Below are 47,159 nucleotides of genomic sequence, written 5' to 3'. Positions count from 1 at the left end.
AAGGAACTGGCAGTAAACCTACTCTAAACAGGCATTCTCCCACAAAAAGGAGGATGCCGTTTTCCATTTCAAGGAGGAATCACACATGACTGATCTTCTGTTCTTTGGCATTTTGATTGCCCTTGCACTTGGGCTTCTCTCTTTTCTCACTTCCGCAATCATAGGCTGGCTGCGCATGATTTTCTGGTGGCTACCTGGTCAAGAAGGATACCCATGTGGCCGTCATCCAGCGCCTGTTGGGACACGCCAGCCTCAAGACAACTTCGGTGTACCTGCACGTCCAGCAGACCGACCTGCAGGAAGCCGTAAACCGCATCGATTTCTAAGGAGGGATACAACATGGCACCATTCGATCCCAGCGTGTACGAAGACGAGAAAATCAAGACAACGCTTGCGCTCTTGGCACAAGGGAAGAGCAAGCAGGAGATCACCGAATACTTTGGCCACAAAGGATGGTTCACGGTAGACCAGTACTTTCGCAGGAGAGGATTCCGCTGGAACGGCAACACGTTCGTACCGGAAGAAACAGACACACCATCCGTTGCAGAGGATGCCCTTTTTCTGAACAGCAAAGCAGGTCAGATCATCCGACAGCTCAGCCAAAGCCACGCAAACATTCGTCAGGTCGCCCTTAAGAACGGATTTGCCACCGTGGACGAGATGGGCGAGTACATGAAAGGGCAAGGGTACGTCTGGAACAGCGAGCAAGAAAACTACGTCTACAGCGAGAGTGTCGGCAAAAAGCAGAGGGACACGCTAACGGCTGCGTCACAGGTCGCTTCTCAGCCTGTGGAGGGCCTAGAAGACTACCAACAGCTGCTGGACTACCTGTTGTCCCGAAAAGAAAAGCTGTTCGCTCTTCTGGATACGGAAAACGAAGGTACCCTGCCCAGGTACAAGTTCCGAGGGGCCAAAGCAAACAAAACACTGGCTTTTCCGACGTCTGTGCTGACACTCCTGAGCGACTTCAGTAAGGAATACAATGTCACCCAGAGGGACATCCTCGAAGTGGCACTGGCTGAGTTTTTCCGAAAGTACGGGTACGAAGAACAACTGAACAGCGTGTTGCAAGCGTAGCGGGGAGCGGGACAAACTCCCCGCTTTTCGTTGCAGTCTGGACAAGGGTTTCCCGCAAAACCCGTTTTCCCGCTCCGAAAGGGGGTGTCTCTAAAAAACGAAAACACCACCACCTACAGTACGGAGATAGTGAGTTAACCGTTTTGGGGGTGGAGGGTTCCTCGATCAGTCGTTCTCTACGAGTGGCTTTCGTGCTCTTCCTGCTATCCCTTTTCCTTCTCCTTCCATTCCTTTTTTGTCCTTCTCCTTTCTACCTGTGCCTTTTCTCTATTTGGTTGTGAGGGAAGTTTGAGTATCTCTTTTTTTGATCGGGAGTTACGGGAATTGCGGGGTTTTGATCTGTTGCAAGAAAAGGGGGGGTTTCTACATTCGGGTTTTCTGCGGTTTTTGCGGGGAGTTTTTCGGTTTTTTCTCGTTCTACTTTTTCTCGTTTTTTCCTAAGCTCTGCAACAAACTACTCGGCTTTCACTCGGCTTTTCCTATGCTACCTGACGAACCGATTGCCGGAATCCTTGAGTTGCATGGGTTTTTAGGCTATCCAGAAAATTGGGAATTTCTAGTGGGTTTTGTGCTATTAACGCTAAACAAATTGAAGTTAAATTTAGCGTTGCAGTTGACGAAGATTCTGTGATTGACACCACAAATGATAACGGATTGATTGGGAATAGCATTAAAATTGACGTCACTGGCTCTAACACCAATACAATCACTGTAGATCCAACTGGTGATAACAGCGGTGGTGCAAATGCAACTGGGGAACTTAGCAAGGACGGAAAGACTCTGACTATTACTGCTCCTTCTTCTGAAGTATTCGATGGTTCCTACGCTATCACATTTATTAAAGATCAAGTTAAGGATGAAGAAGGCAACAAACTGGAAGAAACAGTTCAACTGTTTAATGCGAAAGATACTGTAAGACCTACATTCGCAAGTGTTAAGTACAGTGACAACAAAACAGCGGTATTGACCTTCTCCGAGCCATTGCAGGATAAGGGAACTGTTTCTTTCAAAGTGGCTGCTGATGGCTCTGCACTTCCAGCTAATGGTCAAGACGGCTCCAATCCTCCTGTAACTGCGAACTTGACAGCAGAGGGTATTAAGATTGATCTGAGCAACCTGAACGATAACCTGAAGAACAAAGATATCACAGTTACAGTAGTTGGTGCAGTTGATTATGCTGGTCTGGTGCTCTCTCCAAACCCATTCACACAAAATATTAAGTATTCCACTGAGGATACAACTGCTCCAACAGTTGCTTCTGTAACTGCTCTGAGCAACAAAGCAGTTGAAGTTAAGTTCTCTGAGGAACTGAGTGCTGACCCAACAATTACAATTGGTGGCACTGCAACTACCCTTAAAAAAGATGCTACAGATAAAACCAAATACGTTGCAACTCTTGCAACCGGAACATCTGGATTGCAAACAGTAGTAGTTTCGGCCTTCACCGACAAGAGTGGAAATGCAGGTACTACTTTCAGTAAAGTAGTAAACTTCGATGTTGACACTACTAAACCTGTGGTTGCATCTACTAAGGTAGAGAAAATCAATGGTGTAGAGTATTTGGTAATTACCTTTAATGAAAATGTCGATGTTACAGCTGCAGATGGACAAAAACTTACTTTTAATTAGGGTATGCTGAACGATTCATAGACGTCAAAAAGTGTTCGGAAGTCTGGTCATCTCACAACAAACAGTTGTTTCATCAACGAGAAAAAAAGAACTCGAAGCCTGCGCTCAAAGTTCATCACCAACAGTTGCAGCGCAATGAAGGCTTCGCTCATCGTTGCAAGTCGGGCTCGAATACGGCCAATCCCATACTTGCGCTTGCCCTCGCCGAAATTGCCTTCGATGGCATTGCGTACACTCCCATCTTGCCTTTCGACTAGCCGCTATTCCGCTGCCTCTTCGCCTTGTGGTGGACGACCAAGCGTAGGACCGCTCAAGCAAATGTCATGTGCCTTGCAGAAGGCTCGATTCTCCCGCGTACGGTAAATCTGGTCGACCGGAAGAAGCAATTGGTTTTCACGATGAGAGACGGATGAGTACATCCCGATCAGCACCATATGCAAAGAATTTGAGGGGAAATTGTTGATTTCCTTGCACATGATTTCGATAAAAACGAAACAAAATCCTTGTGGTTACTGGATTTTTAATCTATTCAGCAGACCCTAATTATGTAAAAGATTTTGTTTCTAAGTCTGTAGATGTAACTCTTGTGGCAACGGGCGGTTCTAGCGACAACATTACTCTTTACAAACAGGTAAGTGACAAGTCTGCTTCTGTCAAAGTTGCTTTGACTGACCTGACTGATGCAGCTACCTATACTGTGGACCTTCCTGCTGGATTGGTTAACGACTTGAATGGTAACGCAAGCGAAGAAAAAACTGGCGTTTCTGTAACGCGTGGCTCTGATGCTGTTAGTGATAAGCCTGAACTTACTACGGCTGATACAAATGGTATCAAACAAATTGATTCCAACACTGTAGAAGTTTACTTCAAATCTAAGGTGGATGGCGCTTCTGCAACAAACAAAGCTAACTATTCCATCGAAGGTTCCACTATTGAGAAAGCTGAATTGACTGCAAATGCGGTTGGTGGTGCAACTGTTAAGTTGACACTGGCTAAAGATTCCAGCACATTTACTGGCGTCAAAACTGTTACTGTTTCTGGAGTTAAATCTGAAACTGGTGTAACAATGGACCCTGTAACAACAACTGAGAATTTGCTTGAAAACGTACGTCCTACGGTTATTTCTGCTACTTTGACTGATAGTGACACTATTACACTTACTTTCAGCGAAGTTGTAAAAGCTGATTCGGTTAAAGAAGGTACTGCAGTTGCAGACTTTGAGATTTACGTTGGAAATGTAAAATATGCTACTGCATTCACAGAAGACACTGATACTACTGCTGACAGCAATAAGGTTGTATTGACTCTTACGGGTGGAGCAACGTTCCAACCTTCTGATCTTGCTAACCTCACTGTTAAAGCAGCAAGTGGCTTTGACGTTAAAGATGATGCTGGAAACGTGGCAAACTTCAAATCTGTAACTGTTGAATAATTGAACGAAACGTCACTTTATAAGCTCAGCTAGAGCAAAAGAAGTGGAAAATGTACCCCATACTTATGAATGTGTATGGGGTCTTTTCTAACCGTTCCATTGAATTGACAGATGAAATGTCTGTTCACGACAACAGCCAATCAGTCGTGTGCCTAATCCTCCTGCATCCAGTGAGGCTCTACCTAAGCCGAAGGGGTGAAGTCAGGTGAAGTCGTACTCGAAAGAGGCGGGGCTCCATAAAAGGTGACTATGGTTAGGAGACGAACCCATGTTGAGGTGTTAGAAAGAGAACAATGCTGTCAAAATGCTAGCAGTTCAGCACTGTTCCGTGCATCTGAAATGATGTAGCGGCAACCGGCACAATTCAGGCTGTTAAACCGGTTGAACTTTCTAATGAGCAGTGGGAACCTACGGTCATCAAAAAGAGGGATAGATGGGACGGAACGTTTGAAGTTTCATAGGGGGAGACGGGGTAGCGTCAGTGATCCATATGAAATGGCGGCGGGTTCGTAGTAGTGATGATGGTCTGCCGTTTGCACCTGTAGTGGTAACACAGGCGGGGAGGAGAAAACTGACCGGAGCGAAGGAACCCAGTCGGTTATAAGTAATTTTAGAAATCTGTATGTTGTGGACAGAGCTGAATTTGTTTATTTTAACTCTGTCCACTATACATAACTCATTTTACTTGTAATCGATGGAACGCCGTGTGCGATGAAAGTCGCCCGCACGGTGTAGGCCTGACCGAAAACCATAATTATGTGGTTAGGCAGGAATAGTAATGATGGTTATTATGGTTCACCAACCCCTTAAAAAAATAACGAAACGTTACTTTATAAGCTCATTTGAGTGAAGTAAGTGGAGAAATTGCTGCCGACAAGACTGTAGAATTTCTCTAACTGCCTTCTCTAATTGATTGGTGAAAGCCCAATCCATGAGAAACAGCCTGTATTCTCATGAGCCTAATCCTCCTGCAAAGGTGTTCAACCTAACCCGTTGAGCCCTCTGAAGTCAGGTGAAGTCGTACTTGTGAAAACATAAGCAAGGCGGGGCTCCTTAAAAGTTGGCTATGGTCAGGCGACGAATCCATGGTGACCCAATACGAGATAACTGTTGCTAGGTAGTTAAGCGCTAGGGGTTTGGCGACAGTCGGTGTACGCGAGATCGTACAGACGAAACAGGAACAATTCAGGCTGTTAAACCTGTTTTTCTCGTATTGTATAGTGGGGACCTAAGGTCAGCAAATGAAGGGATAGACAAGGTGGAACGTTTGAAGTCTTGCCAGAAGAGGTGGGGTAGCACCAGTGAGGCTGGTAAGATGGCGGCGGGTTCGTAGTAGTGAAGATGGTCTGCCGTTTGCACCCGTAGTGGTAACACAGGCGGGGAGGGGAAATCTGGCCGGAGCGAAGGAACCCAGTCAGCGGATAAGAGGGATGAGAGAACTTACAATGGGCGTTGGAGTTTCTCAATGTAATATTTTTATACCTTTTTTATCTGTTGATGGAACGCCGTGTGCGATGAAAGTCGCCCGCACGGTGTAGGCTCGAATCGAAAGCCATGAAATAATATTGTATGGCATAAGACGAGAATAGCGTTTTAAGAGTTCTTTCTGTAGAAAGAGTTGACAGAGATTCAAATGGACAAGTAGATGCTATTAAACTCACATTTAATAAAGATATTGATGACAGCTCAATAGATATATTGGCTTTGTGGATTATAGGCTCATTTGATCACAGTACTTACGCGATAGGAACTGGAATATCAGGTGATGACGTTGATGATGATGTAGTGTATATTACATTCTCTGAAAACGGAACTTTAATGTCAGATGGTCCTTTCAATGTTAATACTGGTTTTGAGTATATTGCGCCTAAAGATGGAGGATTAGGGGTCAGTGCAGCTTGGAATGCAAATACTTCTAACTAATAGCTTCTAGGCATGGAAAATTTTTGGAAAAAATAGATCATTTTTCTAAATGTATTCAGAACAGGAAGAGGCGAAATAGGTTCAGAAATGAGCTTGTTTTGCCTCTTTTTATTGTAGATAAAAAGCCAGTCATATAATAATGCGTAAAAACTTGAAGCGCAGCCTGTTACCTCCCGAAGTTTGTCCAAGAGGTCTGTTTCGAGAGAGGCAGGCCCATTTCATTCTTTTGGTTTATGGAGGCTAACTTTAAATAACGGCCATTATTTCAAGGAGTTTATTTAGCATATAGCAAAAAAAGATTGGATTGTTGTATAATTTAGTTGCCCATTGTAATGTTTTTCACTTTTTTTCGTTGACGGAACGCCGTGTGCGATGAAAGTCGCCCGCACGGTGTAGGCTCGAATCGAAAGCCGTGAGATGTACGGTATAAGACGAGAATAGCGTAATCGTAACAGCGGATACTACCTCGAACGACGTGGATCATTCATTAGATCTCACATTCACAGATAATCCGGACTGGAGATCGAAAGTGACAGCGGTTAGCGTTGATGGTACTCCTTTGACATCTGGTCAATACAGCTTGACCGCTGGAACATTGACGATTAACCAAGGAGTCATTCGCACACCCGGAAATCACACAATTGTCATTGAGGCAACAGGGTATGCTCCAACTCAAGTACTACAAACTGTAAATGTAGGGGCAATTTCATTAGATACTTCAACAGCAACTTTGATTCCTAACCCAGTTCAATTAGAGTATTTGCCAGTCGAAAATGTGATTACGCTGACTGCAAGAGATCAGTATGGAAACCCAATTCCAAACTACGTATTCAAGCACATTACCCAAATTGAAGATTTAGATAATTCGGTTGATACGGTCGAAGTGGATAATGTTACATTTACTGGTACGGCAAATGAACTGAAAGTATTCCCAGTTACAGCACTCGCACCAACTGACTCGAATGGTGTTGTCACGTTTACAGTAAAGATACCTCACACTAACTACGCAATGCGAATCGATATTTATCTGAATGATGGGACAACGCTTTTCTTCTAACCTGTCATATGGAAACAACAGATTGGCAGAGCCTACCTCTTAAAGGGTAGGCATTTTCTTTTTGTCCAGAACTCGCTGCAAAACTTTCGTAAACGTATCCATCTACGTCTTTGTTGACAGACACACAAATGAAAACGAAAAAGCAGCGAGGGTCAAATCGCAAAACGCCAGACAAATGAGAGGCTGTCTGGCATTTTGCTCTGCTTCCCGCGCCTTTTTGCCATTCCTTGACATTGCCTGTGCTTACAGGTATTCTAACAAATATTCCCCGTCTGTCAGCGGGATGGGGACAGTGCCGCTGCCTTGCGGGATCAGGCGTCTGCCGATGCGGGATGCCAAGTTTTCGATGTTGCAAAAGGATGCCACTATGCTATAGTGAATGTCGAACAGAACTCTATTATAGATGTAGAGATAAGTTGGGAGAGACGATATGCTATCCTTCTTGAAAAATTTATTGGGGAAAACTCCCACACCGGAAGAAGTCAGACAGCAGGTACAGGAAGAATCGATTTTGCCTGCATCTACCGCCGATCAGAATCGAGAGGCGTCTCATGGCGTCGTGACCTCTCTTTCCTTGCACCCGTCCTGGGAAGCGAAACTGAGCGCACAGGAGAAATACGCCCTTTCCTTTATGGCACAGGAGCTGGAGCCGCTCGCAGAAGGGAACATATCTCTTGCGGGTATATCGCTTGTCCCGCATGATGCCGGGATCGAAGTGACGGCGTTTGTCCGCAACAGCTCGGAGCGGCCGGTAACCTTGGGAGAGATGACGCTTGTCGTATTGTTTGGCGACCAGCAGTTGTTTACCCGTCAACGCTTTCCCATGGCTGAAATAGGTGAGATTCCGCCGCGTTCTGCAAGACCGTGGTCGTTTGTATTTGAGCGGGAGCACTTCCTGCAGGTGGACGTCCTGCTGGTGAACTGGAAGGTCGCCTTTGAAATGGCGGAGAAGAAAATGGTTCTGCCCCAGCAGCTGGAGCTGGAGGAATCGTGGATCAAGGCGCTGTCAGACGAGCAGAAGCAGGCGCTGATCGAGCTGGCCAGGAAACTGCCATCGATTGCGGAAGGCGAAGTAAACGTCCAGAGCTTGCAGATTCGCCGGGATGAGTCGGGAGCCTTGAATGCGTTGCTGCTGATCCGCAACGGGTCTGCGCGGGCGCTTTCGATTGAGCAGCTGCCGCTGGCGCTCTACGACGCGACCGGTGAGATCGTGGCCCAGGGGCTGTTTAAGCTGGAGGGCCTCACGGTGAATCCGGGTACGAGCAAGCCGTGGTTGTTTATTTTCCCGCCAGAGAGCGTGCAAAAGGCGGAGCCGGACTTTTCCCGCTGGAAGGTCAGCGTGCCGCAGGCATAAGGAAGAGCTGGCAGGCGGGCAGCCATTTGCCCGCGTTGGTGGAAATCGTTATGATAGAAATAATGCAGCTTCGGTCGCGTCCGGACGTGTGAGGAGGTAACACACATGTTTTCATTCTTCAAGAACTGGTTTGGAAAAGAGCAAGGGGAGCTGAAACAGGAGCTTCAGGAAGAGGCGGCTATCGACATCAATGAGTTGAGCGATGCCGAAGCCGATGTAGAAAAGAGTGCAAGTCCGCAGGCAGCGGGCAGCGGAAAAGTCCATACCGAGCTGTCCCTGCATCCGCTGTGGGAGCAGGAGCTGGATGCAGAGAAGAAGTACACGCTGCGCTTCCTGCAGGCTGAATTGCCGGATATGGTCAGGGGCATGATCAGCGTGACCGGCTTTAGCATGATTCCGCAGCCGAACGGTCTGACGGTGACGATGTTTTTCCGCAATTCGCTGGATCATCCGGTCCGCTTCAAAAATCTGCGCCTGGCGATCTATTTGGACGACAAGCCGTTTGCTCGCATGAGAGTTGACCTGTCCGAGATGGGGGCGATTCCGCCGCGTTCGAGCCGCCCGTGGGAGCTGCTGTTCCCGGAAGAGACTTTCCTGCATGACAACTTCACGTTCAAGCGCTGGAAGGTCGTCATGAAAGCAGGCAAAAGCTCGCACGTATGGCCGAACCATCTGGAACTGGACCCGGAGATGGAAAAGCGCATGACGGAGCGTCAAAAGGACCGTCTGGAAGCGTTGACCCACTCGCTGCCGCCCATTCCTGCGAATACGGTTCAGGTGACCGGGTTTGACATCGCCATGGCGAAGGATGGCCGCCTCGTAGCTGGCCTGCTGTTCCGCAATGGGCTTCGCGAAATGTATCAGCCGGACAAGGTGCGGATCACCATTTCCGATACGGATGGAGATGTCGTGGCAAAAGGGACCGTGGATGCGAGCGTGGTTCGCGTAAAGCCGGGGCACAGCCGTCCGTGGCTGATCGTCTTCCCGCCAAGCGCCGTGAAAAAACCAAATGCGAACCTGCGCAGATGGGTGCTGGATGTAGAATAGCGCATGACAGAGATACTTCTGCAGTAGGGTTGAGGAGGTTGACCTATGAGTTGGTTGTTGGAAAACTGGTTTGGATCGAAAGAAAGTCTGGAGCAAGTGCGTGAAGATATCCAGGAACATTTGCACAAAGAATTTTATTTGGGTGTTTCGGGGATCGACAATCCGGAGCAGTCCTCGACGCGCATTCCTTCCAAAGAGCTGGAGTTGCTGCTGAACGGTCCGTGGGACAGCCGATTGGACGAGACAGAAGCAGAGCTTTTGCAATACATTCATGACGAACTGCCGGCGGTGGTGCGGGACGAGATCGGCATCGTGCCGTTCTTTACGCAAGTAACGGATGAAGGATACCTGGTGTTGACCTATATTCGCAACGCCACAAACCGCAACGTCCTTTTGCAAAAGTTGCCGCTGACGTTGATGACGGCCGATGGCGAAGTGGTGGCAAGAAAGACGTTCGACCTGATTCCGTCCGGTCCGATCGGCGATATGTGCAGCCGCCCGTTCGAGTTTTTGTTCCGCTGGGATGAATTCAGCAAACTGCCGGAGAGCGAAGTGCCGCTGACGCTCACCTACCAGAAACCGGCAGCGCCGAAAGAAGCAGGGCAGGAGCTGAACCAGGGGCTGTCCAGGGAAGAAACCGAGAAATACTTGAAGCTGGCGGAAAAGATTGCGCCTGTGGCACCGGGCGAGGTCGATCTGCAAGTGCTCGACATCGTGCAGGGCGCAGAGAACGGGCTTCGCGTAGTCGTGGCGTTCCGCAACGGATTGGAAAAGCGGCTGGAATTTACAGAAGTGCCGATCATCGTCAATGACGAAGAAGGCAACAATGTGGCGCGCGTCCAGTATACGCTGCAAAACATGAAGGTCGAGGCGAAGAGCAACCGGGTGTGGGCATTCGACATTCCGTCCACCTCCATCAAGCAGGAAGAGCTGGATGTGACGAAGCTGACCGCTGTCGTTCCGAAAGCGCGACAAAGCAAAAGACAACCTGCCGCTACTCTTGTGGCAGATAACAACAAAGGATTGCTGCAATAATGGAGAGGCCCTTTTTGCCCACGGTGAAAAGGGCCTTGCTGCCGCTTGAACATTCCAAATATTGGATGTTAAATCTTGCGCGTCCCCCTTCTGTTCCGCTATGCTATGATATAAATACTTTGAATTCCTTTTGGCCTGCACGTACGGCAGGGGAGAGAGGGAAGGACTGTTTTTCATGAGAAAATGGATACAGACAGCATTTGCGCTCGTTGCAGCCATCTCGATGACGCTGGCGGATGCAGGACCATCGTTTGCCGCAAGCGGGTCAAATGACCACTATTACGGCAATCAGCAGCACTTGCCCCAGATCAAGGCAGACAAAGCATGGAAAACAGTGAACAGCAATACTGCCATCACCATAGCCGTGCTGGACACGGGAGCGGACTACAACCATCCCGACCTGAAAGAAAACTTGCTGCCAGGCATCAATCTCGTTCCGACAGCCCGCTCGGCGCAGGATGACAACGGGCATGGGACGGAGGTCATCGGCGTACTGGCCGCCAGGGGGAACAACGGGATCGGGGTATCCGGTGTCTTGTGGAACGCCAAAGTGTTGCCGATTAAAGTGTTGGACAGCCGGGCCGTCGCCGATCTCGACCTCGTAGCCAAAGGGATCAATACCGCTCTGGACAGGGGAGCCAAAGTCATCCTCATGTCGGTGAGCAGCATGTCCTACTCGCGCGCTTTGACCAACGCGGTGAACCGCGCAGAGGCGAGCGGGGCCGTACTGATTGCGGCAAGCGGAAACGAAGGCAACCGCGTCGCGTATCCGGGCGCGTATCCGACTGTGATTGCCGTCGGCGGAGTGAAAAGCAACAACGAACCCATCTACGAATCCAATTCGGGACCCGAGCTGAATCTGATGGCGCCGGGCCTGAATGTCTTTACGACCAGATTGGGAGGTACATACGGATCGTTCAGCGGCACGTCCGCTGCAGCACCCCAGGTAGCCGGAGCGGCTGCCCTGATTATGGCCCGTTATCCAAAGCTGCGGCCGATTGACGTGCGGCAACTGCTCTACCAGACGGCGACGGATTTGGGAGAGAAAGGCTGGGACAGGCGGACAGGCTACGGCTTGCTCAACGTGGAGAAGGCGGTCACATCCGCCGTGTCCAGTGATTTTCTGGAGCCGAACAACGTGCAATCGAGCGCCAAGGCGTTCCCGATCGAGTCGCAAATCCGCGGGAATCTGGGACCGAACGACACGACGGATTGGTACAAAATGGACGTCCCGTACGACGGCAGGGTCAGCCTGACGGCGGCGGTGAACAGTATCGTCTCTGCTCCGATGGCGGCGACGTTTTACTCGGAAAACCGGACGCCAGCCACCTACTACATCGGGAACGGCGATACGATCACGGTGCCGGCGAAGGCCGGGCAGTTGGACATCCGGCTGGTGCGCAACGGGGGCGTGAACGCCTTTTCCTACGTGCTCACCAGCAAGTTCACGATTAATCCGGACCGCAATGAACCGAACGATACGATGGGCACGGCCAGACCGCTCGTGGGCAACCAGATCAGCGTGAACGGCAGCTTCCACTCTGAGGGAGATCAGGACTGGTTTTCCTACTATGTCCGGGAGTACGGCCGCCTGAGCGTCACCGTGTCGCCGGACAACAAGCGGATGGACCCGGTGCTCGCGATCGGCAGGCAGGAGCAGGGAAGAAGCACCACGTGGGACCCGCTGTACGACGACGGCGACCGCGACGATCCGTCAGAGCGGGCGCAGAAGGAAGTCTCTCCGGGGAAATACTTCCTGCGTATCAGCGAATACGAGCAGAATGCGGTGAATGGGGAATACCGGCTGGACCTTTCCTTTACGCCGGTGAAAAAAGATGTGAATGAACCGAATGATTCGTATCGTCAGGCATCGAATCTGGCAGGCGGAACCGTCATGACAGGGACTTTGCCGACGGCTGCCGATTCAGACTGGTTCCAATTTACCGTAAGTGCGGAATCTTACGTAACGATTCGCGCTCCGTTCATTCCGGTTTCCTCCGGCGTGCGGATCGCGCTCTACAGCGGCGACAATTTCAACTACGCGCTCGCGTCCACGAACGAGGTGGCGGAGTTGTCCGATCAGGGCAAAGACATTTTGGGGCTTCGTCTGAAACCTGGGAAGTATTACATTCGTCTGAATAGTGGCGTACCTTTTAAATACGATGCGTATCGGCTGACGGTGAATCAGCAGTTGCTCGTCGGCGGGTATCGGGATATTTCCGGCCACTGGGCGCGTGCCGAGATCGTTCGTTTGAGCAATCGGGGCATTGTCAAAGGGTTTGCAGACGCGACATTCAAGCCAAATGCGGCGGTGACGCGGGCACAGTTTGCGACCATGCTGATTCAGGCGATGCGTGCGAGCGGACTGCCGGTTCCGTCCGCCTATACGGGCAAATCCACGTTCCGCGACCTTCCGAAAAAGCATTGGGCTTACAACAGCATGGGCATCGCTTATCAGGTAGGCATCATGAAGGGCTACCCGAACAGGCAGATGAAGCCGGATCAGCCGATTACCCGAGCCGAGATGGCCTCGATGATTGCCCGCGCGCATAACGTCCTGCTCTATACGCGCAGCACGTCCAGCTACCGGGATGTTCCGACCAGCCACTGGGCATCGCCCGCGATTGAAGCGCTCACCGCAAGAAACTGGCTGAACGGCTACGGCTCGATGTTCAGGCCGCAAGGGATCGCCACTCGTGCAGAGGTCGTCGTATTGATTGCGAAGGCATATAAAATGTAACCACTGGGGAGGATAACGATGATGAAACCAGTCACCAAAGGTCTGTTGGCCGCAGCGATTGGAGGGGCGGCGATTTTCGCCTCCCAGGCCATGGCAGACGGGGTAGGAGGCGTGCCGGGCTCGGTAGACGATCCGGTCGTGACGAAAAGCTACGTAGACCAGCAGATTCAGGCAGCCAGCGGCGGAGGAAGCACCCTGACTGTCGTGGAGGTAAGTCCGGGGCAGACGTTGTACGGCTTTGAAGGGACCGAGTTTATCGTGCGCACCGGCAAGGTACAGGCTGTGGCAGGCGACAAGGGAGACGGCCTGACTGATCTGACAGCGGGCGTAGACCTGCGGGGCGGAGCCGTCGTCGGCACGAACCATCTGCTGCTGATTGCCCGTTCCGATAACCGCGGCTTGCGTCTCGCACCGGGCTACGACGGCATTTCTCACGTGATGGTTCGCGGCAAATACGCTCTTCGATAAAAGTCTATTGACACTATAGACAAAAACAATTATTCTATAATCCGTAATGGATACTCTTATCCAGAGCAGGCGGAGGGACTGGCCCCATGAAGCCCGGCAACCGACGAGAGCGCGGTGCTAACCAGCAGAACAGGCATCTGTTCTGGCCGATAAGAGGATGAAGGAAGCAAAAAGCGCTCAAACCTTTTCCTCCAGCAAGTTGGAAAAGGTTTTTTTCATGCGTTTACGTCGATAAAATCCTGACTCGGCTACCACACTATTTGTATGAGGTCAAAGGAGGTATTTTCTCATGGCTTTGCAAAAAGGTCGTCGTCTGTTCACATCGGAATCCGTCACAGAAGGACATCCGGATAAAATTTGTGACCAAATTTCCGATTCCATTCTGGATGCCATTCTGTCCAAAGATCCGAATGCACGCGTCGCTTGCGAAACATCCGTGACGACGGGTCTCGTTCTGGTTGCTGGCGAGATTACTACCAGTACGTATGTAGACATCCAAAAGCTCGTTCGCGATACGATCCGCGGCATCGGCTACGATCGTGCGAAATTCGGCTTTGACGCAGATACTTGCGGTGTCATCACTGCGATCGGCGAACAATCCGCTGACATTGCCCTTGGTGTAGACCAGGCTCTGGAAGCGCGTGAAGGCAAAATGACTGACGAGCAAATCGAAGCGATCGGTGCTGGTGACCAAGGCCTGATGTTTGGTTTTGCCTGCAACGAAACGCCTGAACTGATGCCACTGCCAATCAGCATGGCGCACAAACTGGCTCGTCGTCTGACCGAAGTTCGCAAAAACGACACGCTGCCGTACCTGCGCCCGGATGGAAAAACACAAGTGACGGTTGAATACGATGGCGACAAGCCGGTTCGTATCGATACGATCGTCATTTCCACCCAACACGCTCCGGAAACCACTCTGGAACAAATCAAGCAAGACCTGATGGAGCATGTAATCAAGCCTGTCGTTCCAGCTGAACTGCTGGATGCAGACACCAAATACTTCATCAACCCGACTGGCCGTTTCGTCATCGGCGGACCACAAGGGGACGCTGGCTTGACTGGCCGCAAAATCATCGTAGACACTTACGGCGGTTATGCCCGTCACGGCGGCGGCGCGTTCTCCGGGAAAGATCCGACCAAAGTGGACCGTTCCGGTGCATACGCAGCTCGCTACGTCGCGAAAAACATCGTGGCAGCTGGCCTCGCTGACAAATGCGAAGTTCAGGTGGCGTACGCAATCGGGGTAGCGCAACCTGTTTCCATCGCGGTCGATACTTTCGGCACAGGAACGATTTCCGAAGAAGATCTGGTGAAACTGGTTCGCAAGCATTTCGACCTGCGTCCTGCTGGCATCATCAAGCAACTGGACCTGCGTCGTCCGATTTACAAACAAACAGCTGCATACGGTCACTTCGGCCGCAACGACCTGAATGTTCCTTGGGAGCAAACAGACAAGGCAGAAGCGCTGAAGCAAGACGCGGCAGCTTTGACAAAATAAGAAGCAGTAGACGGAGAAGAGCCTGGTTTACGCAATCAGGCTCTTTTTTGTTTTTCGCGGCAGATGCATGGGCGCCGCGCGCCCGGTTCGGACAGCTTTGTCCAGTAATTGGGGAAAGGCTTACGGAGGATTTTGTAAGACGATGTCGAATATTTAGTGAGGAAAAAGGAGGGGCTTTCTGCGGAACAAGAGGCTCTTCCTTTTGAAGTTTGCAATCTTTTTATCCGTTCGGCTATTCATGGGAGAAAAAGGAAAGAAAAGTCAGAAAAAAGATGGGGTGCAAATGCAACCTTTTCCCCATGTAGGTACGTCTATAATCATAAGAGAAGCATTGGTTGTTTAAGCCAAATGTCATGGCCTTCAGAAGCCGGGCAAACCAGAAAGATCCACACGATGACGCAGTATGGCGGATGTGGATGAAACGGGCCTCCATCAGCTGTTCACAAAATCGAAAAATGTGTTTGAAGGAGAGCAGTCATGAACCAGGCGATTGACATTAGCATGCTTGATGGAGTCATTAAACGAACAATTGAAACAGTAGAGACAAGCAAAACACAAATATTTGATATAGCCGAACATGCCAGACAGCAAGGCAATTCGCTGAAGATGGATTTGCATGAACTGCGTCAGGAAATTTCCAAAGTGATTGAAAAGGTCGATGCGCTGGAGCTGGCGTATCGCAAGTCGCGCAATCGCCTGGCAATGGTCAGCCGCAATTTTCATGATTACACGGAGGAAGACATCCGTGTAGCCTATGAAGAAGCGAGCCGCATTCAGGTAGAGCTATCGATTTATCGGGAGCGGGAAAATAACCTGAAGAGCCGGCGCAACGATCTGGAGCGTCAGCTGCGCACGCTGCAGGTGACGATCGAGCGTGCGGAAAAGCTGGTGTCGCAAATGAGTGTGGTACTCGGGTATTTGACCGGCGATTTGAGCAAGATCGGGGAGGCGCTGGAATCGGCGAAGCAGCATCAGTTGATGGGTCTTAGAATCATTCAGGCCCAGGAGGAAGAGCGCAAGCGGGTGGCGCGGGAAATCCACGATGGCCCCGCCCAGTCGATGGCGAATGTCGTGCTTCGTTCCGAGATCGTCGAGAAAATGCTGGCAAACGAGCGGATTCTGGAAGCGCAAATGGAATTGCATGAGCTGAAAGAAATGGTTCGCATGAGCCTTGCCGATGTGAGAAGAATCATTTTCGACCTGCGCCCGATGGCACTGGACGATCTGGGATTGGTCCCGACATTGCAAAAGTACATACAAACGTGCGAGGAGCGCATCGAAGCTTCTATTGATCTGGTCGTGTTCGGGATCGAGCCGCCACTGCGCAGCTCGGTGAAAGCCGCGATTTTTCGTCTCGTTCAGGAGTGCCTGAACAACGTGGAGAAGCACGCTTGCGCCAGCAGCGTTCAGGTGAAGCTGGAGTTCATCCCGGACTCGCTCAGTCTCGTGGTCAAAGATAACGGCGTCGGATTCGATTTGAACAAGCGGTTGGCGACGGGAGGATCGTTCGGACTATTAGGTATGAAAGAGCGCGTCCAGCTTCTGGAAGGTTCCGTCGAGATGCGATCGGCGCCAGGTGAGGGAACCAGGGTAATGTTTCAAATACCGCTGAAGATGTGAAAAATTACAGAATTTGCACAGGAGGATGAGTCATGGATAAGAGACAGCAAGAGCTCCGTATTGTGATTGTGGACGATCATCAACTATTCCGTGAAGGCGTTAAGCGTATTTTAGAGATGGAAGAGGATTTCAAGGTTGTCGGAGAAGGCGCGGACGGAGCAGAGGCTGCCCGGCTGGCTGAAGAGCACAAGCCGGATGTCTTGCTGATGGATATCAATATGCCGAACATCAATGGAGTATCTGCTGCCGAGAACGTGATTGCAGCCAGCCCGAGCACACGGGTCATCATGCTCTCCATCCACGATGACGAAGGGTATGTGTATCGCACGCTCCGTTCCGGTGCCTCGGGTTATTTGCTCAAGGAGATGGGGACGAGCGACCTCGTCGAAGCCGTGCGGGTAGTAGCCAGCGGCGGCGCGTACATCCATCCCAAGGTAACGGGCAAGCTGATCGAGGAGTTCCGCCGCTTGAGCGAACAGGAAGGGTCGGCCGAGCGCAGCTTTGCCATTGACGAATCGCAGACAATCGATCCAAAGGTGATCGAATCGTTGACGCGGCGGGAGCGCGAAGTATTGCAGCTGATGGCAGAGGGCAAGAGCAACAGGGCGATTGGCGAGTTTTTGTTCATCAGCGAAAAAACCGTTAAAAATCACGTCAGCAGCATTTTGCAAAAGCTGAACGTTCAGGACCGTACGCAAGCCGTCGTCATTTCCATCAAAAACGGCTGGGTGAAGCTGTAAGAAGACGAAAGACCGTTGGGCAGGGCAGCCAGCGGTCTTTTTTCGTAGGCATGCAAGCTGACCGATCTCGCGGAAATCAGCGGGAGTGCACCGCTGCCAAGCCATCCGGCATACCTTGTTAGCAGAGGAGGTATGACCGCGATGGAAGATTTGCTGATTTGGCTGCTTGCGTCATACGGCTTCTCCTTGCTGCTTGTGCTGCTGGCCGACAAATGGGCCGACCGCGCGAGGAAGAGCGCCGATCTCCCGCAAATCCACTACCGCCTGTTGGTGCGCAATTCCGAACAGGTGCTGGAGCGAGTCATTCGCCGCCTGCTGCTTCGCTCTTACTGGAGCGGCGAGCCTGTCCGCATATCCTTGATCGACGCTGGCTCTACGGACGATACCGGACAGATCGCCAGCATCTATGAGCGATACCCGTACTTCTTGCACGCGGCGCAGGCGGATGGGCAAGAGGAGCATGTTCACACGGACATCGTCATCGACCTGCGGCAGGAGACGGCGGAAGCTTCGACCTGAGTGTACTTTTTACAACGGGCAGGCCATATTCTGCGCTTGCCCCTCACTCGCCATTCCTTAACGGGCTGGCCCCTGCAAAATATTTGCGGCCCCTCCCTGTCTTTTTGCACACTGAAATCAGACAGAGCACGAGCGGGGAGGGGATCGTGTGCGCGAGTATTTGCTCTATATCAAAGTCGGGACCAGGACCTTGCAGCCTGCCCAGGCGTACGTCACGCCTTGCTTTTCGGTAGACCAGTCGTTTTGGCAGGAGCGGGAGGGGTGCCAGCTGCACGTCATTGGCAAAAGCCCGTCGCTCGTCCTCGCTTTTGCCTTGCGGGAGGCCGTCAATGCCCGCCTGCAGGAGCGTCAGGCGTCTGCCATTCCGCTGAATGAGGACGGGCTGACGGAGCTGAGACAATTGGCCGTATCGCGTGTGCGGGAGACAGCAGCCCTGTACGGGCGGGAGGCGACCGCCGAAAGGCTGCTGCAGCGCGAATGGTTCGTCTGGGAGGAGGCACAGTGGTCGGTTCTGATTCGCAGTCATGGAGAAGAACGGGAAGCGGCGCTGGGGACGCCAATCACAGCGGATTCCGCTGCAGAATCCGGAATCTTTGCCCTTCTCGCAGGCCGCTCCCTGCTTTGGGAGGAGATCGAGACATTGCTTGCGAAGCGGGGAGAGACCGTGCCGGATTTGAGTGCCGTTTTGCAAAGGCTGGTATTGGCCGATGCCGCCGAGTGGCGCCCAGGTATACGGCTGGCGGTGCAAAAGGGCTGGTGGAAGCATCGGCTGGAGCTCGTCTGCGACAGATGCGGCAGCAGCCGAAGGGACATCGAGCTGACGGTTTGCCACACCTGCGGGCAAGGCTGCGCCTACTGTACGGTGTGCCTGGGGATGGGCAGGAGCAAGTGCTGCACGCCGTATTTGCTGGTGCCATCCCGAACTGACGGAGCCTTGGTGTCAGCACGCGCTCCGGGTGCCTCGTTCCGGGCCTCTGCTGTCGATGCCTTGGTGCCAGCCTCTGCTACTGTCCCTTTTCGCCGGACAGGTCAGTCGCCAGCGGCCCGATTGCAATGGACAGGCACCTACTCCCGAGAGCAAGCCGTAGCCGCAGAGCAAGCCAGGCGCTTCGTTGCCGACCAGCGCCCCGGCATGCCGCAGCAATTTCTCATCTGGGCGGTGTGCGGAGCAGGCAAGACGGAACTGCTGTTTCCTTCGATCGCGGAGGCGCTCGCGGCAGGAGGGAGGGTCCTTGTCGCCACTCCGCGCAAAGATGTGGTGCTGGAGCTGGCGCCGCGTCTGCAGCGAGTCTTTCCCTGCGCCCGTGTCATCGCCGTCCACGGCTCCAGTATGGAAAAATGGGAGGATGCGGATATTACCATCGCGACGACGCATCAGGTCATGCGATATTACCGGCGCTTTCCCCTCGTCGTTCTGGACGAGGCGGACGCGTTCCCGTACCATAACAACCCGATGCTCTACAGAGCCGTTTCCAGAGCGGTGCTGCCCGGGGGCAAGCTGCTCTATTTGAGCGCGACTCCACCACGGTATTTGCAAAAGAAGCTGGTGGTCAAAAAGCCGATCAGGTTTGGTCTGTGGCGACCGCTGCCGCTGCTCGCCTCGCCCACGCACGTGATGCTCCCGGGACGTTATCACGGCAATGCGCTGCCTGTTCCGCGGATTGTGACCGTCGTAGGGCTGCACAGGCGCCTGCGGGCGGCTCGTCCTGTTGCGCCGCTGCTGGCGCTGGTTAGGGACTGCCTGCAGGAGGAGCGGCAGCTGTTTGTGTTCGTGCCGCGCATCGAGGATGTAGACCGCGTGCTGGGCTATTTCCTGAAGTTTTTTCCCGACGAGGCGTCGAGAATGGCTGGCGTGCACGCAGCCGATCCAGGGCGCGAGGAAAAGGTACGCGCATTCCGGGAGAGGCGCTGCCGACTGATGGTGACGACGACGATCCTGGAGCGGGGAGTCACGATTTTGCGAAGTGATGTCGTCGTCATCGGGGCAGAGGCACCGGTGTTTGACGAGGCGTCACTGGTGCAGATCGCCGGGCGCGTAGGCCGTTCGGCGGATGATCCTACGGGCACGGTTCTGTTCCTGCAGGCCGATCGCGCTGCCGCCCCCCGAGCGGCTGTCCGGCAGATCAGCAGGATGAATCAGCTCGCGGCGGCACTGCAGCGCACCCGGGAGCAGACTGTATGAACGTAAAAAACGCCGAATGCGCGGGCTGCGGGAGACGCATCGTGCCGCAGGCGAGGGAGCCTGTCGTCCGCACCCTGACGCGCCTGCTGTCCAGCCGAACGCGCTACCCCGTCATGTACAGGCTGGTTTCCGACCTTGCCTTGTGCTCCGGCTGCCTCGAGCGGCTGCCCGTCATCGGAGAGGCGATCTGCGAGCAATGCGGCCGCGAGCTGGACAAGGCGAGTCCGGCTGAAGCGGTGTGTCGGGACTGCCGTAAAATTACGGCAGAACCGCTTCACAGCAACCGCAGCTTGCTCAGATATAATGCATGGGGAAAAGACTTGCTCAGTCTGTACAAATATCGCGGCGAGGAGCGGCTGTCCGCTCTCTTTGCCCGGCTTCTGCTGATCGCGCTGTACCGTTATCACGGGCAGACTTCGTTTGACTGTATCACTACCGTTCCGCTGCACACACAGCGCCTGGAGGAGAGAGGCTTCAATCAGGTGGACCTGCTGGCTCTGCATTTGAGCTGCGCGCTGCAGATCCCTGTGCGCCCCTTGCTCGCCCGCACCAGAAATACGGCCAAGCTGAGCCGGCAGTCAGGCCGCGCGTCACGCGAGGAAAGCATGGAGGGGGCATTTTCATGGAGCGGGGAGCGTATGGGAACAAGTATGGCGGGTGCCAGAATCCTGCTGATCGACGACATTTACACGACAGGGTCGACACTGCGCTCCTGTGCGCGAACGATCGCTGCCCATGCAGGACAGGACTGCAGCATTTATTCCCTGACGATCTACCGATAGCCAGCATGGAAAAAATGGGTTATGATGAAGACATACAACAGGTTGTGAACGCGCGGTCAGAACAACTAAGATCACAAAAGGGGTGGCAGCATGTCCTTGGGCAAACTAGCAAACTGTTCACGGTGCGACGCACTTTTTGTACAAGCCGTCCGCGACATTTGTCCGAAGTGTTATCAAACAGTGGAACAGGAGTACGAACGGTGTGCACGCTTTTTGCGCAAACGGGAAAATCGCGGTTCAAACATTTACCAGGTCAGTGAAGCAACGAACGTAAGCGTCAAGCAAATCACAAAATTCATCAAAGAGGGACGCATCACAGTGGCGGGAAATCCGAACCTTGCTTATCCATGCGAGGGCTGCGGCACTGCCTTGATCCAGACGGGGACGCTGTGCGAGTCGTGCATCAATAACCTGAAGCACGATATAACTCAGCAGTTGGAGGTAGACCAGCGCCTGAAAGAAGAAAAGCAGGCAGAAAGCCGGACAATTGCTTATCAAAGAAGGCAGAATGCTGACGAATAGTTTTGTACAAAAAAACTAATCGCATACTACAAAATTGCCGATGATACTACTAAGAGGTATCATCGGTTTTTGTTTATCCATTATTCATGTCCGGTGGTTTGAGAGGATGGTTTTTACATGCGGATTAACGAGCCCAATCGAGTCGGGAGGATTAACGCCTACAACAAAACGAACAATCCCCAGATAGGCAAAACAGGCAAGATCCCGATGGGGAAAGACGAAGTCAACATCTCCACGGAAGCATTGGAAATGCTGAAACACGTGGAAGACCCGGATTTGCCGCAGCGCAGGGAAAAGGTGGAGCAGCTGAAAAAGCAGGTAGAAGAGGGGAGCTACCGCGTCTCCAGCGAAAAAATCGCGGAGAAGTTTCTCTCCTTCTGGCAAAGGAAATAATCAAGCTCTCTAGGGAAGATGAGGGAGAAACATGACAAAGATGGAGATGCTCTACGAACTGCTCGACAATTTGATCCAGCTGCACAAGGCCCTGTACACACTGGCAACGCATAAAAAAGAAGTGCTGATCAAAGGCAAGGTGGACGAACTCGTGGCGATCACCCGCCAGGAGCAGAAGCTGATGAAAGGCATCACGGCAGCAGAGACAGCCCGCCTGAATACAGTGAGAGAGCTGACAAACGAAAAGGGCTTTTCCCTGCAGGAAGGCACGCTGGCTGAACTGATCAAGTTGACGACCAGTGCGGAAGAGAAAACGCGACTGACTGACTGTCGCAATGAACTGATCCGGATTGTTTCCGAACTGCGTGATGCGAACGAACTGAATCAGCAGTTGCTGAAACAATCCCTTTCTTTTGTAAACATGACGCTCGACCTGATCACGGACGCGCCGGAGGACGACTTCATCTACGGCCACCCATCTGCCGAAGGCTACCGTCAGGCGAATCGGACTTTTTTTAATAAAAAAGCGTAAAGAGGTGTCGATATGCGCTCTACCTTCCATGGGTTAGAAGTCAGCAAACGCGGGCTGTTTGCCCAACAGTCTGCCTTGAATACAACGGGACATAATATTGCGAATGCGAATACGGAGGGGTATACCCGGCAGCGGGTCAATATGCAGGCGACAACGGGACTGCCGTATGTGGGAATGAATGCGAATGTAGAACCAGGGATATTGGGAACGGGTGTTGAGGTAGTCTCGATGCAACGCCTTCGTGAAGATTACCTGGATCAACAATATCGGAATGAAAACAAACACAATGGTTATTGGGAAGCCAGGCTGGACGGATTAAGCAAAATTGAAACAATCATGAATGAGCCCTCGGATACCGGGTTGCAAACAGTGATGGATCAGCTGTGGCAATCATGGCAAGACTTAGCCAAGGAACCTGAAAGCTTGTCTGCACGTGCGGTTGTTCGCCAGCGAGCAATTGCCCTGACGGAAACATTTTCAGCGCTTTCTACATCTCTGACGGAGCTTCAAACCGATTTAGATAACGTAGTGTCCACAAAAGTATTGGATATTAATTCTATGGCAAAGCAATTGGCAAATCTCAATAAGCAGATCTCCGACCTCGTTCCTCACGGCTATCAACCGAATGATTTATATGACCAACGGGATTTGTTGCTGGACAAACTCTCCAAGCTTGTCGAAGTGAAGGTAACCAATGGGGCAAACGGGATGGTGAATGTCACCGTTGAAGGTCAAGCTCTGGTGACAGGACGAGAAGCGGTAGAAATGCAAGCGGTAAAGAATCCGATCACCGGACTTAATGATATTACATTGGGCGGTGCACCTTTTGTCCCGACATCTGGTGGTCTTCTCGGCAGCATGGAAGCGCGCGGTATGAACACGGTAGATGCGTCGGGGAATACAATAGTGCAAGGTGTTATTCCGCAGATGATGGGAAGACTGAATACACTTGCAATCAATATCGTAACAGAAGTCAATGATCTGCATCGGAATGGGTTGAATCTTTTTGATATTGCGAATCAAAAAAGCAATTCTGGAGCACCTGCGCAGGATATCCCCTTTTTCGTGGATTCGGATGAATTAGCGAAAGATCCAAATACGAAAGCATATCCGAAAGACTTTTCCAAGATAGCAGTAAACCCGGCCATACTTGGTAGCTTGAATGCGATTGCAGCTGCAAAGCCAGATGCTTCCGGAACTTCTTCTGAAGGGGATAACACAAATGCCCTTGATATTGCTGCGATTAAATACAAGCTGTTGAATTTGACCATTGGCAGCTCTGGACTGCCGGAGACAACGACACTGGATGACTTCTACCGATATACGATCGCTCAACTTGGCGTCGATAGCCAGGAAGCACAACGCATGGAGCAAAACTCGGAGATCCTTGTTGGACAAGTGGATACACAGCGGCAATCAGTGTCGGGTGTTTCGCTCGATGAGGAAATGGCTGAAATGGTGAAATACCAGCACGCTTTTAGCGCTTCTGCTCGAGTCATGACAAGTATGGATGAAGTTTTGGACAAGATTATTAACGGAATGGGACGAGTGGGGCTGTAGAATTTGCTGGTAGAGAGTAAAGGAAAGAAAGGTGAGGGCAATGTCTGTTCGTGTAACTCAAACGATGTTGAATAACAATATGCTCCGAAATCTCTCTCGTTCGATGGGACAAATGGATAAGCTCCAAATGCAATTATCTTCAGGCCGATTGATTAATCGACCTTCCGATGATCCGGTGATTGCAGCCAGGGGTATTCACTATCGCACGTTACTTGCTGAAAATGATCAGTACCAGCGGAATGCGGACGAAGCGCAGTCCTGGATGGAACTGACTGATAAATCGATGGATGAAGCAGGTTCTATCTTGCAAAGGGTTCGAGAGTTGGTTGTATATTCCGGTGATGGTGCTCTGGAAAGCAGTTCATTTGAAGCGATGGCAAAGGAAATCCGGCAAATCAAGGAGCAGATGGGGACGATTGCGAACCAGATGCTGGGTTCCAGATACATTTTTGCAGGAACAGACACCCAAACTCCTCCTTATAATGTAACAACTGGACAATTTGAAAACACAAATTCAAACGAGATTAAATTGGAAATGTCTGAGGGTGTGTTGGTGCCCATTAATATAAACCCACAAGGCACCTTCAATTTTAAGGGAGCCTCTGGCACTGGGGACAACATCTTTCAGCTTCTTGACAAGATGGCAACACAATTGGAAAACGGACAGGATGCCACATCTTTCCTGGGTGAGCTGGATGATCAAATCGATAACTTTTTGGCGCAGCGGGCTACTCTCGGTGCCCGAATGAATCGGATTGAACTGGTACAGGGACGATTGCAAGAGCAAGGGCTTAGCATCAGCGCTCTCATGTCTAAAAATGAGGATGCAGATGTAGCGGAAGTCATCACCAATTTGAAAACACAGGAAAATGTACACCGTGCCGCTTTGGGTGCAGGAGCGCAAATCATTCAACCGACCCTCCTTGATTTTCTGCGCTAACTCGTCAATTAGGATGGTGGCTATCTGATGCGTCTTCCTCAAATACGTATGGAGCAACGATTTATACAGCTGGGTTTGGAGATTGAAAAACCGGTTCAGGAGATTCAGCAGCCAAAAGCGGAATTGAACATGAGACAAGAACCGGCAATTTTGGAGATCCACAGCCCGCGCGGTGAATTGACAATTGATACCAGTGAAGCGCAGGCTAACCTGGACTTGCGATCTCCTCGCAGAAGAATCCAGGATAATGCTGAATACGGCTACCAAAAATGGCTGGAGGCGATCGCCCAGATAAGTATGGAAGGCGATCGCCTTGCAGCTATCGAAAATAAGGGGAATCCTATAGCCGACCTTGCTTTTGAAGACAGCGGGATCTATCAGGGAAAAGAAATCATCGCTGCTGGATCGCTCATTGGGGACGGTGTTGAGATCCGATATGAAGCGAAAAAGCCTGAGATAAACGTCATAGTACGCGGTGTGCGTATGGACCCAGAGATTAAAAAGCCGATCTTGAATTATACCCCTGGAAAAGTGCGGGGCAAAATCGAAGTGTGGAATAGCTTGACTATTGATTTTGTGGGTTTGTATGTGGACAAGAAGCGATAAAGTAGGTGAAAAGATGCAATTGGCCAGTATCAGCGAAGGGACAAAGCTGTACTTTGAAGATGGGATACCGGGTTTTCCGGATCTGATGTTCTTCCAACTACAGCAGCAAGAAAATGACACCCCGTTTTATTTTCTTTCGTCGTTGGAAAATCCCGCGGTGGAGTTTGGACTAATTAACCCTTTTGCAATTTTCCCCGACTACGAATTTGTATTGGATGATGTGATAAAGGAACAACTTCGTGTACAGGATGATACTGCACTGATGGTTGTTAATATTGTTACGATCCGGACCGAGGGCGAGGTAACGGTGAACTTGAAGGCCCCCATCGTAATAAACATTGAAAATCGCATGGCGAAGCAGGTTATATTAAATGATGAACGCTACCCCATTCGACAGCCGCTTTTTCAGCTTCAGCAAAAAGTGGACAAGTAAGTAGGTGAAGTCATGCTTGTGCTATCGCGCAAAAAGAATGAGTCTATCATCGTCGGCGATCATATCGAGATAAAAATTATTGCAGTAGAGGGTGAAATGGTACGGATCGGGATTGAGGCCCCGCGTTCCGTACAGGTACATCGAAAAGAGGTTTATGAACTGATCCAGCAAGAGAACCAGCTTGCCTCCATGCAAAAGCCAAATTGGGATGTACTGAAGCAACTGGTACCCAAAAATCAAGATCCGTCTGATGTCGAATAAACATCAGATTTTTTCTTTTTTTAGCGAATTTAGTATAAACAAGTAGGAACACGTTTCCGATACTATTAATGGAAGGGAAACTCAAGCGCGCGATTGAGATCCTTTCGGAATCGTAAACTGTCACACGGACGTGACAGCAACAATCAAGGAGGAAGAAAAGATGATTATCAACCACAACCTGACAGCTTTGAACACTTACAACAGACTGACTGCTAACAACAGCATGGCAGCAAAAGCTATGGAGAAGCTCTCCTCTGGTCTGCGTATCAACCGTGCAGGTGATGACGCTGCAGGTCTTGCTATCTCCGAAAAAATGCGTGCACAAATTCGTGGTCTGGATCAAGCTTCCCGTAACGCTCAAGACGGTATCTCCCTGATCCAAACTGCTGAAGGTGCATTGAGCGAAACTCACTCCATTTTGCAACGTATGCGTGAGCTGGCAGTTCAAGCTAACAACGATACTTACACCACTACTGACCGTGCAAAACTGGGTGCTGAGGTTGTTCAACTCCAAAAAGAAATCAACCGTATCGCATCTCAAACTGAATTTAACACGAAAAAACTGCTGAAAAGCGGTATCTCTGTTTCTTTCCAAGTTGGTGCAAACTCCGGTCAAATTATCGGTATGTCCATCAACAAAATGGACGTAAGCTCTCTGATTGGTTCTAAAGGTGTAGGTTCCACCTTCAGTACTGCAACTAACTTTAGTGCCATCATCGCAAACGTAAACAGCGCAATTAACAAAGTGTCCAAAGAGCGTGCTAACTTTGGTGCTTACCAAAACCGTTTGGAACACACAATTAACAACCTGAACACCGCTTCTGAAAACTTGACTTCCGCTGAATCTCGTATCCGTGACGTAGACATGGCTAAAGAGATGATGAACTTTACAAAAAACAATATCTTGTCTCAAGCGGCTCAAGCTATGTTGGCTCAGGCAAACCAACAGCCACAAGGTGTTCTCCAACTTCTTCGTTAATAAAAAGAAGAGTCGTAAAGGAAAAGCCAACCGTTATAAAGGTTGGCTTTTTTCAAAATCAGCAATTATAGTGGAGGTGAAATTTTCATTGACGCAGGACAAGTTAGTATTAGAAAAAAATGTTCATAATGTATGCTATGCTTTTTATCGATATGAGATTTCTTCTGGCCTTGTTCAACTAGAGCAGACTGTTTCCATACTTACGGAGATTATAGCTCAGAACCAATTTGAGGAAACGAAATTATCGGAAATGAATCTGCTCCTAAGTACGATTCTGAAAGCGGTAGAAAATAAAGACTTTATAATAGCTGCCGATTTGTTAAAGTACGAGCTTCTGCCCCGACTCGCTGAAGCGTCATAGCCTTTCTTAAAAGGAGATTAGAATGAGTTACTATGATAGCAACATTCAATACTTAGTGGAATATAATCAATGGCTCCTGAAGCACATGGAAACCGTTCGTACAGATCATATCGAATCGATTCAAGTAGGACAAGATTATGTTTATAAGATGGTAGATCATCAGGGGATGGAATTTTACTCTGGAAGCATTTATGATCCGCAGTTTGAAGCAACACAATTTCTGGATAAAGTAAACTTTGATAATACAGCGTATGTTTTATTGGGAATGGGCTCTACAGCCATTGTAAAACAAATTTTAGAAAACAAAACCGAAGCTTCGTGGGTTTTAATCATAGAAAAAGATACGGCTCTCGTTAAGAAATTCCTGGAGGACGTTGATTTATCGCCATATTTGGAAGGCAAACTGCAAAGGCTGATCATATTGACTGAGTCAGTCGGAGATATGTCGACAGTATTAAATACATTGTTTGTTTCACTAATTGGGTACTATTTTTTTCAGACAGATTTACTCCGGACTTTCGCTACATTCCGTAAAGACTCTGAGTATTACGAAGAGGTCATTCAAGAACTCGTGAATCATCTGCGTAATCATATGACTTCAATGGGCAATTCTCTCGAAGACACATTGTTGGGTATGGAGAATGAATTAAAGAATGTGCCTGTTGCCTTAAAGTCACATCGTCTAACGGAGCTGAAAGAGAAATATAAGAACAAGCCTATCATATGCGTAGCCTCTGGCCCGTCATTAGACAAGCAGCTTCCTTTACTCAAAAGTGTGAAAGGAAAGGCTCTCATTATTTGTGCCGAATCAGCTTTTCGTGTTTTGCTAAAAAACGGAATCGAACCAGATATCGTTTGCATTCTTGAGCGTGGAGCAAATTCTTATGATCTTTCTATTAAAGGATTAAAGATTCCGAAACATACAGCGCTGATTGGCTTAAGTTTAATGGATAGCAGGATTCCTGAATACTGGAATGAGTATGTGGTGCCAGTCTTCAAGGAAAATATCTCCCATAGCAGGTTGATGAGTGAGGCTTTGGGTGATATGGGCACCCTGTATAACGGAAGCTCTGTTGCGCATCTGAGCTATTCCCTCGCGAATTACTTGGGGGGAGCGCCAATTGTTTTTATCGGACAAGATTTGGCTTATTCAGAGGAAGGATCTACCCATAGTAAAGACAGTTTTTATGTTGATCAATCTGGTATTGAGATGAGTATTGAACAACGTAATCAAATCAAAGATAGTCTACAGGATGATAAGAGTTTTGTGAACCGTGAAGTATACTTGGATGGTTACTATGGGGGAAAAGTTAGGTCAAGAGAATTGTGGCGACAGTTCCTGTTTTGGATGGAACACTTAATTACTGTGCAACCCTCTGCATTCGTTATCAATGCAACAGAGGGTGGTGTTGACATTAAGGGCACGCAAAAAATGCCGTTTAAAGAAGTGGTAGAAAAGTATTGTCAAGAACCTGTTGAGACAATCCCGGAGGTCTTTTCCAGTCTTCCGCCTGTACCGGATGCAGGGCAATTGCGTGAGAAGATTTCCAATATGATTGATTTCTTTAACAAGCAGTTAGGAGAGTTTGAACGTATATCCAGTTTTGCCGAGGAAGTTTTAGACGCGGCGAACAAGCTTCAGGAAGAGCTGGAGGATCAAGAAAAGGTAGAGCTTCTGGAAGAAAAAGCGAGTAGGATCTTAAGAAATGTAGAACAAATATTGAAGGATGTTCTGAGCGACTCGTTCATCACTTTCTTCTTGCGCCCGCTTTTATCAAATTATCACGTGAAGATCAATCCAATCTCCCGTGTGTCTTCTGTAGACCGATTGCGACAAATCCTTACTCATCAATGCTATTTCTTAAAAAGATTGATTAAAGGAAAAGAGCAAGTACTAGAAGTGTACGAGAAGGGTATCGAACAAATTGTAATCAAGTTGGGTTATGACCCTGAAGAGTTTTATCTTGAAGCAAAACCGAAAATAGAGTTCCCAAACTGGTTATTTGAGGAGGAAAAAGGATAATGCCACAACAACTGATTGATGAAACGATAGAAAGCATTCACGAGTATTTGCCCAAGCTATCTGCTGCTGCAGAGAAGATTTCTAGCGATATTCAGTATAATCGTAACAATTGGCTGGATGCACTGCTCATGTTTTTAGATGGAATGGATTGGTTGATACAGGCAGTACAAGGCATTAGAAAGATAAATGACCAACTGTTAACAGAGTGGGATGGTGAAACAATGAATTCCTTGCTGGTTCAAATGAATCAAGCGATGGAACAAAGTGACTTTGTTTCTATGTCTGACCTCCTTCAACATGAAATGAAACCACTGCTCTCAACATTTCAAGCGAATTTGGAGAAAGTATCACATTGAAACACTATATCCAACCTGCTGCTGAAGCAGTTGATGCGCCAACAGTAGTCGTAGAGAAGGCTAAAAATGGGGAGTGGACATCTTATGTTAATGTAGAGGGCTCTGCTCCTTTTTACATGCATAGTCGTTACGATCCCATTGTTGAAGCACAACGTTTTTCACAGGCTCATATACAGCACATTCTAAAAGGTGAGTATGATCGGATCATTATATATGGTGCGGCCTGCTGCCATCACGTTAAAGAGATTCTTCAGGATACTGCTTTGCAACAATTGGAAATAGAAGTGTGGGAAACAAATTGTGGGTTGTTTCAACAAAATGAACAACGTGGGGTTTATGCTTCTGTTTGGGATGACCCTCGAATTCGTTTTATTGTCGCAGATAGCCTTCATATCTTTTCGCAACGAGTCGAACTGTGGAATGACGAGAACGTATACGTAATTGTTCACGAACCGTCTCTAAAAGCCATGCCCAAAACATTGGAGCAATTAAAATCTGTACTAAAAGATTACCAGATACATCAAAACAGTGTGCTGGCTTTTCATGATTTGTTACTTGAAAATTTCGAGAGAAACACGCAAAAGAAGTGGCCGTCCCTCTCCCCATTTCAAGACAAGTTTCATGTGCCGATCTTGCTAGTCAGCGCAGGTCCATCATTGGAGAAGTCGCTTCCGCATCTTGCCGTTGCTTCTAAACATTGTTTGATTGGTGCAGTAGGAACAGCACTTAAGCCGTTATTACTTAGAAATATTCGGCCGGATTTTGTTGTAATGACCGATCCCAAACCAGAGATGGTAAAGCAAATATCCGGAGTGGAACAAGAACAAATTCCACTGTTTTTCTTGAGCACTGCTTGTTCAGAAGTTGTTGAGCAATATTCTGGCCCGAAATTTATTTTGTACCAGGAAGGGTATCCATTTGCTGAACAGGAAGCCATGAAGCATGGGGAGATATTGGTGAAAACAGGCGGCTCTGTGTCTACCACCTTGTTTTCTCTTGCAAGAATCTTAGGTTGCCATCCTATTTGCTTGATTGGTCAAGATTTGGCTTATACCAATAATCAGACACACATGGAAGGCACCCCTCTCTACAGACAGTGGACACAAGATGTAAAAGGAGAACTGGTAACATCCTTTGATCGTAAAGGAAGTGTAATTGCTCCGAGAAATTTATTGCTCTATAAAAAATGGTTCGAGGAGCAAGCCAGGAATGCCGAGGAAGTTTTTTATAATGCAACAGAGGGCGGAGCTTATATAGAAGGTTTTCATCATCTTGCTTTGGTTGATTTTATTGAAATGCAGCAAGGCTTTAATGCGGTTGATGCACGGCGATCTGTTCATTCAATTATCCAAGAATATAGCTGAACGAGTAGGGGTTGAACATGATAAATTACGAGGGAAGTAAAATTCTGATTATTGGCGGAACAGGTACTCTGGGGCATTACTTGGTACGCTATTTACTCACTCAGAATCCAAAGGTAATCAGGATAATGAGTCGTGATGAATATAAGCAATTTGAAATGCAACGAACATTTGCTGATCAGCAGCATAAACTTCGCTTTCTGATCGGCGACGTTCGAGACGGACAAAGATTGCACAGAGCGATGGAAGATGTAGATTATGTATTCCACCTGGCTGCGATGAAACACGTACCGTTTTGTGAGTATAATCCGTTTGAGGCAGTACAAACAAACATAATCGGAACACAGAACATGATTCAGGCAGCCATTCAAAATGGTGTGAAAAAGGTACTGTTCACTTCTACTGACAAAGCAATTGCTCCGACTAATACCTATGGCGCATCCAAGCTAATGGCAGAGCGCCTTATTTCCGCAGCAGAATACCAAAAAGGCCCCAAGCAAACGGTTTTTGCCTCAGTGCGATTCGGTAATGTTATGGGGTCAAGGGGATCTGTAATTCCGCTTTTCAAAAAGCAAATATTGGAAAACCACAGGGTTACAGTAACCGATTTGACAATGACCCGGTACATGATGACAGCTTCAGAAGCGATGAAACTAATGCTGAAAGCCAATGAATTATCTGATGGCGGCGAAGTATTTGTACTCAAGATGCCGACGATTCTTCTGAGAGATCTCGTTGATGTGGTAATCGAAGAAGTGAAGTCTGCCTACCAAATTTCAGATGCGATTGAAGTGGAAGAAATCGGGTTGCGTCCGGGTGAAAAACGTTATGAAGAGTTGATGACCGCAGAAGAAAAGCTAACTGCTTGGGAATTGCCGGATATGTTTATTATCCCGAGTGCATTTAAAGAAGAAAAGTCAGATAGGCCTTATCCTAATGCGAAAAGAGTTGTGAATAGAGAAGTCAGCTCACATCAAGAACAACCTATCTCACGGGAAACCCTTCGGCATTGGATTATCGAAGAAGGGCTAATTAAGTAAGGGGTACCGAACATGCGCAAAGTGGTCATTATTCAAGCGAGAATGGGTTCTACTCGCCTGCCAGGTAAAGTAATGAAAAAGCTGATTGACCAAACTGTTCTATCTCACGTGGTAAAAAGAGCGCAATCTTTTTCTGATGTGAATGATGTTGTAATTGCAACCACGAGAAAGTCAGAGGATGACGTGATTGCAGAAGAGGCAAAACGGTTAGGTGTGCCGTTTTACCGAGGAAGTGAAAATGATGTACTTTCTCGCTATTATGAGGCTGCGAAAGAGCAGAGGGCGGATGTCATCGTAAGAATCACATCCGACTGTCCTTTAATTGATCCTCTGGTGTCCAGTGAAATATTAAAAATACATCTTAATAGCAGCGTAAATTATACCAGCAATACATTAGAACGTAGTTACCCGCGTGGCTTGGATACCGAGGTTTTTTCCTTTGCAGTATTAGAGACGGCCAATCGAGAAGCCATAGAACATCATCAACGTGAGCATGTAACCCCGTTTGTGTATGAAAATACGGATCGGTTTTCTGTTAGATCCATTACGTGCGAAGCGGATTATTCACACTACCGTTGGACTCTCGATACTCAGGAAGATTGGGAATTAATAGAAAAAATCTATCAACACTTATATCAGAGCGACCGGTTGATCAAGTGGAAGGATTGTTTGGACCTCATGAGGAATCACCCCGACTTAGCGTTAATAAACGCTCATGTCACACAAAAAAGTAAATGAACCTTTCATATCAGCCGATATAAATAGTAAGGACTAATACATTGGCGGTGAGAGAAATGGCGATACGAATTACTGGGTTAGGTTCTGGGCTTGATATTGAGTCTCTCGTTAAGCAGGAAATGCAAGCAAAACGAATTCCGATCGACGTAAAAAAGCAAAAGCTTACCCAATTAACATGGACTCGTGACGCATATCGGGAGATGAATACGACGGTTTCTGCTTTTCTAAATGAAGCCCGTAAATTAACGCTGGAAACAAACTTTTTAACCAAAAAAGCAATCGTTTCTTCCAATGATTCACAAAATGTACTTGTAAACCCAACGGCTAATGCAATTAATGGAAACTATTCTCTTAAAGTAAATCAAATAGCGAAATACTCAACCATATCCAGCAGCGCAGCTATTGGACTGGGGACAGCCGGAGTGGCAACACAAAACTTAACGCTAAGGGTAACGGGAGAGTTAGGAACTCAGGATATTGCTATTGCAAACGGTGACAATGTCAGTCAGATTGCTGCAAAAATAAATGCCCAATCCAATTTGACAGGTGTAAAAGCCTCTTATGACAGCCTGTCAGATAAACTGACTTTTGTGAGCAGCAACACAGGAAGTGCTACTAAAATTCAAATTACAGATCTGAATAATACTGACATCTTATACAAATTAAAAGTTGCTGCTAGTGGAGCCAACGATACCGGACTCATACAAAACGGGCAAGACGCAAAGGTAGAATTGAATGGTGGGGGAGAAGTCACTGTTCGTAACAATTCCTTTACCTTGAACGGCATCAATTTCACCTTGCTAAAAGATCCCTCCGGTGTTCCTTATACGGTCAGTTCATCCGTAATGTATGATGTGGATTCAGTAGTAAATACGATAAAAGGCGTTTTTGACAAATATAATGAACTAATCGAAGTGATGAATAACAAGATTAGTGAGCCAAAATATCGTGATTACCTCCCACTGACCGATTCTCAAAAGAGCGAAATGAAAGATAAGGATATTGAGGCGTGGGAAGAAAAAGCGAAATCCGGGTTGCTTCGGAATGATAGTGTCATATCCAGCGGGCTGGATAAAATGAGGCGGATGTTGTCCGACGTAGTATCGGGTATAGGAGCTGGTCAGTTCAATTCACTTGCCAGCATCGGGATCACAACCAAGCCATCAGATGGTACGAACAGCCTTAGTTATATGGAAAATGGCAAAATATACGTTGATGAAACGAAGTTGCGCGATGCCTTAACCAACTCTCCAGAGCAAGTTTCAAACCTTTTTACGAAAAGCGGAACTAGAGACCCGCAAACAGGCAGACTGACTACGGGCGCCGATGCCGGTATAGGTACTCGATTGTTTGAAACTGTAAATGACATTATTTCCGGGTTAAGCCAAATGACACAGATCGTACCAACGCAAAGTGCGCTGAATCGTCAAATTGATGATTATACGAAAAGAATATCGTATGAAGAATCAACTCTGTCGGATTATGAGCAAAGCCTGTACAGCAAATATGCCCGGCTTGAAGAAATGCTCAACAAATTAAATTCGCAAGGCAGTCAATTAGCAAACTTCTTCCAAAAATAGTAATACCGGAGGGACAGTATGATTCAATCGGCGGCGCAAAACACCTATAAGCAAAACCAGTTTGGAACGGCAACGCCAGAAGAGCTCACATTGATGCTTTACGAGGGTGCAATTGTTTTTATTAAACGAGCAAAACAGGCTATTCAGGATAATAATTCAAATCAAGCCCATAATCTGATTACACGTGTGCAAGACATCCTCAGCGAACTCATTATTACACTTGACCGCAAGTACCCAATCGCCGAGAATATGTTGCTCCTGTACGATTATATGAACTCGAGGTTAATAGAGGCTAATATTAAAAAGGATCGTGCGGTACTTGACGAGGTGGAGGGCTTTTTTCAAGAATTTCGTGAAACATGGAAACAGGCGATGATTCTAGCCCGTGCCCAAAAGTAGGTGAACGGTTATGCCACATACGGTGGAGCACTTGCTTGATCAGGTGCTCAAGCAAACCGAAGCAATTGTGAATACTCTGGGCCATGTCGATCCAGAGCAGGAAGATGTGGAAAGTAGCATTGTGGCTTTGACGAACGAGCGGGAAGAGATTCTTCAAAAATTATATACGCACTTACTGGAGGAATCAAATCCAGAATCATATCAAGCAGTTTATCAGCAGATAAAGCAAAAAGAGGAAGAAGCCATTCAGATCATTACTGCAAGAATGGGTCAATTGGAGGCACAACTTCAAGACGCAAAACAGAAACGCTCCTTTGCCAGTCAATATGATTCTTATTTTCGTTTAATGCCTTTCGGTGCTTTCTTCGACCAAAAAAAATAGATCAGAAGAAAATAACGGTGTGAAAGGGAAGGATAAGAATGGAAATCAAAACGGTTGGCACTACTTTCTTTGAAAGTAGTGAAACATCTGCGATGATGGAACAAGGGGCAGAAAGGCGGGTTAACGGACGCGCTGCAAGTGATTCTGACAGCTTTCAAGGTGTACCTCAGAAAAAAGACTATACTCAGAAAGAAATAAGCAAAGAGTTGGAACACCTCAACAAGTGGGCCGAGATGAAAAGCTCGCACTTGAAATTTGTTCTTCATGATCGACTGAATGAATATTATGTTCAGGTGGTCAGTGATAGTACCAACGAAGTCATTAAAGAGATTCCCTCTAAGAAGTTCATGGACATGGTGGCTAATTTCTACGAAAAGTTGGGTTTAATCGTGGATAAAAAAGCATAAGAATCCCCCCAAAGCGGGGGGATTCTTTATTAACCATTTATGATTAGGGCGGGGAATGGCCATGCCACACGTAGTTTTCCGGACAGACTCATCAACAAAGATTGGCAGCGGCCATGTAATGAGGTGTCTTACACTTGCCAATGCTTTAAGGGATAAAGGCTGGAAGGCAACTTTTATTTGCAATTTACTCCCTGGGAATATGGCCGATTGGATCAGTGACCAAGGGTTCCAAGTGGTGAAAATGCCAATTGAACCTGATGAATTAGGGAAAGTGTATGAATCACCATATTCCTATTTTCAAAAGCATTATTGGGAAAAGGATGTACATAAAACTCTTTCCGTCATGAACGGATGGGAAGAAAGCGTGGAATGGTTAGTTGTTGACCATTATGGCATAGACAGTAAATGGGAGAGAATTGTCAAACCATTTGTACATAAAATCATGGTCATTGATGATCTTGAAAATAGAGAACATTGTTGTGATTTGCTTCTGGACCAAAATCTACTCCCGAATATGGAATCTCGTTACCAAGGAAAAGTGTCTAAAGCAACAGAGCTGCTAATGGGACCTAAGTATGCACTCATTCGTCCGGAATTTGTTAATCTGCGAAAGCGAATAACGAATTTGACGGTAAATCCCAATCAAATTTGCATTTTCTTTGGCGGAAGTGATCCCTCCAATCAAACCAGAAAAACATTGGATGCATTGGATTGGGCCGATTTAGCCGATATAAAAGTAGAAGTGGTCATTGGCAGTTCCAACCCGCATCGTGAAGAATTACAAGCGTATTGTGAGCAGGCACCAAACGTTCAACTCCATATTCAAACCCCCAAAATGCCGGAAATTATAGCGCGATCAGGTTACGTGATTGGGGCAGGCGGGACGAATACATGGGAAAGATGTTGCCTTGGGAAACCAACTCTCCTACTCACAGTCGCCGAAAATCAGGTGGAAATTTCAAAAGAGGTTCATCGTCAAGGGGCAGCATTGTATCTAGGTTGTGCAGAACGTATCAGCGCTTACGAACTCGGAAAGGTTATCAGGGAACTTCATAATAAACCCGAAATATTAAACAAGATGGCCGAGATTGCTTTTACTCTCGTTGACGGTAGAGGAGTAGACAGGGTGATTAACCGATTAGTAACAGAGTAAGGGTGTGATTCGTTTGCAGTATCGATTGAGGGAAATAGAAGAGTCTGACCTTGAATTACTTTTGAACTGGCGAAATTCTGATCGGATCAGGAAGCAGATGTATCATGATAGCCTGATATCTTTGGAGGAACACAGAGCGTGGTTTGAGAGAGTGAGCAAATGGGACCATTGTAAATATCTGCTCTTCCTGGTAGATGAAGAACCATATGGACATGTAAACTTTACGGAGATTTCTCTGGATAAGCGATCTGCAAAATGGGGCTTTTATATTGGAAAAGAAGCAGCTCCAAAGGGCTTGGGAACGAAAATGGCTCTACTAGCTCTAGATTATATCTTTTCCATCATAGATACTGTTTATGGAGAAGTATTGAATACGAACATTGCCAGCTTAAAATACCACCAGAAGTTAGGCTTTCGCAATGTTGGAGAGAAAGAGAACGTGATTTTTCGAGACGGTGAATGGGTAGGTGTACAGCTTTTTGAGTTAACAAAGCAAGACTGGCAGCAACAAAGAAGACAATTTACCTATTAAAAACCATTTCGATTAGGGAGAAATGAAATGAGTCAACCTAAATCTTTTGTGATAGGGAACAGAAAGATTGGTCGGGATGTTCAACCATTTATCATTGCGGAGATGTCTGGTAACCACAATCAATCATTGGAACGTGCATTGGAGATCGTAGAAGCGGCAGCGAAGGCGGGGGCACACGCTCTCAAAATTCAAACCTATACAGCCGACACGATGACGATCGACCATGCAGAGGGTGAGTTCTCGATAGATGACCCAAATAGCTTGTGGAAAGGGAAGTCTTTGTACAAGTTGTATCAAGAGGCGTATACTCCTTGGGAATGGCACAAGCCTATTTTTGATCGTTGCAAGGAGTTGGGAATGATCGGTTTTAGTACGCCTTTTGATGAGTCTGCTGTCGACTTTTTAGAGAGTCTGGATGTTCCCATCTACAAAATTGCATCTTTTGAGAATATCGATCTTCCTCTAATTCGCAGAGTCGCACGCACGGGCAAACCAATCATTATTTCTACGGGTATGGCCTCAATTGCAGAGCTGGACGAAGCAGTTCGCGCAGCGCGTGAAGAAGGTTGCGAACATCTGGTCTTGTTAAAATGTACAAGTACCTATCCAGCCTCACCTGAAAATACTAATATTCTTACGATTCCGCATATGCGTGAATTGTTCAATGTAGAGGTTGGATTATCTGACCATACGATGGGTGTCGGTGTCGCTGTCGCGAGTGTAGCCCTTGGAGCAACAGTCATTGAGAAACACTTCACTTTGAGACGAGCTGATGGAGGCGTGGATTCGGCCTTCTCATTGGAGCCGCAAGAATTTGAAAGTCTCGTGGTCGAATCGGAGCGTGCTTGGCAAAGTCTTGGCAAAGTCAGGTACGGTCCAACAGAAAAGGAAAAAAACTCTTTAGTCTTTCGACGTTCACTCTATGTCGTGGAGGACATAAAAAAGGGAGAGACTCTGACAAAACAAAACTTGCGCGCTATTCGCCCGGGTTACGGACTCCCCCCCAAGTATATTGACCAATTACTTGGCAAAAAAGTAAAGCGAGATGTAAAAAAAGGGACACCAGCAAGCTGGGAATTGTTTGACGAATAACGAAAGGGTGCTAGCAATGAATGTACTGGTAACAGGTGGAGCAGGCTTTATTGGACGTTGGGTAGTGAAGCGTCTGTTAGATGATGGTCATCAAGTATGGGTTTTGGATGACTTGTCCAATGGCCGCCGTGAGAACATTGTCGAGTTTGAGAATCATCCGGGATTTCGTTCATTTGTTCATGGGGATATAAAAGATGAAAACGTGCTGGAGCAGTTGTTTCAAAACCAATTCAGCATTTGTTATCACTTGGGTGCAAGTATCAATGTTCAAGACAGTATTGATGACCCACGCCCTACATTTAATAACGATACAGTTGGAACTTTCTACGTTTTGGAGCAGTGCCGTAAAAACAACGTAAAAATGGTCTTTATGAGTACGTGCATGGTTTATGATCGCTGCAAGGATGAAACCGGAATTACAGAGGAACATCCAATTAAACCTGCTTCCCCGTATGCAGGATCGAAAATTGCCGGGGAAAACATGGTTCTATCCTATTATTTTGCATATGGACTGCCAACGGTTGTAATTCGACCGTTTAACACGTACGGACCGTTTCAAAAAACCGGTGGCGAAGGTGGAGTTGTTGCCGTCTTCCTGAAGCGGAAGTTAAACGGCGAAAACTTGTGCATATACGGAGATGGGACTCAAACTCGTGATTTGCTATATGTTGAAGATTGTGCACGGTTTGTTGTTGAAGCGGGCTATTCCGATGCTGTTAATGGCCATATTGTAAATGCTGGTTTAGGCCGTGATATTAGCATTAATGATTTGGCTATGCTAATTGTTCAAGACAAGAATCGCATCCAACATGTAGAACACATTCACCCGCAAGCGGAAATTCAAAAGCTCCTTTGTAATTACCAGAAAGCGACGCGCCTGCTGAATTGGAAGCCAGAGATTTCACTTGAGGAAGGAATCCGTCGAACCGAAGCATGGATCGAGAAAACAAACCTGATATAGGAGGAAAACCATGTCAGCAAATCGGGGGAAATTGGCAATCCATGGGGGGGCACCAGTTCGAGATACTTATCTCTCCTATGGCAAGCAGTGGGTTTCCGAGCAAGATATTGAGGCGGTTGTACAAACTTTGCAATCGCCCTTTTTAACACAGGGACCAAAACTAAAAGAGTTTGAAGAAGCGGTCGCGGACAAGGTCGGAGCAAAGTATGCGGTTGCGTTTTCCAATGGAACCGCTGCTTTGCATGGTGCTTGTTACGCTGCTGGTATCACAGCAGGTGACGAGGTAATCACCACACCTATGACGTTTGCGGCAAGTGCTAACTGTGTTCGATATTGTGGGGGAACGGTTGTTTTTGCGGACATTCGTCCTGATACATATAACATCGACACTCAAAAAATTCGCTCTCTGATTACACCTCGTACAAGAGCCATTATTCCTGTAGATTTTACAGGTCAGCCTGCTGAACTTTCAGAGATTATGGAGATTGCCAGAGAACATAATTTACTCGTAATAGAGGATGCTGCCCATTCTCTGGGTGCCTTCTACAAAGGTAAGCGTGTAGGAAGTATAGCTGATATGACTATGCTAAGCTTTCATCCTGTCAAACATATAACAACAGGAGAGGGGGGGGTTATTACCACCAACTCGAAGGATCTTTACGATAAATTATTACTGTTTCGCAGTCATGGAATTACAAGGGAAGCATCTTTTATGCATAAGCAGCCAGAGGGACCTTGGTATTATGAGATGGTGGATCTCGGATACAATTATCGCATGACTGATTTGCAGGCTGCGCTGGGAAGGTCGCAAATGGAGAGGTTGGATGAGTTTGTCTACCGCCGCCGACAAATTGCGTCGGAGTACAATCGGCGTTTTGCAAATAACCCTTTAGTCAATATTCCCTATCAACTGGACGGTTGTGATTCCAGCTGGCATATCTATGTCATCCAACTGAATCTGGAAAATTTAACAGTTGGCCGCAAAGAAGTCTTTGAAGCGCTGATCGCTGAGAATATAGGTGTCAATGTACATTACATCCCGGTGCATTTGCACCCATATTATCAAAACTTGGGATATAAGCCAGGTATAGCTCCCATTTCTGAATGGTTATATGAACGAATTATAACTCTTCCGCTTTTTCCGGCGATGAGTGATCAGGATGTAGAAGATGTGATCTGTGGTGTTGAAAAAGTGCTGTCATATTATGAATATCAATAACAGAATCGAGCATATTTGAAGGCGGTTTTGCCCAACCCCATTTATTTCAGGCAGCCTTATTTCTCTAAACTCAAATAGGTGGGTTAATATGTCGACATTGAAATTTATGATTACACCTCATGCAGATATAGAACTCTTTATAAAAAGAGACCCGATTGATTATTATGTGTCAATTCCTGGTGATGGGGTTACGAATGATACAGGAGTCATTTTATCTATTCCAGGGTTTGGCGGGACCGCTGACTCCGAATATTATTCGCAAAAATTGAACCCGTACTTGGCGGAAAGATACAATTGTATAGTGGTGTCTATGAATTACTTTGGGATTCACCGCACTAGGCTCATGTATCTGGACAATTCGTTCAAGGAGAGTATGGAAAAGCTATATCATACGCCTGTCGACTATTGGGATCATATTACTTCTGACGTGGAGTTAAAACAACGAATTGTCAAAGTGTTAGAAAGCAAAGGGATGCAGTCTCTTGACCCGCGCTGTCAAATTCTCAGAGTTACCGGGAGGAACGAATATCAATCTTTTGGGTTTTTGCCGACACTTGACTGTTTAACGGTGCTTGGCGATATTTTCAAGCGTTTTCCACAAGTGAACAAGCAGAAGGTAATTGCCTATGGAAGCTCTTATGGCGGTTATATTGCCATGCTATGTGGGAAATTCGCACCTAATACTTTTTCGCTCATCATAGAAAATTCAGGCTTCTCCCGCGCGGAAATAAACTTTATGGTTGGAAGAGAAATTTTGAAATCCGACTTTGTCATGTACCAACAGCATAATGAAAAAGTTTATTCGATGTCCTGCGCCTATAATAACCCTTGGACAATCCTGGATGAAACTTCAAAGTTCTACTTATCAGATTCCCATAAACTTATTCGTAGTTTATTAGTGGAAGAACATCGAGTCCCATCAGAAACACGTTATTATCATTTTCATTGTGAGCAAGACAATATTGCTTCGGTAGAAGATAAGGACAGGGTGATCAGTCTATTAAGGAGATATAACCCTACCTTCTATAAGCGCGTTGGTCAAGGGGATATTGACGGTGTCTTGTTCAAAAAATACGGGCATGCGATGGAGGCATCGTTACGCAAACTTTTTGATTACGTTGCGGAACTGGATGCTGGGTCCCAACTGTTAAAACGGACACCGACAAATGAGTTTCTGGAAAACGCTACCAGAGTGTTTAATTGTGGAGAAAAGGATTACTATTTTCATTTCAAGGATGATTTTTCATTAGAAGTAAAAATCGAATCCAAAGTAAAAAGAACCGATTATTCGCAAAATTCTTCGGATGTTATCAGTCAATCCAGGGCAGAGACCGAGCTTCCTCCTGTTATTAAGTCACAAAAGCTTTTGGAACAATTAAAAAGAGTATCTGATTCAATTCTGGACTCACTTGGATTTGTCATTTCAAAAGTAGAACAGGATGAGCTCGAACCAACGAAACAAGTTATGCAAGAGATCATAGACGCTTATCTCCTGATTATGAGCCAGCTCGAATCACTCCATGAAAGTTTGCAGTTCGATCAGATTAGCATCCTTAACGATGAGATCGTTCATTTGTTTACGGTGGTCGTTCACTCCTATAACCATCACGACTCGTATCAGTTGAAGCAGGTACTGTCTCAACAGCTGTACAAGCTGGTTGTCGATTGGAAAGCGGAAATAGATCATATGCTTGAACCTTACCTTACTTAATTCGTAAATAATTGAAAAGCCAACTACCATCTTAACCCTGGAAATTATTATGTAGAGGCAAATAATATAACAGAAGAGAAGGAAACGATATGATGGAAAAACCGATCGTTGCACTTGTTCCGGATTATTACAAAAGGTTTGCCTGTACTGGGGCTGCTTGCGAAGATACTTGCTGCAGTGGATGGAGTGTAGATATCGATCAAAATACTTATCGTAAATACGAAAAAGTAGCAGATCCTGAAATAAGTGATCTGTTTCGTGAGGTGTTAAAAAGAAATCACGCCAATCCGTCCCACGGACAGTATGCTACTTTCAAAATGAAAGAAATGGCATGTCCACTTTTGACAGAAGAAAAATTATGCTTGCTTCAACTGAAATTAGGCGAAGACTATCTGTCCAATCTTTGCAGCACGTTTCCGCGTGTGGCGAATATAGTAAATGGCGCATTGGAAAAATCATTAACCTTGTCTTGTCCTGAGGCAGTGCGGCTTAGTTTGCTTAATCCAAATAAAATGGAATTTGAAGAAGTAATGGAACCCCCAAACATGCGTCACTATGTAAGGCATATTATTCATACAGCAGCAGAGAAGACAAACGAGCTTGACCGTTACTTTTGGGAACTGCGAATATTTACAATAAAGACAATACAAAATCGTCACTATCCTCTTTCAGATCGCTTAATCATTCTTGGCATGTTCTATCAGAAAGTACAAGAATGTATAGACGAGGGAAATTATCAAGCCATCCCGCAACTGATTCAAGCTTATGACGCATTGATCATGGAAGAAGAAGTGAAGAAAAGTTTATCAGGTATTTCAACTTCTGTAACGATCCAGATGCAACTGATGAAAGAACTCGCTGATTTTCGTGTTGCAACGGGAATCAATACTCGAGTCAGATATTTTGAATGCTATCAAGAGATGCTGCAAGGACTTCAATTTACAGCAGAGGCAGCTATTGACGAGGTGAGTGATAGATATCAAAAAAGTTATCAGGAGTACTACTTGCCAGTCATGCAAGAGAGGGAATACATACTTGAGAATTACTTGGTGAATTACGTATTCAAGAATGTATTTCCGCACTCGACTTCGATGAAAGTTTTCGAGGAATACGTGATGCTGGTTGTGCATTATTCACTGATCAAGCTTCATCTCATTGGAATGGCTGGCTATCACAAAGAGTCATTTAGCATAGAGCATGTGATAAAACTCATCCAATCGTTTTCAAAAGTAGTAGAACACGATAGCCTGTACTTGAGAAGAATACACGAACTACTGGTGGCAAACGGCTTTTCCAGCATTGCTTATATGGCGATTTTAATTAAAAATTAATACCTTTTTCATAAAGGCTTTTCGTGAGGTTTTTGTGCAGAGTGTAAGGGGGGCTTGCTGTTTTTCACAGGCAGCCTCCTATTATTTTCGGCGGCTTTATAAACGTGTGGCTCTTCTTTTGAATGAAAAATGAACCCCGTTTCATTCATATTCGAGCGAATCTCCATGTGATCGAAAACCTCTGTTATAATAATAAAATTAAAACTGCCGATAAACCAAAGGATCATCCGTTTTCGAGTCAAACCACTAGGAAGGTGACACCATTGTCCACAAAACGCCGCTCGCTGCTCCTCATCGGAGGAGTGCTGCTCATCTTCATCCACGCCGTCTACCTGAACGGCAGTCTGGCCGATTTGGTCAATCCGACCGCGATCGAGCTGGTCGCGCTCGCTGTCATCATCTCCTATGCCATCAAGCGCAAGCATTTGGATCTGAAAGCGATCGCGCGCTTGCTCATTCATGGGCGCGAGAGCAACGTCGAGGAGACGATCAAGCGCTTCTACTACTACGCGCTCGTGCAGAAGGAACAGGGGTATATCGCGCTCGAGCAGGAACTGCAAAAGGAGAGGGACTCGTTCGTGCAGCGCGGCAGTCTGCTCGCGATCGAGGGCGTACCGGAGGACGAGCTGCGCCTCATTCTGGAAAACGAATTAAAAGGGGAGCAGTACCGCTACCAGCAATCCGCAGGCTTTTTCCGGCTTGTCAGCTTGCTGGCTCCCGGGATGGGGCTGGTCGGGACGCTGCTCGGGATGACGGGCGTACTGAAGTCGCTCTCTGACTTTACGGTGACGGGGCACAGCCTGAGCGCGGCCGTCGTCGCTACGCTCTATGGCGCGCTCCTCGCGAACATGCTGGCGCTGCCCTGCTACTACCGGCTGATGGACTTGTATGACCGGGAAATGTTCGAGAAGCGCCTCTACATCGAAGGCTGCGTCGGCCTGCAGCGGATGGAGACGCCGCGCTTGCTGTTTGAAAAACTGAACTCGTTCCTGCCCGGCGACCAGAAGCTGGTGCTGATCAAAGAGCCGGGCAGCATGAGGGGAACGATCGAAAGGCAGGATCGCTATGCTTGACGACCGGCTGTACGACGAGAAGGAGCTGGAGAAAAGCTGGCTGATCAGCTACAGCGACCTGATTACGCTGTTGTTCGTCATCGTGGTGATTATCGCGGCGTCCCACGCGACCAGCATACAGACCCAGCGGGAAGAAGCCAAAAAGGAAACGGCCCAGCAACAAGCGGCACTGCAGCAAGTCCACGAGAGCATGGATCTGCTGAACTTGCAAAAGCTGGAGCTGCAGCGGGAAGTGCATGAACTGGAAGCGCAGAAAAGGGCGCTGGTAAATACCGGGGAGCCACCCGTGCCGGATGCAGCTGTTCCTGCCCCGCCGATTGGCTCTGCTGAGACAGACACGGCTCAGCGCGACATGGAAACGGTGCGAACGCAGCTGTCTTCCGCATTGGCCGAGCTGAATCTCGATTTTGAAGAGACGCAAGAAGGTTTGCGTATCCGCCTGCCGGTGAGCATCCTGTTTGCAAGCGGTTCGGACGAGCTGAAGCAGGAGGGCAAAAAGGTCGTCGGGACGGTAGCGGGTGTGCTGCAGAAGTTTGGCAACCGCGTGCGGATCGAGGGATACACTGACGATGTGCCGATTGCCCGAAGCCACTACAAGACGAATTGGGAGCTGTCGACGGGTCGCGCCATTGCGGTAATGCGGGAAATGGTTGATGTGTACACATTGTCTCCCACCCGCTTTACAGTAGCAGGATTGGGAGAATCCAGGCCGTTAGTGGATAATTCCAATGAGGAGAACCGTGCGCGCAACCGCCGGGTGGAGATTATCATTTTAGCAGAAAAAGAATAATTCATATTTTTCTGCGATGCCTGCATTTTCTAGGAGGATTCCTGTGTATCAGATAGAAGTATATCTGACAGAAATCTTTCATTTTTTCTGGCAACTTCTTGCCCGTTGTGGACATCTCATTCTGACCGGAGTGAAAAATGGCCGCGAAACGAGCAAGAAATTGCTGCGCCCAGCTTGTGCGCAACTTCATGTGTAAAATGTGGATAACCTTGTGGAGTAAGCGAATTACACATGATTTGTTTGTGTATAAGTCTGTGGATAAAATCACAAAGAGACAGTATCAAGGGGGTTTTTCGATTGAGGATCGGGAAAAAATGGCTGGCTACACTTGCGTTGACTGTAGGGGTGGGACTGATGGTCTCAGCCTGCGGATCGGGCGGCGGTCAAGCATCGGGCGGCCAGCAAGCATCGAATGGCGGTTCAGGAGCGGGAACCACGGAAAAGGTTTATGTAGTAGGTACGGACGCTGCTTATCCGCCATTTGAAAAGATGGAGGCAGACAAAATCACGGGCTTTGACATCGATGTGATCCAAGCGGTAGCGGATGCTGCCGGAATCAAGATCGAAGTGAAAAACACCGGTTGGGACCCGCTGTTTGACGGCATTGACAAAGGGAATGTCGACATGGGAATCTCCGCTGTTACCATCACGGATGAGCGCAAACAAAAATACGACTTTTCGGAGCCTTACTTCGATGCGAACCAGCTGATTCTTCTGCCGGAAGATTCGACTGTGACCAAGCTGTCGGAGCTGAAAGGCAAAAAGATCGGGGTGCAGTCTGCCACGACAGGCGAGCAAGTCGTGAAAAAGACATTCGGCGATACGTATGAAGGCATCAAAGGCTACGACGATACGCCGTCTGCCGTAGACGACTTCTTCATCGGCCGGGTAGACGCTGTTGTAGCGGACAACGCTGTGCTTCAGGACTACGCGAAGAAAATAAAAGACAAGAAATTCAAGCTGGTCAAGGATGATTCGTTCGAGGTCGAGCATTACGGCATCATCGTGAAAAAAGGCAACACCGAGCTGCTGGACAAAATCAACCAAGGCATGAAGACAATCAAGGAAAACGGCAAGCTGAAAGAAATCAACGAAAAGTATTTCGGCCAATAACGGCAGTAGATGTAGCGCAAGACGGGTGCGTCCAGAGGCGTACCCGTTCCTTGTGCTTGTGCAGCTAATGAGAGGAGGCGTGCACTTGGACTGGAGTGTAGTTTATGATTATCGGGAATTATTCATACGTGGTGTCGGCAATACGATTCTGCTCACGACGGTAGCCGTTATTTGCGGGACGATCCTTGGCTTGTTTATCGGCTTG

Annotated in this window: 46 protein-coding genes, 1 pseudogene and 1 riboswitch (1 of these 48 only partly in view); of the genes and pseudogenes, 46 read left to right on the top strand and 1 reads right to left on the bottom strand. The window is 47.8% G+C overall.

Features of this window, described 5'->3' with window-relative positions; all coding sequences use genetic code 11:
• Positions 1-339 precede the first annotated feature (339 nt).
• Complete coding sequence (locus ACFSO0_RS05495; RefSeq protein ID WP_376877452.1) at positions 340-1,077, top strand: hypothetical protein; 738 nt, start codon at positions 340-342, stop codon at positions 1,075-1,077.
• 546 nt (positions 1,078-1,623) lie between these two features.
• Positions 1,624-2,706, top strand: coding sequence for a hypothetical protein (locus ACFSO0_RS05490; RefSeq protein ID WP_376877449.1), 1,083 nt, complete (start codon positions 1,624-1,626; stop codon positions 2,704-2,706).
• Positions 2,707-2,753: 47 nt separating this feature from the next.
• On the opposite strand, the pseudogene ACFSO0_RS05485 reads toward ACFSO0_RS05490, so the two are convergent.
• Positions 2,754-3,089 (bottom strand): annotated as a pseudogene (locus ACFSO0_RS05485) (transposase); the annotation flags it as partial.
• A 122-nt stretch (positions 3,090-3,211) separates the two neighbouring features.
• Between ACFSO0_RS05485 and ACFSO0_RS05480 the strand changes: the two are divergent.
• From ACFSO0_RS05480 to ACFSO0_RS05265, 44 genes are all read left to right on the top strand, one after another.
• A complete protein-coding gene (locus ACFSO0_RS05480) occupies positions 3,212-4,138 on the top strand; it encodes a hypothetical protein (protein WP_376877446.1) in 927 nt (308 codons plus the stop codon).
• A gap of 2,368 nt (positions 4,139-6,506) precedes the next feature.
• On the top strand, positions 6,507-7,118 hold the full coding sequence (locus ACFSO0_RS05475; RefSeq protein WP_483862238.1) for a DUF1533 domain-containing protein: 612 nt from the start codon (positions 6,507-6,509) through the stop codon (positions 7,116-7,118).
• 430 nt (positions 7,119-7,548) lie between these two features.
• Positions 7,549-8,472, top strand: a complete 924-nt coding sequence (locus tag ACFSO0_RS05470) for an accessory Sec system S-layer assembly protein (protein WP_376877440.1) — start codon at positions 7,549-7,551, stop codon at positions 8,470-8,472.
• Between the two features lie 105 nt (positions 8,473-8,577).
• Entirely contained in the window at positions 8,578-9,519 is a 942-nt protein-coding gene (locus ACFSO0_RS05465) for an SLAP domain-containing protein (protein ID WP_376877437.1), read from the top strand.
• Positions 9,520-9,564: 45 nt separating this feature from the next.
• Complete coding sequence (locus tag ACFSO0_RS05460; protein WP_376877434.1) at positions 9,565-10,554, top strand: SLAP domain-containing protein; 990 nt, start codon at positions 9,565-9,567, stop codon at positions 10,552-10,554.
• A gap of 175 nt (positions 10,555-10,729) precedes the next feature.
• A complete protein-coding gene (locus tag ACFSO0_RS05455) occupies positions 10,730-13,294 on the top strand; it encodes a S8 family peptidase (RefSeq protein ID WP_376877431.1) in 2,565 nt (854 codons plus the stop codon).
• A gap of 18 nt (positions 13,295-13,312) precedes the next feature.
• Positions 13,313-13,762, top strand: coding sequence for a hypothetical protein (locus tag ACFSO0_RS05450; RefSeq protein WP_376877428.1), 450 nt, complete (start codon positions 13,313-13,315; stop codon positions 13,760-13,762).
• Positions 13,763-13,815: 53 nt separating this feature from the next.
• Positions 13,816-13,918, top strand: a riboswitch (SAM riboswitch).
• Positions 13,919-14,057: 139 nt separating this feature from the next.
• Positions 14,058-15,263: a methionine adenosyltransferase gene (metK, locus tag ACFSO0_RS05445; RefSeq protein WP_376877464.1), complete on the top strand. Its 1,206-nt coding sequence runs from the start codon at positions 14,058-14,060 to the stop codon at positions 15,261-15,263.
• A gap of 477 nt (positions 15,264-15,740) precedes the next feature.
• Positions 15,741-16,883, top strand: a complete 1,143-nt coding sequence (locus ACFSO0_RS05440; protein ID WP_376877425.1) for a sensor histidine kinase — start codon at positions 15,741-15,743, stop codon at positions 16,881-16,883.
• A gap of 32 nt (positions 16,884-16,915) precedes the next feature.
• Positions 16,916-17,623 (top strand): response regulator, encoded by a 708-nt coding sequence (locus tag ACFSO0_RS05435; protein ID WP_376877422.1) that lies wholly within the window; start codon positions 16,916-16,918, stop codon positions 17,621-17,623.
• Between the two features lie 141 nt (positions 17,624-17,764).
• A complete protein-coding gene (locus tag ACFSO0_RS05430; RefSeq protein WP_376877419.1) occupies positions 17,765-18,142 on the top strand; it encodes a glycosyltransferase family 2 protein in 378 nt (125 codons plus the stop codon).
• Positions 18,143-18,290: 148 nt separating this feature from the next.
• Positions 18,291-20,324: a helicase-related protein gene (locus ACFSO0_RS05425; protein WP_376877416.1), complete on the top strand. Its 2,034-nt coding sequence runs from the start codon at positions 18,291-18,293 to the stop codon at positions 20,322-20,324.
• Positions 20,321-21,106: a ComF family protein gene (locus tag ACFSO0_RS05420; RefSeq protein WP_376877413.1), complete on the top strand. Its 786-nt coding sequence runs from the start codon at positions 20,321-20,323 to the stop codon at positions 21,104-21,106. The genes ACFSO0_RS05425 and ACFSO0_RS05420 overlap by 4 nt, the downstream gene beginning before the upstream one ends.
• A gap of 90 nt (positions 21,107-21,196) precedes the next feature.
• Entirely contained in the window at positions 21,197-21,628 is a 432-nt protein-coding gene (locus ACFSO0_RS05415; RefSeq protein WP_376877410.1) for a TIGR03826 family flagellar region protein, read from the top strand.
• Between the two features lie 117 nt (positions 21,629-21,745).
• Complete coding sequence (flgM, locus tag ACFSO0_RS05410; protein ID WP_376877407.1) at positions 21,746-22,021, top strand: flagellar biosynthesis anti-sigma factor FlgM; 276 nt, start codon at positions 21,746-21,748, stop codon at positions 22,019-22,021.
• A 40-nt stretch (positions 22,022-22,061) separates the two neighbouring features.
• Entirely contained in the window at positions 22,062-22,553 is a 492-nt protein-coding gene (locus ACFSO0_RS05405; protein ID WP_376877461.1) for a flagellar protein FlgN, read from the top strand.
• A gap of 12 nt (positions 22,554-22,565) precedes the next feature.
• Positions 22,566-24,113, top strand: coding sequence for a flagellar hook-associated protein FlgK (gene flgK, locus ACFSO0_RS05400; protein ID WP_376877404.1), 1,548 nt, complete (start codon positions 22,566-22,568; stop codon positions 24,111-24,113).
• Positions 24,114-24,153: 40 nt separating this feature from the next.
• Positions 24,154-25,053, top strand: coding sequence for a flagellar hook-associated protein FlgL (flgL, locus tag ACFSO0_RS05395; RefSeq protein ID WP_376877401.1), 900 nt, complete (start codon positions 24,154-24,156; stop codon positions 25,051-25,053).
• A gap of 27 nt (positions 25,054-25,080) precedes the next feature.
• A complete protein-coding gene (locus tag ACFSO0_RS05390) occupies positions 25,081-25,659 on the top strand; it encodes a DUF6470 family protein (RefSeq protein ID WP_376877398.1) in 579 nt (192 codons plus the stop codon).
• A gap of 13 nt (positions 25,660-25,672) precedes the next feature.
• A complete protein-coding gene (gene fliW / locus ACFSO0_RS05385; RefSeq protein ID WP_376877395.1) occupies positions 25,673-26,092 on the top strand; it encodes a flagellar assembly protein FliW in 420 nt (139 codons plus the stop codon).
• Between the two features lie 12 nt (positions 26,093-26,104).
• Positions 26,105-26,353 (top strand): carbon storage regulator CsrA, encoded by a 249-nt coding sequence (gene csrA, locus ACFSO0_RS05380; protein ID WP_376877392.1) that lies wholly within the window; start codon positions 26,105-26,107, stop codon positions 26,351-26,353.
• Between the two features lie 160 nt (positions 26,354-26,513).
• Positions 26,514-27,332: a flagellin Hag gene (hag, locus tag ACFSO0_RS05375; RefSeq protein WP_376877389.1), complete on the top strand. Its 819-nt coding sequence runs from the start codon at positions 26,514-26,516 to the stop codon at positions 27,330-27,332.
• An 88-nt stretch (positions 27,333-27,420) separates the two neighbouring features.
• Positions 27,421-27,693, top strand: a complete 273-nt coding sequence (locus ACFSO0_RS05370; RefSeq protein WP_376877386.1) for a hypothetical protein — start codon at positions 27,421-27,423, stop codon at positions 27,691-27,693.
• Between the two features lie 22 nt (positions 27,694-27,715).
• Positions 27,716-29,716, top strand: a complete 2,001-nt coding sequence (locus ACFSO0_RS05365) for a motility associated factor glycosyltransferase family protein (protein ID WP_376877383.1) — start codon at positions 27,716-27,718, stop codon at positions 29,714-29,716.
• Positions 29,716-30,072: a hypothetical protein gene (locus ACFSO0_RS05360; protein ID WP_376877380.1), complete on the top strand. Its 357-nt coding sequence runs from the start codon at positions 29,716-29,718 to the stop codon at positions 30,070-30,072. Before ACFSO0_RS05365 ends, ACFSO0_RS05360 begins: the two co-directional genes overlap by 1 nt.
• Positions 30,069-31,436, top strand: a complete 1,368-nt coding sequence (locus ACFSO0_RS05355) for a motility associated factor glycosyltransferase family protein (protein ID WP_376877377.1) — start codon at positions 30,069-30,071, stop codon at positions 31,434-31,436. The genes ACFSO0_RS05360 and ACFSO0_RS05355 overlap by 4 nt, the downstream gene beginning before the upstream one ends.
• Before the next feature lie 17 nt (positions 31,437-31,453).
• Positions 31,454-32,473, top strand: a complete 1,020-nt coding sequence (locus ACFSO0_RS05350) for an SDR family NAD(P)-dependent oxidoreductase (protein WP_376877374.1) — start codon at positions 31,454-31,456, stop codon at positions 32,471-32,473.
• Positions 32,474-32,485: 12 nt separating this feature from the next.
• Entirely contained in the window at positions 32,486-33,211 is a 726-nt protein-coding gene (locus ACFSO0_RS05345; protein WP_376877371.1) for a cytidylyltransferase domain-containing protein, read from the top strand.
• 56 nt (positions 33,212-33,267) lie between these two features.
• Entirely contained in the window at positions 33,268-34,791 is a 1,524-nt protein-coding gene (fliD, locus tag ACFSO0_RS05340; protein WP_376877368.1) for a flagellar filament capping protein FliD, read from the top strand.
• 18 nt (positions 34,792-34,809) lie between these two features.
• Positions 34,810-35,190, top strand: a complete 381-nt coding sequence (gene fliS / locus ACFSO0_RS05335) for a flagellar export chaperone FliS (protein ID WP_376877365.1) — start codon at positions 34,810-34,812, stop codon at positions 35,188-35,190.
• A 10-nt stretch (positions 35,191-35,200) separates the two neighbouring features.
• A complete protein-coding gene (locus tag ACFSO0_RS05330; RefSeq protein ID WP_376877362.1) occupies positions 35,201-35,572 on the top strand; it encodes a hypothetical protein in 372 nt (123 codons plus the stop codon).
• Positions 35,573-35,610: 38 nt separating this feature from the next.
• Entirely contained in the window at positions 35,611-35,979 is a 369-nt protein-coding gene (locus ACFSO0_RS05325; protein ID WP_376877359.1) for a flagellar protein FlaG, read from the top strand.
• Between the two features lie 61 nt (positions 35,980-36,040).
• Positions 36,041-37,132, top strand: a complete 1,092-nt coding sequence (pseG, locus tag ACFSO0_RS05320; RefSeq protein WP_376877356.1) for a UDP-2,4-diacetamido-2,4,6-trideoxy-beta-L-altropyranose hydrolase — start codon at positions 36,041-36,043, stop codon at positions 37,130-37,132.
• A gap of 13 nt (positions 37,133-37,145) precedes the next feature.
• Positions 37,146-37,664, top strand: coding sequence for a UDP-4-amino-4,6-dideoxy-N-acetyl-beta-L-altrosamine N-acetyltransferase (pseH, locus tag ACFSO0_RS05315; protein ID WP_376877353.1), 519 nt, complete (start codon positions 37,146-37,148; stop codon positions 37,662-37,664).
• 27 nt (positions 37,665-37,691) lie between these two features.
• A complete protein-coding gene (gene pseI / locus ACFSO0_RS05310) occupies positions 37,692-38,756 on the top strand; it encodes a pseudaminic acid synthase (RefSeq protein ID WP_376877349.1) in 1,065 nt (354 codons plus the stop codon).
• 16 nt (positions 38,757-38,772) lie between these two features.
• Positions 38,773-39,717 (top strand): GDP-mannose 4,6-dehydratase, encoded by a 945-nt coding sequence (locus tag ACFSO0_RS05305; protein ID WP_376877346.1) that lies wholly within the window; start codon positions 38,773-38,775, stop codon positions 39,715-39,717.
• A gap of 10 nt (positions 39,718-39,727) precedes the next feature.
• Positions 39,728-40,936: a UDP-4-amino-4,6-dideoxy-N-acetyl-beta-L-altrosamine transaminase gene (gene pseC, locus ACFSO0_RS05300; protein WP_376877343.1), complete on the top strand. Its 1,209-nt coding sequence runs from the start codon at positions 39,728-39,730 to the stop codon at positions 40,934-40,936.
• Positions 40,937-41,024: 88 nt separating this feature from the next.
• Entirely contained in the window at positions 41,025-42,647 is a 1,623-nt protein-coding gene (locus ACFSO0_RS05295) for a DUF2920 family protein (RefSeq protein ID WP_376877340.1), read from the top strand.
• A gap of 92 nt (positions 42,648-42,739) precedes the next feature.
• Entirely contained in the window at positions 42,740-43,978 is a 1,239-nt protein-coding gene (fliB, locus tag ACFSO0_RS05290) for a flagellin lysine-N-methylase (RefSeq protein ID WP_376877337.1), read from the top strand.
• A gap of 263 nt (positions 43,979-44,241) precedes the next feature.
• On the top strand, positions 44,242-45,051 hold the full coding sequence (locus ACFSO0_RS05285) for a motility protein A (RefSeq protein ID WP_376877334.1): 810 nt from the start codon (positions 44,242-44,244) through the stop codon (positions 45,049-45,051).
• Positions 45,044-45,841, top strand: a complete 798-nt coding sequence (locus ACFSO0_RS05280; protein ID WP_376877331.1) for an OmpA family protein — start codon at positions 45,044-45,046, stop codon at positions 45,839-45,841. The genes ACFSO0_RS05285 and ACFSO0_RS05280 overlap by 8 nt, the downstream gene beginning before the upstream one ends.
• Positions 45,842-45,884: 43 nt before the next feature.
• Complete coding sequence (locus ACFSO0_RS05275) at positions 45,885-46,037, top strand: hypothetical protein (RefSeq protein ID WP_376877328.1); 153 nt, start codon at positions 45,885-45,887, stop codon at positions 46,035-46,037.
• A gap of 101 nt (positions 46,038-46,138) precedes the next feature.
• On the top strand, positions 46,139-46,954 hold the full coding sequence (locus tag ACFSO0_RS05270) for a basic amino acid ABC transporter substrate-binding protein (RefSeq protein WP_376877325.1): 816 nt from the start codon (positions 46,139-46,141) through the stop codon (positions 46,952-46,954).
• An 85-nt stretch (positions 46,955-47,039) separates the two neighbouring features.
• A protein-coding gene (locus tag ACFSO0_RS05265; protein WP_376877322.1) for an amino acid ABC transporter permease crosses the window boundary here: on the top strand, positions 47,040-47,159 show its beginning. 555 nt of this gene lie beyond the right edge of the window; 120 of the gene's 675 nt are visible here — the first part of the coding sequence; it begins with the start codon at positions 47,040-47,042; its stop codon lies beyond the right edge, outside the window.

It is taken from the genome of Brevibacillus sp. GCM10020057, from assembly GCF_042683565.1.
Taxonomy (GTDB): Bacteria; Bacillota; Bacilli; order Brevibacillales; family Brevibacillaceae; genus Brevibacillus.
The sequence above is the reverse complement of the archived record's forward strand: the minus strand, read 5'-3'. Positions and strand labels throughout refer to the sequence as shown.

What these genes read in the sequence shown, in the direction of transcription:
- ACFSO0_RS05495 (WP_376877452.1), top strand. Translation starts at nt 340, where the DNA reads ATGGCACCATTCGATCCCAGCGTGTACGAAGACGAGAAAATCAAGACA.
- ACFSO0_RS05470 (WP_376877440.1), top strand. Translation starts at nt 7,549, where the DNA reads ATGCTATCCTTCTTGAAAAATTTATTGGGGAAAACTCCCACACCGGAA.
- ACFSO0_RS05465 (WP_376877437.1), top strand. Translation starts at nt 8,578, where the DNA reads ATGTTTTCATTCTTCAAGAACTGGTTTGGAAAAGAGCAAGGGGAGCTG.
- ACFSO0_RS05460 (WP_376877434.1), top strand. Translation starts at nt 9,565, where the DNA reads ATGAGTTGGTTGTTGGAAAACTGGTTTGGATCGAAAGAAAGTCTGGAG.
- ACFSO0_RS05455 (WP_376877431.1), top strand. Translation starts at nt 10,730, where the DNA reads ATGAGAAAATGGATACAGACAGCATTTGCGCTCGTTGCAGCCATCTCG.
- ACFSO0_RS05450 (WP_376877428.1), top strand. Translation starts at nt 13,313, where the DNA reads ATGATGAAACCAGTCACCAAAGGTCTGTTGGCCGCAGCGATTGGAGGG.
- ACFSO0_RS05440 (WP_376877425.1), top strand. Translation starts at nt 15,741, where the DNA reads ATGAACCAGGCGATTGACATTAGCATGCTTGATGGAGTCATTAAACGA.
- ACFSO0_RS05435 (WP_376877422.1), top strand. Translation starts at nt 16,916, where the DNA reads ATGGATAAGAGACAGCAAGAGCTCCGTATTGTGATTGTGGACGATCAT.
- ACFSO0_RS05430 (WP_376877419.1), top strand. Translation starts at nt 17,765, where the DNA reads ATGGAAGATTTGCTGATTTGGCTGCTTGCGTCATACGGCTTCTCCTTG.
- ACFSO0_RS05420 (WP_376877413.1), top strand. Translation starts at nt 20,321, where the DNA reads ATGAACGTAAAAAACGCCGAATGCGCGGGCTGCGGGAGACGCATCGTG.
- ACFSO0_RS05415 (WP_376877410.1), top strand. Translation starts at nt 21,197, where the DNA reads ATGTCCTTGGGCAAACTAGCAAACTGTTCACGGTGCGACGCACTTTTT.
- flgM (WP_376877407.1), top strand. Translation starts at nt 21,746, where the DNA reads ATGCGGATTAACGAGCCCAATCGAGTCGGGAGGATTAACGCCTACAAC.
- ACFSO0_RS05405 (WP_376877461.1), top strand. Translation starts at nt 22,062, where the DNA reads ATGGAGATGCTCTACGAACTGCTCGACAATTTGATCCAGCTGCACAAG.
- flgK (WP_376877404.1), top strand. Translation starts at nt 22,566, where the DNA reads ATGCGCTCTACCTTCCATGGGTTAGAAGTCAGCAAACGCGGGCTGTTT.
- flgL (WP_376877401.1), top strand. Translation starts at nt 24,154, where the DNA reads ATGTCTGTTCGTGTAACTCAAACGATGTTGAATAACAATATGCTCCGA.
- ACFSO0_RS05390 (WP_376877398.1), top strand. Translation starts at nt 25,081, where the DNA reads ATGCGTCTTCCTCAAATACGTATGGAGCAACGATTTATACAGCTGGGT.
- fliW (WP_376877395.1), top strand. Translation starts at nt 25,673, where the DNA reads ATGCAATTGGCCAGTATCAGCGAAGGGACAAAGCTGTACTTTGAAGAT.
- csrA (WP_376877392.1), top strand. Translation starts at nt 26,105, where the DNA reads ATGCTTGTGCTATCGCGCAAAAAGAATGAGTCTATCATCGTCGGCGAT.
- hag (WP_376877389.1), top strand. Translation starts at nt 26,514, where the DNA reads ATGATTATCAACCACAACCTGACAGCTTTGAACACTTACAACAGACTG.
- ACFSO0_RS05365 (WP_376877383.1), top strand. Translation starts at nt 27,716, where the DNA reads ATGAGTTACTATGATAGCAACATTCAATACTTAGTGGAATATAATCAA.
- ACFSO0_RS05360 (WP_376877380.1), top strand. Translation starts at nt 29,716, where the DNA reads ATGCCACAACAACTGATTGATGAAACGATAGAAAGCATTCACGAGTAT.
- ACFSO0_RS05350 (WP_376877374.1), top strand. Translation starts at nt 31,454, where the DNA reads ATGATAAATTACGAGGGAAGTAAAATTCTGATTATTGGCGGAACAGGT.
- ACFSO0_RS05345 (WP_376877371.1), top strand. Translation starts at nt 32,486, where the DNA reads ATGCGCAAAGTGGTCATTATTCAAGCGAGAATGGGTTCTACTCGCCTG.
- fliD (WP_376877368.1), top strand. Translation starts at nt 33,268, where the DNA reads ATGGCGATACGAATTACTGGGTTAGGTTCTGGGCTTGATATTGAGTCT.
- fliS (WP_376877365.1), top strand. Translation starts at nt 34,810, where the DNA reads ATGATTCAATCGGCGGCGCAAAACACCTATAAGCAAAACCAGTTTGGA.
- ACFSO0_RS05330 (WP_376877362.1), top strand. Translation starts at nt 35,201, where the DNA reads ATGCCACATACGGTGGAGCACTTGCTTGATCAGGTGCTCAAGCAAACC.
- ACFSO0_RS05325 (WP_376877359.1), top strand. Translation starts at nt 35,611, where the DNA reads ATGGAAATCAAAACGGTTGGCACTACTTTCTTTGAAAGTAGTGAAACA.
- pseG (WP_376877356.1), top strand. Translation starts at nt 36,041, where the DNA reads ATGCCACACGTAGTTTTCCGGACAGACTCATCAACAAAGATTGGCAGC.
- pseI (WP_376877349.1), top strand. Translation starts at nt 37,692, where the DNA reads ATGAGTCAACCTAAATCTTTTGTGATAGGGAACAGAAAGATTGGTCGG.
- ACFSO0_RS05305 (WP_376877346.1), top strand. Translation starts at nt 38,773, where the DNA reads ATGAATGTACTGGTAACAGGTGGAGCAGGCTTTATTGGACGTTGGGTA.
- pseC (WP_376877343.1), top strand. Translation starts at nt 39,728, where the DNA reads ATGTCAGCAAATCGGGGGAAATTGGCAATCCATGGGGGGGCACCAGTT.
- ACFSO0_RS05295 (WP_376877340.1), top strand. Translation starts at nt 41,025, where the DNA reads ATGTCGACATTGAAATTTATGATTACACCTCATGCAGATATAGAACTC.
- fliB (WP_376877337.1), top strand. Translation starts at nt 42,740, where the DNA reads ATGGAAAAACCGATCGTTGCACTTGTTCCGGATTATTACAAAAGGTTT.
- ACFSO0_RS05280 (WP_376877331.1), top strand. Translation starts at nt 45,044, where the DNA reads ATGCTTGACGACCGGCTGTACGACGAGAAGGAGCTGGAGAAAAGCTGG.